This is a genomic window from Streptomyces sp. NPDC059355 (assembly GCF_042752335.1).
GTDB lineage: Bacteria > Actinomycetota > Actinomycetes > Streptomycetales > Streptomycetaceae > Streptomyces.
The window spans coordinates 1-51,344 of record NZ_JBHYXN010000053.1; the positions used below are offsets into that span (position 1 = coordinate 1).

A 51,344-nucleotide genomic window follows, 5' to 3' on the forward strand; every position below is an offset into this window, starting at 1 on the left:
AGGTACGACAAACTCGCAGTCCGCTACGAAGCGACCGTGCTGGTCGCAGCCATCAACGAATGGCTGTGACCAGCACTTTCACAACACGCCCTAGCGCGGCAGCACCGTCGCCGGGCAGGACCGATGAGCTCGGCGACGTCGGTAGCCGGGGCGCTGCTCATCGGCGACGGGGATCTTGTCAGCGTCCACCGCCCAGCAGCCTGACAGCCCGCGGCACTTACGCTGCAGGGATGGGGGGAGGGACGGGCACAGCACTGAGCCTTGGCCCCGCGATCACCGCGGTACGGGCTCCCGGTAGCGTCACCGGGACACTCGCATCGAAAGAGAGCACCTACTCGCGGACCTCGGCATCGTCGGGCAGGCAGCCGGGCTGTTCGCCGTCACGAACATCGACGACATCCTGATCCTGGCCCTGTTCTTCGCCCAGGGCGCCGGCCACCCCGGGTCCACCCGCCGGATCTTGCTGGGCCAGTACCTGGGCTTCGCAGCAATCCTCGCCGTGGCGGTGGCCGCCGCCTTCGGCGCCACCTTCCTGCCTGAGTCGGCCATCCCGTACCTCGGCCTGCTGCCGCTCGCCCTGGGCTTCAAGGCCGCCTGGCAGGCATGGAAGGACCACCGCGACGGCAGCGGGGACCAGGAAGAGGAGCAGGAGGTTGCCAAGGACGGCGGACCGAGCCCGTTGGAGGTCGCCGCAGTCACCTTCGCCAACGGCGGCGACAACATCGGCGTCTATGTGCCCGTCTTCGCCACCGCCGGCATCGGCGGGATGAGCGTGTACGCCGCGGTGTTCCTCGTCCTCGTGGCCGTGTGGTGCTTCGCGGGCAGGTTCTTCGCCACCCGACCCGTCATCGCCAGAGCCCTCGCGCGCTGGGGCCACGTCCTGCTGCCCCTGGTCCTGATCGCCATCGGCCTGCTCATCCTCATCGAAGGCGGCGCCTTCGGCCTGTGACCCCGGGCGGCACAGCACCGGACCAGTTCGAAACCCTCACGACACCGGCCGCCTCCCAAGTGGGAGCCGACGCCGCAGGCCGAGTCCCCATCCCGCGGCGTCGGTGACGGGATCCACTCGGCTACTCCTCGGAACTCTTCGAGGACGGCGGCAGGGCCGTGTCCGGCAGCCGTTCCGGCTTCTGCCATCGCGTCGTTCCGATCAGGAGGGTTGCCGGTCCTGTCCGCCGGCCGCTGGAAGGTGATCCGGCAAGGGGCGCTGCTGGACCTGCCCGCTGTCTCCGGGCGGGACGCGTCGTAGGTGAGCAGCCGGTCCGCATCGACGGTCGCGAAGTGATCTTGTCGCATCTCGTCATGCTCGGAGCGCCACGAGCCCCGGTCGGCGGTGGGAGCCAGTGCCTCGCGCAGGATCCGCAGGTGCTCGGGGTAGGAGAAGGGGCCTTCGGACAGGAGCAGGCACCGGTGCGTGCGGGAACGGAAGGTGTTGAACCACGGTGCGAGGCCCGGCTCCATGTCTGCGAGCAGTTCGGAGCCGGCGTGTCCGCGGGCCCAGCTCTCGATGAACTCGGCCGCGCCCAGGGCATGCGTCTCGTACCAGCCCTCAGAGGATACGGGTATCGCTCACGGTCCTGTTCGGGAGATTCCGTGGGGTGGACGCCCTGCCACTCGATGCCGTTGTGTAGTCGTCGGGCAGCCGGGTACCGATCGATGCCTCCACTGCGGCCCAGCCCCCGTGGGCGTCCACGGGTCCGGCCGGTGGTGTCACGCGCTGCTCATGTGGTGGCGCGGCGGCTGCCATGTCTCACTCTCGCGTTCACTCGACGGCTCGACGCGGTGATCGACTTCGACAGCGGCGCCGGCTCGTTGCTGCCGGCACGCTGCCCCGACGCGCCGTCGCCAACCCGCCATCGCCACCACGTCCTACACGGCCGTGCGGGCCGCCACCCGGTGAAGGGTGACGGCCCGCGGTAGCACGCCGGTCAGTGGTGACGCCGGCCCCACGACTCCGTGTCGACGGTGCGCCCGCGGTCATCGCGCAGCGTGGCGGTGTCGCCCTGGTTGCCCCAGATGTACTCGCGGCTGTTCTGGAAGAGGTCGGTGCGGGTGTCGCGGCCGTTGCCGGTGTGGATGCGGATCGTGGCGCGGGCGTTGATGCGGACGTTGTCGAAGCGGTAGCGGTTGCCGTCACTGTCGCGCAGGGTCCAGCCGCGCAGGTTGACGGCGTCGCGGGTGGTGTTGGTGATCTCGACCCATTCCGCGTTCAGGGAGCGGTTCGAGTGGTCGTCGCGTCCGGGGCTGTCGGCCTGCACCCGGCTGATCTCCACCCGCGGACGCTGGTGGTGACCGTCCTGGGCGGCCGCCGGCAGCGACGCCGCGCCGACCACGGCCCCGGCGGCCAGGACGGTGGCGGCGATACGGCGAACGGAGGAAGAAACAGAAGTCATGAGCGAAGCTCCCTGAAGAACAGCGCTCCACCAGCCGAAACATGCCGGTGAGGCGGTGTGGGTTCCCGGCCCGGATGAGCCGAGGGCCACACTCTCGACCCCGCCCCCACACCTCCGCAGCCCCCGCCGGGGCCGGTTACCGGAGCAGGACATTCCCGTCACACTCACTTGCACACCACACACATACCAACCGGGCAGGGCCCTGACATCCACTGCCCGCTACACCCACCCACACCACCAGCCGCATACCGGAACAGTGCACTCCGGCGCACCACGCGGCGCACTTACGGCACGCCTCACCCAACCGGACCAGCTGACCAAGTAACAACCGTTCTGCGAAGTTCTTCGCACTCACGTCCAAATACGGAGAAAATTTCGCACCTTGCGGCCAACCGAGCGCCGAACCCGAAGCCGGTGGGCATGCACGAGCCGGAGCTCGTGGCGGGAAAGCGCGACGCGGCTGGGCTTCGCGCTGCTGGCGAAGCACTACACCAAGCACAGACGGTTACCGCGGGACCGGATGAAGTGGTCGCCTTCGTCTTCGGGCAGATGAAGGCGTCGGTCGCGGAGCCCGACTCCTGCCGGGGTACCGGCAGCACGATCGAGTACCACCGTGCCCAGATACATGAGCATCCGGGGTTCCGGGCGTGCTCGGTCACGCTCCAGATCGTGCCCGCTGAACCGCCAGGGGCAGACCCGCTCGGCCCGGCCGAGCGGCGCGGCCATCGGCCCGGCGAGGACGGGTCGATGGTGAGGCCGCGGACGGCCGGGCCTGCGGCGTCATCGACGTCCGCGGAGTTCCCGCACGAGTTCCGCCACGGCGCACAGGCGCGTACAGCGCCGCGAGCGGCCATGCCGCCCACGTGCCGGTCACGCGCGTCCGGCAGACGGAACCGCCGTCACTCCGGAGCGTCCGGCGTCCTCCACCCTGAAGTGGACGGCGGGCAAAACCGTCGCCAACCTGGTTCGGACGAGCACCGGTGCCCACGGCATCGTCGACCTCTGGAACCAGGGCTGGGACGCCGCCGACCTGGTCATCGACATCTTCGGCTACTACGACGACAAGTAGGGCCGGCCGGTGGGGGCCCTTCGTGGATCGACTCGGGGTGAACCGCGCGGATACCCTCCTCGCGCACCCAGGTCAGCGGGTCAGCTCGCTCGTACGGGGGCCCACAGGCTGACGCTCCACACGTCCCCGTGGCCCGCGTGGTAGCCCCTTTCCTCCTCCTCGTCGTCCACGACGACTACGGACACGCAGGAGTTCTCCGCCCGGTACTCCAGGAAGCCTCCCTGGTCGCTGATGGTGAACTCCGGGACCGCAGGCGCCTCGGAGAGCGCCTTCCGTACCTCGGCCCACGCCGTGTACGGGGCGAACTCGACGCCCGTGCACGCGGCCCACCGGGCCGCCGGCTCCGGGGCGTTCGCGAGGCGGTGCAGCTCGATCGAGCCGCCGGACATCACCCACTCCTCCCCGGGGTTGAAATAGAACTCGACGAACCCGTAGTCGCGGCGCAGCGAGACTCCGCCCTCGCCGACGACATCGACGCGGCGGTGCTGCAGCGCACGGTCCACCTCGGCGAGGGTGGAACCGATGCCGATGCCGTGCAGGCGCCCGGTCGCGATGAACGAGGCGAGGAACTCGATGCCGGTCATGGCCAATTCTCCGGTTTGTCGATCAGGGCCGCGCCATGAAGCATCGCAGACACGCAGGCCGAGCATGACGGCCGCCTACGAGCGTCCCGCGGTGCCAGCCGGTCGGCGCGCGGGGGCGTCAAGAGCTCGTACTCGGAGCTGGCGCACGCCAGGCAAGCAGCGGGCCGTACGGGGTCAGGAGGCCGACGATCGGCGAAGGGCGGGGCCGACGTCGAGGCGGCCGTCCGCGGCACCAGCACGAGAGCGGCGCCGTCGGGACCCGTTGCCGGGCGCCGAGCGGCGCCTGCCGGCGCGACGGTGGCGAGCGGGAGCCTGGGTGGGCCGTCAACGCGCCGGGCCGGACAGACGCCGTCCCCGCCTGACCCTCCCCCGTCGGGTGCACCGAACGGCCTACGATCATGGCCATGACCACCGCCTTGATCCTCATCGACGTCATGCCGCGCATCATCGGGCTCCCGCTCGCACCTCACTCCGGGGACGAAGTGCTCGCGCGCTGCAGCGCGTTGGCCAGGGCATTCCGGGCCGCTGGTCAGCCAGTGGTGCTGGTCCGGGTAGACCGCCCGAACGTTGCCCAGCAGCCGCCCGGCAGCGACTTCGCCGACGGCCTGGTCCAGGGAGGCGACATCACCCTGGTCAAGCGCACCATCGGAGCGTTCTACGGCACCGACCTGGACAAGCAGCTGCGCGAACTCGACGTGGACACCGTGGTACTCGCCGGCCTGGTCACCACGATGGGTGTCGAATCCACCGCACGAGCCGCGGCCGACCACGGCTACGAGCTCGAGTTCGTCGCCGACGCCATGTCCGGCCTGGCCGCGGACGAGCACGAGTTCACCGTAGAACGCACATTCCCCCGCTTCGGCGAGGTACGCAACACCGCCGACTACACCTGACACCGGCTCCCCCACGGTCGTCCGTACGATCCCGCCGTCCCCGAGGCGGCGAAGCCGGGGCCAAGGCCGGACCCACCGGGCCCGGGCCGCGGGCACGGCAGCGTCAGAGGTGGACACGATCGTCTCTGGATCGAGGCGCCGGGTGAGCGCGGGGACCCTCGGCGGGGAGCCGAGGGTGAGCAGGAGTTCGACCTTGATGTCGGGGTTGGCGTGCAGGGCCTCCCAGGTCGTGTAGGTGCCCAGGAAGTGGGCGATGACGATGTCGGGGGCGGCGCGGCGGATCGTGTCCGCGATGCTCTCGCGCACCAGGCGGCGTCGTTCCGGCCAGGTGGTGTACGCCTCCACCTCGCGCAGGTTGGAGACGATGGCTTGCTGGACGCGGTCGAACGTCTGCTCCCCCAGCCGGTCGGTGAGGCGGTTGCCGCGCCCTTCCGGCAATTGGCCGAGCATCCATTCCACGGGTGCCATACCGAGGTTCATGGCGTCCTCGGGCACCTTCACCCCCGCGGCGGTGAGCCACTCCGCGACCTCGGACGCCTCGCCCTTGTCCAGGTCGTCGAAGTCCGGTGTTCTCTCGCCGGATTGGGCGTTCCCGGCAGTTCCCGGGCAGTTCCCGGCGCAGCAGGTGCGCGTAGTAGGCGACCTCCAGCTCCGGGACCCGTGTGTCCGGTGACACCGTGCAAGACTCTCGGCGAGCCGCCGCTGCCAGCTCAGCGCGCGGCGCTCGGCCGCTTCGGGGGCGTCGCGCCCCGCAGGAAATCGAACATGCCGTGGACCACTACGATTGGTGCCGTCCCCGTACCCATGGCGCGAGCGCCATACGCCCGTCGGGGAGCTCACAGGAAGCGGCGGATCGGCTGCACCGCCAGTTCCCGGGCCCGCTGCAGGGTGGAGCGCCTGTGCCAGCGGCCCTTCAGGATGAGTTCACTCGCCGCGATGTCCTCGTCGAAGTGTGCGTCGAGGACCCCGGTGAACCGCTCGTCGAGAACGGCGAGCATCACCTCTTCGTCGTGGTCGAGGGAGCGCCGGTTGAAGTTGGTCGATCCGACCAGCGCGGCGACACGGTCGACGGTGATGATCTTCGCGTGCATCATCGTCGGCTGGTACTGGTAGATCTTCACCCCGCGGGCGACGAGGTCCTCGTAGTGGTGCTGGCCCGCGAGCTGGCATACCCGCTTGTCGGTGTGGGGGCCGGGGAGGAGGATCTCCACGTCGACCCCGCGTCCGGCCGTCGCGCACAGCAGCTCGACGAAGTACGCGTCCGGTGAGAAGTAGGCGGTTGCCAGGCGGAAGCGTTCCTCGGCGGATTCCAGCATGACCCGCACCAGAGTCTGCATGTCCTGCCAGCCGAAGCTGGCCGAGCCGCGTACCACCTGCACGATCGCGTCGCCTTGCGGGCGGTGGTCGACGAACCGGTCGCGGTCGTCGAAGAGTTCGTCGTGGCACTCGGCCCAGTTCTGCGCGAACGCGGCGGCGATCCCGTCCACGGCGGGTCCCCGGACCTCGACGTGCGTGTCGCGCCATTCGTGTTCGTTGCGGGCGTCGCCGCACCATTCCTCGGCGATGCCGACCCCGCCGGTGAACGCGGTCTCCTCGTCGACGACGAGGACCTTGCGGTGGCAGCGGTGGTTCTGCTTGAGCGGGGAGAGACGGAGGGGCTTGCGGAACCAGGCCACCTGTACGCCGGCCTCCTCCATGGCGTCCAGCAGTTCCCTCTCGATCAGCCGGCTGCCGAAGCCGTCGAGCAGGAGCCGGACCCGTACTCCGGCGCGGGCCCGATCGGCGAGGGCCCGGGCGAAGTCGCGGGCTATCTCGCCCTTCCAGTACACGAAGGTCATCATGTCCAGGGTGTGCCGGGCTCTGCGGATGCCGGCGAGCATCGCGGCGAATATCTCGTCCCCGTTGCGCAAGGGGGTGAGGGCGTTGCCTTCGGTCGCCGCTATCCCTATCAGGCGCTCCAGGCGGCGCCGGAGCCGGGCCACGCGGGCGTCGGCGGTCGGCACGCTCAGCGTCCGCGGGAGCTCCGGGATCGACTCGGCGGACTCTTGCGTGAGGGTCATGGCGTCTCCTGGACCGAACGGGTTGGGGGGAAAGGAGTGCAGACACCGTGTGCCCCGTTGGGCGCCGCCTGAACGCACCCGCCGGCACGGCGCCTCGGTCGTGTTCTTCGTTTCCGTGTGTCGTGGCCGGTGCGAACGGGGCCGCGCGCATGGTGGGAGCCGTCCGACGCCGGGCCGCGTGGCCGGGGCGGCATGTCCGGACGGTTCGTGGGCACCCGGCAGGGTGGGGGGATCGAGCAGGAGGGAGCAGGGAACGATGGCATCCGCCTCGTCGCCGGAGGACTCCGCGCCGGCCACCATGGGCACGGTGACCACAGCCGTGCCGGCCCGTCTCGACCGTCTGCCGTGGTCCCGGTGGCACTGGATGATCGTGATCGGCCTCGGTACCGTCTGGATCCTCGACGGGCTTGAGGTCACCATCGTCGGCAACGTCGCCGGACGTCTCGCCGAGGAGGGCAGCGGCCTGGACATCACCGCCGCCCAGGTCACCGGCGTCGCCGCCGCCCTCTATGTGGCGGGAGCTTGCTCGGGGGCGCTGTTCTTCGGCTGGCTGACCGACCGCTACGGCCGCAAGAAGCTCTTCATGGTGACGCTGGTCGTCTATCTGGGTGCGACCGCGATGACCGCGCTGTCGTTCGAGTCCTGGTGGTTCTTCCTCTTCCGCTTCCTCACCGGTTTCGGTATCGGAGGCGAGTACGCGGCCATCAACTCGGCGATCGACGAACTGATCCCGTCCCTCTACCGGGGCCGGGTCGACCTCATCATCAACGGCACTTACTGGCTGGGCGCGATCGGCGGCGCCCTGCTGTCCGTGGTGATGCTGGACACCGACATCTTTCCGCAGAACCTCGGCTGGCGGCTGAGCTTCGCCCTCGGGGTCGTCCTCGGACTGGTCGTGCTGCTCGTGCGGCGGCACGTTCCGGAGAGCCCGCGCTGGCAGTTCATCCACGGCCGGGACGAGGACGCCGAGGAGCTGGTGTCGTCCGTGGAGCGGAGGATCGAGGAGGAGAAGGGCGAGCGGCTGCCGCCGCCGGCCGGTGAGATCACCATCCAGCAGCGCAAGAGCATCGGGTTCGGTCTCATCGCCAGGACGGTCTTCGGCCGTTATCCGCGCCGTGCGGTCCTCGGGCTGTCGCTGTTCATCGGGCAGGCGTTCCTGTACAACGCGATCACCTTCGGCTTCGGCACGATCCTCACGACGTTCTTCGACGTGCCGACGGGGCACACCGGCTACTACTTCGCCGTCATCGCCGCGGGCAACCTCCTCGGCCCCCTGCTGCTCGGGAAGCTGTTCGACACGGTCGGGCGCCGGATCATGATCTCCTCCACGTATCTGCTGTCGGGTGTGCTGCTGTTCGGGACGGCGTGGCTGTTCGACCGGGGTTCGCTGACGGCGACGACGATGACGGCCTGCTGGTGCGTGGTGCTGTTCTTCGCGTCGGCGGGTGCCTCCAGCGCGTACCTGACCGTGTCGGAGGTGTTTCCCATGGAGACCCGGGCGATGGCCATCGCCTTCTTCTACGCCCTGGGTACCGCGGCGGGCGGTATCAGCGGCCCGCTGATCTTCGCCGACCTGACCGAGTCGGGCGTGGTGGGTGACACGGCGCTGGCCTTCCGGATCGGCGCCGCGCTGATGTGCGCCGCAGGTCTGGTGGCGGCGTTCCTGGCGGTCAAGGCGGAGCGTCGTTCGCTGGAGGACATCGCCGAGCCGTTGTCGGTGGCGAAGCCGACCGCTTCCTCCGGCTGACCACTGGTCGGCGGCGCTGCGCACCCGTGCGGCCGGGACCAGGGTGCTCAGCCGGCGCATGCGGACGGGCCATGTCGGGCACGCGCGCAGCGTGACCGACATACCCCGCACCGCATCACATCGCAGCTGTCCGCCCGGCGCCGCCCTCGCGGCGCGCACCCGCGCCGCGCTGCTGCGTACGGCCGCCCGCGTGTGGACCGACAACCTCGCCGACCACGCGGCCGCTCTCACCTATTACGCCGTCCTGGCGCTCCTGCCCGCGCTCGTCATCGCGGTCTCCCTCGTGGGACTGCAGGGCGGGGCGACGAGGGACCGGCTGATCGCCGAGCTCACCTCGTACGCTCCGCCGCAGTCGGCGCAGGTGTTGCGCGACGCGCTCGGCGGTCTCGCGGCGGAGCAGGCGTCGGTGTGGGCCCTGCTGATCAGCGGGGTGCTGAGTGCGTTGTGGTCGGCGTGCAGTTATCTGGCGGTGTTCCGCCGTGCCCTGCACGCGATGCACCAGGTGCCCGACCGGCGGCCCCCGCTGCGCGCGGCCCACTTGCTGATCGTGAACGCGGCGCTGCTGCTGGTCCTGCTCGTCGTCGCCGCCGCAGGGCTGGTCGTGTCCGGGCCGCTGGCCCGGCGGGTGGTGCAGACCGTCGGTGGGAGCAGCCCGGAGGCCATCGCGCTCCTGCGCTGGCCCGTACTGCTCGCGGCCGTCACGTTCCTGGTGCTGGTCCTCTTCCGGACCGGACCGGCCCAGAGCCGGGGCACCCGCCGCGGCCTGCCCGGCGGTGTACTGGCAGCCCTGCTCTGGCTGGCCGCCTCGGTGCTGTTCACGCTGTACACGGAGCTGGACACCTACGGCAGGCTCTACGGCTCGCTGGCCGGCATCGTGGTCTTCCTGGTCTGGCTCTGGATCGCCAATCTGGCCCTGCTCACGGGGGCCCAGTTCAACGCCGAACGGGCCCGAGAGCCGGCCGCCGCACCGCGCGCCTGATCGGCGCCGCGAACGGCCTGAGGCTGAACGCCGCCAAACGGCGCGGGCGGGGCCCCGTGAGGGGCCCCGCCCGCGCCGTGTACCGCAGGGTGCGGTCACCAATAGTGGCGCCGGCCGCCGACCGCGTGCCCGACCGAGCCCAGGAGCCACAGCACCGCGCCCACCACCAGCAGGATGACGCCGATGGTCCACAGGAGGGAGATTCCGGTCAGAAATCCGATGAGCAGGAGAATCAGTCCGACGGCGATCATCACATACCTCGTTCTCACGTTGAGTTCGGCGGAACGGTTGCACCGCCGTGGCGCCTCAGACGGCGTCTGCCCCCGAATTCCGTCTCTATCTGTGCGGTACCGCACGCCGTGCCGAACGGGCTCAGTGCAGGATGCTCACCGCGCGGGCGATCACGAGGAGCGAGGTCAGCAGCGCCGAGACGCTCTGGACGCTCATCAGCAGCTTGGCTCGCGTCGACAGCGGCATGGTGTCCGTCGGGCTGAAGGCGGTCGAGTTGGTGACGGACACGTACAGGTAGTCCGGCAGGCTGGGTACCCAGTCGGATGTTCCGCTCGCTCCGTCCGCGACCTCCCCGACCGCGTCGTCGTTCTCGTCCTGGGAGAACCGGAAGTCCGCCAGCGGAAGCTGGTCACGTGGCAGCTGGGTGCGGCTGACGGGACCGCCGCGGTCGAGTTCCCAGTAGGCCAGGCCGAAGGCGATGACATTGGTCAGCCAGACCTGCAGCGCCGCGACCAGCAGGGCCCGCCCGTCCTCGACCTGGGCGTTGAGAAGCTCGTGGACGAGGATGCCGAGGGCCACGAGGTTGCTGATCACGATGAGCAGGACGAGCGTGAGCGACAGGATCCGGAAGGTCTTGGTCTGGCGGGTCAGCCGCCGAGGGTTGATCGCGATCAGCGGCAGGAGCAGCAGAACCTCCAGGGCGGGCAGCACGTAGCGGGGCGCGACGAGCAGCTGCTGGGGCAGCGCCAGGTAGAGGGTGATCGCGGTGAGTGTGGCGACCACGGCAGGCGCCCGCGCCTCCCCACGCCGTTCGTGCCGGGGGTGCGTCGCCGGGGCATCGGCTCGTCTTCGCGACATGGTTGCGATTCTCCTTACCCGGCGTGGCCCCCGAGGGTGCGCCGGGCGCACCGGAGCACCATGGCGGCCAGGTCACCACCCGTGCGCAGCAGCTCCCGCTGCACGCGGGCGCCGTTGCCGCGGGACTGCAGTTCGGTCAGGCCGGCCTTGACGAAGCCGGCGTCCCCGTTGTCCTCCAGAGCCTCCCGCACATGGTCGTACAGGCCCCGGACCACGGTTTCGGCGGAGTCCTCGCACAGGGTGGCCGGGTGGATCAGCGGTCCGTCGAGCCCGGACCGGGCCGCGCGCCAGGCGGCGAGCCGGAGCAGGCTCGTATCGGCCGCGGGCGACGGCTCGCCTTCCCGCCAGTCCCGGGCCGCTGTGTCCACCAGGCCCCGTACCAGAGCAGCCAGCAGTACGGCGGTCGACGCGTCCAGGCAGACGTCCGCCACGCGGATCTCCACCGTCGGGTAGGAGGCGGCCAGCCTCGCGTCGAAGTAGATCATCCCCTCGTCGCGGATGGCCCCCGTGGCGACCATGGCCCGTACCCGCTCGTGGTAGCGCTCGGGCGAGCCGAAGACGTCCACGGGGCCTGCCGAGGGCCAGCGGTTCCAGACCCTGCCGCGGTAGCCGCCGTACGTGGTGTCCTCTCCCTGCCAGAACGGTGAATTCGCGCTCAGCGCGGTGAGGACGGACAGCCAGGGCCGGATGCGGTCGAGAACGGCCACGCCCTCCTCGTCGGAGTCGACCGCCACGTGCACGTGGCACCCGCAGGTCAGCTGTTCCTGCGCGGGCAGGCCGAACTGCCGGGCGATCCACTGGTAGCGCTCGCCCACGCTCAGCGAGGGCTCCACCGGCAGCGGGCAGGTGGCGAGGGCCGCCACCAGGACGCCGGCGTCTTCCGCGTGCCGCGCGGCCTCGGCGCGCCAGCGGCGGATCTCCTGGTCGAGTTCGTCCATCCGGGTCAGCGGGCGGGTCGCGCACTCGACCTGTTCCTTGTGCAGTTCCTTCTCCAGCGGGATCTCCCCGCCGGCGCCGGCCGCCCGGCCTCCGGAGCGCAGGGCCGACGCCAGCACCGCGCCGGCGGAGGCCGCCGGCTGCCCCGTCCGCGGATCGACCAGCAGCAGTTCCTCTTCGACGCCGACGCTGCGCATGCGGGACCCTCCGCTTGTTCTCCGTGCCGTTCCCCCGGGCGTATGCCCGCTTCCGCGTCGGCCATCCGCGCTCTGACCCGGACGCCCGGCTCACTGGGCGAACAGGGTCATGGCGAGCAGCGCGCGGAGCCGGTACGGCAGTGGGGCGTTCGCCATGGCGGGGACGTCGGGGGCGAGGGCCAGGAGGGAACGGCACCAGACGGACACGCCCCGCGCTTCACGTGGTGGCCCCTTTCGGGAGACGGGCGCAGCCGGCCTTTCTGTGAGGTCCGGCTGACCGTGGGTGGGTCATGCACAGACTGCGCGCGGACGGGTGCGACGCGGGTCACCTGCCGCCGGTCGAACGTATCGACAACGCATCTTGGCGAGCTCTTGGGCAGGGATCCTCCTCATGCGATCGCCGGTTGTACCCGCAGCGACCGGGTAGCCCTTCGGGGGACGACCATCTCGTCCGCACCGCACGACGTCCGCACCGCACGAGAGGAGGAGCGGTCCATGCACTCGTTCGCCCTGCCGCTGATCCCCACGGAGGAAGGCGGAGTGATCATCCCGGCCGAGCAGGTGACGGCGCTCCTGCGGGGAGTGGCCGAGGGCTGGACGGCCGCTGTGGAGGACGACTCCCCCGACACCGATCCCGAGACGGTGCGGGCCATGAGCGAGGCCCTCACCCAGCTCGCCGACCAGATCGACGCGGAGTGCATAGCCTGCGCCTCGCGGCCGGACCAGGCGCCCGAGGCGCGCACGTGAACGGCCTGTCGGCCTCCGACGAGTCCGCCTCCCAGCGGGAGCGACTGGAGCTCTCGCGGGCTTCCACGACCGCGCAGATCGCGGCTCTGAAGCACGACTTCGACGGCATCGTCGAGGCGAACGCCCTGGTGGCGGTCGACGACGAGCACGATCCGGAGGGGTCGAGCACCGCGTTCGAGCGCGCCCACGTCGCATCCCTGCTGAGCCGGGCGGCCGAGCACCTGGAGGAGATCGACCGGGCGCTGGACCGCTTGGAGCGGGGTGCGTACGGGTGGTGCGAAGGCTGTGGCCGACGCATTTCGGCGGCACGCCTGGAGGCGCGGCCCGAAGCGGCCACATGCGTACGCTGCGCCGAGGCGGGCCTGCGACAGCGGCCGGCCACCCCCTAGGGAGTGTCGTCAAAGTGGCGTCGGCCGCCCGAGAGGGCGGGGTCGGCGGGGTCTGGTGCGTGCGATCGCAAGGCGGAGGAGGGAATCGACGCGGTGGGGGCACCTCCCAGCGGTAGCTGGGGGACGTCGATGACCGACGACAACGCGGCGAGCGTGCGTGCCAGGCCCCGCCGACCAGACGGGACTTTGACGACACGACCTAGACGATGGCCGGCGGGGTCGCGTGGCCGTCGGGGTCGATCTGGTGCCGGCACGGTGGGCACGGGGCCTGTCCCAGTCGGCGTGGTGCGGCGTGGACAAGCAGGGCGGCCGTACGCGGTTGCCGGCTCAGGCGGGCCAGGTACCCGACACGCGCCGTACGGCAACGGCCCCGGAGCGCTGGACGGCCGCCTTGACCAGGGCGAAGATCGCACCCTGGATGGCGGCGGCGATCAGTATCTCGCGCCAGTGCCGTTCCTCGTCAGTGGCGTTCGGGACGTCGTCCTCGTGCCCGGCGAGTTTCCAGACCTCCTTGAAGAGCGCGCCGGCCAGCAGGCCGGCGCCTGCGCCCAGGGCCAGCCCGACCGGCTTGTAGGCCACCTTCGATGCCTTCATCGCACGCCTCCGTTCCTCGTCCCTGGCGCTCTTCCCTGCTCACCCCGACGCGGCTCGCTCCCCCATGCCTGAGCGTCGAGGAGACGCCCTGCCGGAGTCTGCCGCCAGGTCAGCCCCCGGAGCGGTCCCGCTCGCCTGCCCGGCGCTGGGCTCGGCACTCGGCGTCAGCGCGTCTCCGGCTTCGCGGTCGTGGCGGCCCGGCATGACGGCGTCTTCGACCTCCCGGCGGGCTTGCCTGTGCCGACCGCGAGGAGGACCTCCTTGCCGAAGATCCGCGGACCGGTGTCCACCACGACGTAGGCGGAGCCGGCTTCGTCGGAGTGCTTGTCGACCTTGCCGATGCCGGCGTCGACGGCCTCGACCTTGAATCCCGTCAGGTCGATGCCCTCCAGATGGCCCGAGGGCTCGCGATGGCCCCACACGTTCTCCGTCATGAAATGCCTCCATGCTGGTCGGGCAGGAGCCTCATCACAGCGCGCCTGCCCCTCGGAGGCGGTCTCACACCCGCCGACCAGAACCTGGTTCGGCACACGAAGTCCAGCGAACAACTGCTCCTCCCAGACGGCCACCGGCGTCGAAAGCAGACCGGCCGGCGGCCGACGGGGGCTCGCGGGCTACGCCGGGGCGTCGCTCGGTACGGGGGCGGCGCAGCCCGGGTGGCCCCAGCGGGTGCCGAGCTTGGTGATCTGGTCACCGGCCGCGTACGACCTGCCGCAGGGGCAGCTGCCGGGGAACTTCGCCTTGATCGAGCCGCCCCGACCGCGCGCGGGCTTCTTGGCTCCGGCTCCGGCTCCGGCTCCGGCTGCGGGCTTGGTACGGGGCGCGGAGGCACGGGCAGGAGCGGGTACGGGGAGCGAGGCGTTGCCGAGGGCGGTGCCGGCCGCCTGCTGGCTGACGGCGGCATCACTGGCGGCCTGGTCGGCGATGGCGTTCAGCAGGTCGCCGTCCTCTCTGTGGGCCGGAACGTAGCGGAATTCGACGTCCCGCTCGGCCAGCAGCGCGTCGATCCGCTCCACGAGCTCCCGGTTCGCGACGGGTTTGCCGGCCGCGGTCTTCCACCCGTTGCGCTTCCAGGCCGGGAGCCACTGGGTCACCGCCTTCATGGCGTACTGGGAGTCCATCCGGACCTCGACGGCCGTTCCGGGATCCAAGGACTCCAGCAGGCGCTGAAGGGCGGTGAGCTCGCCCACGTTGTTGGTGGCCCGGCCCAGGGGCCCGGCTTCCCAGCGCTCGGGGCGGCCCTGCGGGTCGGCGACGACCCACGCCCAGGCAGCCGGTCCGGGATTCCCCTTCGCCGCGCCGTCGCAGGCGGCAATGATGCGATCTGACATCCCCCGATCATGCACCGCGGCCGCCCCGGCACAAATTCGGCTCGGCATTCCGGCCGACCGGGAGGCGGAACGGGCTGGTAAGCATCGGCGCCGCGGCGCTGTGCCGGACGACCGCTCCGCTCGATTGCACAGTGGCGGCGATGGTCCCATAGTCCGAGGTATGGACGCGCGCGAAGAGGCGCTCCGACGAGCCTACGGCCACGCCACCCGGTGGCTGTCGAGCCTGGACGACCGCCCGGTTCCCGCCCGCGCTTCGGTCGACGAGATCGTGCGCGCGCTGGGTACCGGGCTGCCGGACGGTCCGAGCCCGCCGGCCGATGTGGTCGACCTGCTGGCCACGGCCTGTGAGCCGGGGCTCACCGCGTTTCCCAGCGGCCGCTTCTACGGGTTCGTGATCGGCGGCACCGAACCGGCCGCCCTGGCCACGGACTGGCTGGTCAGCGCGTGGGACCAGAACTGTGTGATGCGGGCCGTCTCGCCCGCGTACGCGGCGGTGGAGGACGTCGCCGGCGGTTGGCTGCTCGACCTGCTCGGTCTGCCGGGCGACAGCGCCGTCGGCTTCACCACGGGTGCCACGATGGCGAACTTCACCTGCCTCGCCGCCGGGCGCGACGCGGTGCTGCGCCGCGCGGGCCGGGACGTCGCCCGCGACGGACTCGCGGGCGGGCCTGCGGTCCGCGTCCTCGTGGGTGAGGACCGCCACATCACCGTTGACCTGGCGTTGCGCTATCTCGGGCTCGGCAGGCCGGAGCCGGTGGCGTCGGACGGTCAGGGCCGCATCGTGCCGGAGGCCCTGCGGAGCGCGCTGGCGGCCGGCGGGCGGATTCCGACGATCGTGGTCCTCCAGGCCGGAGACATCCACTCCGGCGCCTTCGACCCCTTCGTCGAGACGGTCCGTGCGGCGCACGCGTCGGACGCGTGGGTGCACGTGGACGGCGCCTTCGGACTGTGGGCAGCGGCGTCGCCGCGGTACGCACACCTGACGGCGGGCTGCGCGGACGCCGACTCCTGGGCGACGGATGCCCACAAGACCCTGAACGTCCCGTACGACTGCGGGCTCGCCGTCGTGCGCGACCCGTCCGCGGTCCGGGCGTCCATGGGCCTGCAGGGTGACTACCTCATCCAGGACGAGTCCGGCGACCCCATCGACAAGGTTCCCGAACTCTCCCGGCGCGGCAGGGCCTTCACCGTGTGGGCCGCGCTCAGGTCCCTCGGCCGGTCGGGAGTGGCCGACCTCGTCGAGCGGCTGTGCCGGCACGCCCTCGCCTTCGGTACGGGCATCGCCGGGATCGACGGCGCGAGCGTGCTCAACGATGTGGTGTTCACCCAGGTGTGCGCCGAGTTCGGCAGCGACGAACGCACCGAAGCGGTGCTCGCCCGGTTGCTCGCCGACGGCACTGTGTGGATCAGCGGCTCGACGTGGCGCGGCCGTCGCGTCATGCGGATCTCGGTGAGCAACTGGTCGACGACGGACCGGGACGTGACGCGTGCCCTCACCGCGATCCGTCGCGCGTCGGCCGGTTGAGATCGCGGGTGGAGAGCGCCGCCCGAGAGTGCGCCCTGACGCCGATGTTCTTCGCTGGGGTGCTGGTGTGAAAGTGCAAAGAGTTCTCCAAGCGCGCATCTACAGAGAGCAACAAGCCCCTTCCGTACGGGCTCATATGCCGCCAATGTGGGGATATAAGGCGCAAATCGCTGTACGTGACGGACCTCATTCTGTGTGCATCACCATTGCTCGCAGCGATTGCGTTTGCGCATAGTTGCCGGTGCTATGCCCCAGCAGCACCGAGCGAAACGGACCTTGGCATGACCCTCCAGCCCACTCCGCCATGCGCTCCCGGCCCTGGGCGACTCAGATGAAGACCGCGTCCGAGCGGCTGCGCGCCGGGCTGGCCGCCGGTGCGGTCCTCGTCACCCTGCTGTGGGCCGCCCAGGTGCACCCCTCCGCCCGGCCCGACGAGCTGATCGGGGCCGCCGCGCACCTCAGCGGGCTCCTCGCCGGTTACGGCATCCTCGTCATGCTCTTCCTGATGGCCCGCGTACCGGCCGTCGAGCACGGCGTCGGCGCCGACCGCCTCGCCCGCTGGCACGCCTTCGGCGGCCGCTGGGTCCTGGTCCTGTGCGGTGCCCACGGACTGTTCGCCCTCGTCGTGTACGCTCTGCGCACCGGGACCGACCTGCTGACCGCCACCGGGGCCATGTTCCGCTACCCGGCCCTCATCGCCGCGTTCGCGGGAGGCGCCCTGCTCGCGGGCGCGGGACTGATCTCCGTCCGTGCCGTACGCCGCCGGGTCTCGCACGAAGCCTGGCGCGGCATCCACCTGCTGACCTACCTCGCCGCCGCGCTGGGATTCGTCCACCAGCTGGCCGGCCCCGACGTCGCCGTGACCGCCTTCACCGCCTGGTTCTGGGCCCTGCTGCACACCGTCGTCGGCGTACTGCTCGCCTGGTACCGGGCGATCGTCCCGGTCCGCCAGGCCCTGCGGCACGGACTGCGCGTCGCCACCGTGGAACACGAGGGCCCCGGCGTCGTCTCCGTCACCATCCAAGGGGACAGGCTCCGCGAACTGCGGGCCGAACCAGGCCAGTTCTTCCGCTGGCGCTTCCTGCGGGGCGGCCTGTGGCACACCGCCCTGCCGTTCTCGCTCTCCGCGCCCGCCCGCGACGACCGCCTCCGCATCACCGTGAAGGCCCTCGGCGGGCACTCCCGCAGGGTCCGCGGGCTGCGTCCCGGCACCAGGGTCCTGGCGACCGGCCCGTTCGGCGCGCTCACCGAGCGGCGCCGCACCCGCCCCAAGGTGCTGCTGATCGCGGGCGGCATCGGCATCACTCCGATGCGCGCCCTCTTCGAGTCCCTGCCCGCGAGCCCCGGCGACCTCACCCTGCTCTACCGCGCGGGCGACGCCGACCAACTGGTCCTGCGCGAGGAGCTGGAGGCCATCGCCTCGTCCCGCAAGGCCGCACTGCACTATCTGGTGGGCCGCTCCGACGCCGCGTACGACCCGCTCGCGCCCCAGGCGCTGCGCGCCCTCGTCCCCGACCTGGCCGACCGCGACGTCTACCTCTGCGGGCCGCCCGGCATGGCCGACGCCACGACCACGTCACTGCTCAGGGCGGGCGTCCCGTCCGCACGCATCCACTCAGAGTGCTTCACCTACTGAGGACGCCGATTCTCCGATGAACCAGTACTCCGCACCCCGGGAGCCCGCGCATCTGCTGCCGCCCTCGCCTGCTTCCGAGCCGCATCCGCGGGCCCGCCGGGCGGCCGCCCGGCACCGGAAGTCCGCGCCCTCCCGACGGCTCGCCGCCGGGCTCGCCCTGGTCAGCGCGGTGGCCGCAACGCTCATCACGGTGACCGTCGACCCGGCCGCGCCGGGCCCGGACACGACGCCGAGCACGCAGCTCGCACGCTGAGCACGCAGTTCGCGCGCTGATCGCCGTCGCTCCGGTCCGGCGCACCGGCCCGTGCCCGTACGGTCAGAGCGTTTCGCTCAGCGAGTCCGCCAGCCTGCTCCGGGCGGTCCGGGTCGCCGGCACCAGCGCCGCCACCACCGCTCCGAGCACCGCTCCGGCGACCACCACCGACAACACGGGCGCCGAGGGGAACCGTGCGATGCCCGCGCCGATCCCGCTCGATGCGCCCTGCGCGTCCACGAGCCAGCCACCCGACAGCACGCCCAGGACCGTCCCCACCACGGCGGCAGCCAGCGCGGTCAGTGCGGCGGCCGTCACGATCATCGCGCCGATCTGCCGGGGCGTCAGCCCGATCGCCTTCAGTGCGAGCAGGTCCCGGCCCCGGTCTCGCACGCCCGTGCTGATCAGTGTCAGCAGTTCCGTCAGTCCGATCAGTGCAAGCACCGCGATCAGGGCGGCGATCACCGCGCGCGCCGGCTCCAGCCGGTCGGCCGGATTGGGCGTCTCCCGGATCTCCAGGGTCCCGCCCGCCGCCGTGGCGATCGCGGCGCTCACCGTCCGGGGGTCCGCGCCCTCGCGCAGCACCAGGGCGTGGAAGCCGGGCCGCAGCGCCGGATCGCGCTCGCGCAGTGCGTCGAGAGTCGTGGTGATCACCCGGCCCCCGGATTCGGGTTCGATGGAGCGGCCGACCAGGTGCAGGATCTGCGGCCGCCCCTCCACGGTCATCCGCACCCATGCACCGACGCGCACCCCGAGGAGATCGAGCAGCCCTTGCCCGGCCACCGCCTCGTCCGGGCCCTCGAGCGCGCGCCCTTCCACCACCGTGGAGGGGTAGGGGGAACCGGCCGTGCCCAGCCCGCGCAGCGTGATGGTGCCGGTCTGGCCCGGTACGAGCGCCGCCACCTCGGCACCGGGATGGACCTCGGCGACATCCGGGGCGGCCGCGAGGATCTTCTCCAGTTCCGCGTCGGAGGCTCCCGCGGGCTGTTCGGCTCGTACGGTCAGCGCCGCGGGCAGCCCCGTCTGTGCGGGCCGGCTGCGGAACTGGTCCAGCGTCGACCAGGCTACGAGCGCGACGGTGATCAGCACCAGCGGCAGGGCGAGGCGGGCCACTGGTACGAGCGTCCGGCCTCGGCGCGGAAACGCCGCGCGCCATCCCAGCACCAGCGCGGGAGGCACGCGCATGCCGAGGGCGCGCCTGCCGAGCGCGGTCATCGGCGCGGCGGACGGCAGGGCGGCACGGGCCACCGGCACGGGTGGCACCCGTCCGGCCCGCCAGGCCGACAGCCCGGTGGCGGCCGCGATCAGCAGCACCGCACCGCAGGGCACTCCGATCATGAGCCCGGTGTGACCCGGCAGGTCCTGCCACACCGCCGCCGCCTCACCGATGCGCCCCGGTATGCGGGCGCCGAGCACGGCGATCGCCGTCGTGCCGAGGGTCACGCCGAGGAGGGCGAAGGCCAGGTGCTGTACGAGGAAGCCGCGGGCCACCTGGCCGGGGGTGAAGCCGATGGCCTTGAGGATCGCGATGTCCCGTAGCTGGCCGCGGACCCGGGCGCCGATGGCGCCGGCCGCGGCGAGCGCCGCCGCGAGCAGTGCTCCGAGCCCGAAGACGGCGAACACCTGGCCGAGGAGCCGGTCGTCGCCGCCCGCCTCGGCGCGTGCCTGCTGCCACTTGGTCACCTGGGCCACCCGGTCGGCGCCGAGCACGGTCACGGCGCGCTGGACGATGAAGTCGGTGTCGTCGGGATCCGCCAGGCGTAGGCCCACGCTCTGCCCGGTGGTCCCGTGGGCGATCTCGTCGAGGGCCGGGTCGAGCACCCAGCCGGTGCCGGCCGCGCCGCCCGGGTGGTAGCGGGGTTCGGCCACCTCGGCTATGCCGCTCACCCGCAGTGCGTGCGGGGCGCCGTCCGGTCCGGTGACCCGTACGGTGTCGCCCGGCTCGGCCCAGAGCGCCCGCGCGACCGAGGCCTCCAGTACGACGGCACCAGTGGCGGTACCCGGACCCGTACCCGTACCCGTACCGGCGTCCGGGCCGGTACGGGTACCGGACTCCGGACGGCTGAGCCAGCTGCCGGCTGTGACGAGCGGCCGTCCCGTCTCCGGGGGTGCCGCGGCGGCCGCGCGCAGCGTGACCCCGGCCCGCGCGCCGTGCGCCTCGACCGTCGTCGCCGTCGTGCGGTAGGGGCCGGAGAGCGCTGCGACGCCGTCGAGGCCGACCAAGGCGTCCGTGTCCGCCCCCGCGCGGGTGTGCAGCCAGATGTGGGCGCCGTGGGACTGGTTGAAGATCCGCTGCCAGGGGTTGGCGGCGTAGCTGAACAGCGCGCCGGCCAGCAGGAGCGAGGCGATGATCCCGGCGCTGGCCAGTACCACGAAGAGTGCTTCGCCCCGGTGTGCGCGGAAGTCGGCGTGTGCCCAGCGCAGGGTGGCCCGCACGGTCACCGCTTCGGTTCCGGATCCAGGTCCAGTACCCCGGAGACGCCGCGGACCGGCCCGCGCCGTCCGCCGTCGAGATGTGCGTCGTCGGCTATGCGCCCGTCGAAGAAGCTGATGACGCGGTCGGCGGCACTGGCCATCCGGGCGTCATGGGTGACCATGATGATCGTCTGGCCGCGCTGGTGGAACCGGGAGAGCAGCCGCAACACCTCGCGGGTGCCCTTGCTGTCGAGGCTGCCGGCCGGTTCGTCGGCGAGCAGGATCGCGGGGTGGTTGACGAGTGCGCGGGCGAGCGCGACCCGCTGCTGTTCGCCTCCGGACAGCTCGCCGGGCATCGACCGCTCGCGGCCTTCGAGGCCCAGTTCGGCGAGCAGTTCGGCGCGGGATGCCCGGGCGGCCTTCGGGGAGGCTCCGGCGAGCAGGGCGGGCAGTTCGACGTTGTCGGCGACGGTCAGGTTGGAGACCAGGTTGAAGAACTGGAAGACGACGCCGATGCTGCGGCGCCTGAGGGCCGCCCAGCGTGCCTCGCGGTACTCGTCCACCCGCTCTCCGGCGAGCCACAGCTTCCCGCTGTCGGGCCGCTGGAGTCCGCCGATCAGGTGCAGCAGTGTGGACTTGCCCGCTCCCGACGGTCCGGTGACCGCGACGAACTCCCCCGGCTGGACGGACAGGGCCACCCCGCGCACGGCGTGCACCGGCAGGCCTTCGCCGTGGTGCGTCTTGGCCAGGCCCTGGGCACGCACGATGGGCACCGCACCAGCGGCGGCGACGGTATCGGTATCGGCGGGCACGTCCGGAGCCGTGGTGGCGTCGTCGCTCATTCCAGCTCCTCCTGACAGCGTTCCAGCCAGTCGAGATCGGCCTGCAAGTGCAGCATGGCGCCCTCGATCAGCAGTTGGGAGATCTTGTTGTCGCGGTCCTCGGCCGCGGCCAGCTTGGACAGGTCCCGCATGGTGTTGAGGTACTGCCGCCGCTGCTTGTTGATCAAGGCGACGGGGTCGGCCAGGCCGGACTGCGGTGCGAGCGCCAGCTTCATGAAGAACTCGTCCCGCACCCGGGGTTCCTCGGCGGTCTCCTCGAACCAGGCCAGCACGGCCTCGCGCCCGGCGTCCGTCAGCTTGTACGTACGCTTGTTGGGCCGGCCCGACTGCTCGACGTCCTCGCCTTCGATGAGGCCGCTCTTCTCCAGCCGGCCGAGGGTGACGTAGATCTGGCCGACGTTCGGCTGAGGGTACGCGGCGCCCAAGAGCTTCTCAAGGTCTTGCTTCAGCTCGTAACCGTGCGCAGGGCTACGGGTGAGGAGCGCAAGGAGCGCCAGCCGCACTCGCTCCCCCTCCTTCCCGCTCCGTAGTCAACGGTTCACTCGGCAACGGGCCGGGTGGCGCCGCCCTCCGGCTCGTCTGCCTGGACGTCTAGTATCGCCCATGCCTAACGGGTATATATAGGCCACGGTGGTCGGCGGCGCAGCCGGATCGAGCACTGCGTCGTGCGCTGGGAGGAATCTATGCGGTGGACACGTGCCGCGGGTAGAACTCTTCTGGTGGCGGCGGTGGTACTGGCGGGATACGCGGGTTTCGGCGTCCGCTCCGACGCGGGCGCGGCCTCCGCGGGCCGCGGTCCCCTGACGCTCGTGACGGCGGGCGATCTCACCGACTACCTCCCCCCGCTCCTCGACGACTGGAACGACGCCCACCCAGGCGAACGCGTCACGCTCGTCGAACTGCCCGACTCGGCCGACGAGACCCGGGCGCAGATGATCAGCGAACTGCGCTCGGGCCGCGACCGGTTCGATGTGCTGAACATCGACGTCGCCTGGACTTCGGAGTTCGCGGCGGCGGGCTGGATCGCCCCGCTCGACCGCGGCCGCTTCCCCCTGGACGCCTTCCTGCGCCCGGTCGTCGACACCGCGACGTTCGACGGCCGTCTGTACGCGGTCCCGTACGTCACCAACGCGGGACTGCTCTACTACCGCAAGGACATCCTGGACCGGGAGGGCGAGCAACCGCCGCGCACGTGGGCCGAGCTGGCCCGCCAGGCGCGCACGATCGCCCCGAAATACGGACTGGACGGGTACGCCGGCCAGTTCCTCCCGTACGAGGGCCTCACCGTCAACGTCACCGAGGCAGTGCACTCGGCGGGCGGTTCGATCCTGCGCGACGACGGCGCACGGGTGACGGTGGACTCCGACGCGGCGCGCACCGGACTGCGCTTCCTGGCGGACGGCGTACGGGACGGCTGGATCTCCCGTGACGCGCTCGGCTACAAGGAGGAGGAGTCGCGGCAGGCCTTCCAGGACGGCCGGCTCCTCTTCCTGCGGAACTGGCCGTACGTGTACGCGGACGCCGGGGCGAGCGGCTCGAAGGTCGCGGGCAGGTTCGGCGCCGTGCCGCTGCCCGGACCCGACGGGCCCGGCACCAGTGTGCTCGGGGGCTCCGACCTCGCCGTGAGCAGCCATGCGCGCCATCCCGCCTCCGCCGCCGATCTCATCTCCTACCTGACCAGCGAACGGGTCCAGCGGCAGGTGCTGACCAAGGGCTCGCTGCCACCGGTGCGCGCCGCGCTGTACGAGGACCCCGAGCTGGTCCGCGCGTACCCCTACCTGCCCACGCTCCGCCAGAGCGTGCTGTCGGCGGTGCCACGCCCCAAGAGTCCGCGCTACGACCAGGTGAGCCTCGCCGTGCAGGCCGTGGCACAGGACGTGATGGCGCTGCGCCAGACGCCGGAGCAGGCCGCGGCGCGGCTCGCGCGCGAGCTCGGACCCCTCTCCCGCAGGGGCTGACCACCCCTTTTCGCGACCTTTCCGAAGGGCCTCTACTTACATGTTAAGTAGAGGCCCTTCGTCGTGCACGCGGGCATACCTGCACAAACCATCCCAGCTTTTCGCTGTTTCCGGACACATCGTTGACACCTTCTAGTCGCTGCTACTTAACATGCATGCATAACAGCGCACCCGATCTGGGGCGCTCTCGCATTCAGCAGAACAGGTCGACGCGAGATGCTCAGCACCCTTCCGGCCGACTCCGGCCACCCCTCCCGTACCGCCACCGCACCGGCCCCCTGGTGGCGCGACGCGGTGATCTACCAGGTCTACGTCCGCAGCTTCCTCGACAGCACCGGCGACGGCATCGGCGACCTGGCCGGCGTCCGGGCCGGACTCCCCTACCTGCGCAAGCTCGGCGTCGACGGCATCTGGCTCAGCCCGTTCTATCCGTCCCCGCAGCACGATCACGGCTACGACGTCGCCGACTACTGCGGGGTCGACCCCGTCTACGGCGACCTCGCCGAGTTCGACCGGCTGGTCGCGGACGTCCACCGCCTCGGGCTCAAGCTGCTGCTCGACATCGTCCCCAACCACTGTTCGAGCGAGCACCCGTGGTTCCGCGCGGCGCTCGCCGGTGCGCCGGGCGGCGCACAGCGCTCCCGTTTCCACTTCGCCCCCGGACGCGGTCCGTCCGGGGCCGAGCCGCCCAACAACTGGCGCGCGATGTTCGGCGGTCCCGCCTGGAGCCGCGTCCAGGAGCCCGACGGCACTCCCGGCGAGTGGTACCTGCACCTGTTCACTCCCGAGCAGCCCGACCTGAACTGGCGCGACCCGGCCGTCGGCGACGAGTTCGAGCGGGTGCTGCGCTTCTGGCTGGACCGCGGTGTCGACGGCTTCCGCATCGATGTCGCCGCCGGACTGTTCAAGCATCCCGAACTGCCCGACTCCGAAGACCCCGGAGCCGACGAGCGCGCCCGCGACGCCGTCAACCAGCTGGCCTGGAACCGGCCCGAGGTGCACGGCGTGTGGCGCCGCTGGCGCGCGGTGTGCGAGGAGTACGGCGTCCGGGACGGCCGGGAGCGGCTGCTGGTCGGCGAGGTGTCGGTGCCGACCGCGCGCGAGCACGCCGCGTACGTCCGCCCCGACGAACTGCACCAGGCCTTCTTCTTCGACCTGCTCAGCGCGCCCTGGGACGCCGACGCCTTCCGCGCGACGATCACCGAGGCGATACGGGACATCGCCGGCACCGGCTCCACCGTCACCTGGGTGCTCAACAACCACGACCAGGTCCGTACGGTCACCCGCTACGCGGGCGAGCCCGGGGTGGAAGGCAGCGGGCTGGGAGCCGCCCGCGCCCGCGCCGCCGCCCTGCTGATGCTCGCACTGCCCGGTGCGGCCTACGTCTACCAGGGCGAGGAGCTCGGACTGCCCGAGGTCCTCGACCTGCCGGACGAGGTCCTCACCGATCCGATCTTCCACCGCACCGGCAGCCGCAAGCACATCAGGGACGGCTGCCGCGTGCCGCTGCCCTGGTCGGGCCACGCCTCCCCGTTCGGCTTCAGCCAGGGCGTGCCCGGCGCGAGACCGTGGCTGCCGCAGCCCGAGTGGTTCGCCGAGCACTCCACCGACCGGGCCCTGGCCGACACCCGTTCCTTCTGGCACCTCTACCGCGAAGGCCTCCAGCTGCGGCGCAGCCTGCCGCAGCTCGGCGAGGGCACCCTGCGCTGGCTGGACGCGCCCGCGCAGGTGCTCGCGATGGCCCGCGGCGACGGCCTGGTCTGCGCGGTCAATTTCGGTACGGAGTCGGTGCCCGCCCCCGTCGCCGGGACCCCGCTGCTCGCCAGCGGCCCCTGTCCCGACGGGGTGCTCCCCGCGGCGACCGCCGCCTGGTGGACGGCCGAGTGCCCGACGCCGTGAACCGCGGCCCCCGGCACACCGGACCGTTCCCTCAGCCTCCCCTCTTCCCCGAACCCGAACCCGCAAAGGACCTCATCATGCGACGAACCGGCAAGACGACCCGGCGCACCGCGGCCACCGCATCGGCGGCCCTCGCCCTCGCTCTCGGCGCCACCGCCTGCGGCACCACCACCGGCCCCGCGAGCGGCGGCGAACTCAGCGGCCAGACCGTCACCGTGGCCGGTGTCTGGACCGGCAGCGAACAGAAGAACTTCAAGAAGGTCCTGGACGCCTTCACCGCGAAGACAGGCGCCAAGACCGTCTTCGTCCCCTCCGGCGACAACGTCTCCACCTTCGTCGGCAGCAAGATCGAGGGCGGCAACGCGCCCGACGTGGTGATGGTCCCCCAGGTGGGCGTGCTCCGGCAGTTCGCCAAGGAGGGCTGGCTCCAGCCGCTGTCCGACGAGGCCGCCAAGACGGCCGGCTCCTCCCTCGCCCCGGTGTGGAAGGACTACGGCAGCGTCGACGGCACGTACTACGGCCTCTACTTCAAGGCCGCACACAAGTCGACCGTCTGGTACGCCCCCCAAGCCTTCGCCCAGGCCGGCGTCGCCGCCGAGCCCAAGAGCTACTCCGACCTGCTGAAGGCGGGCCACACCCTCGCCGACTCCGGCCGCCCGGCCTTCGCCATAGCCGGCGAGGACGGCTGGACCCTCACCGACTGGTTCGAGAACATCTACCTCTCGCAGGCGGGGCCGCAGAAGTACGACCAGCTCGCCCAGCACAAGCTCAAGTGGACCGACGACAGCGTCGTCAAGGCGCTGACCACGCTCGGCGACCTGTTCAAAGACAAGCAGCTCGTGGCCGGCGGCGCCCAGACGGCCCTCGGCACCGACTTCCCCTCCTCGGTCGAGCAGGTCTTCGGCCCCGAGCCCAAAGCGGGCATGGTCTACGAGGGCGACTTCGTGGGCGGGATCGCCAAGGACCAGTTCGGCAAGAAGCTCGGGGAGGACGCGAAGTTCTTCCCGTTCCCCGCGGTCGACGGCGGTACCGCGCCGGTCGTCAGCGGCGGTGACGCGGCCGTCGTCCTCAAGGACGGCAAGAACGGCAAGGCCGGCATGAAGCTCCTCGAATTCCTGGCCGGCCCCGACGCGGCCGAGGTCTGGGCCGGCGCGGGCGGCTTCCTGTCCCCGAACACCAAGGTCGATCTCGCCGCGTACGGCGACGACACCACGCGCGACACCGCCAAGTCGCTGGTCGCGGCGGGCGATTCGGTCCGCTTCGACATGTCGGACCAGGCTCCGGCCGCATTCGGCGGCACCAAGGGCGCGGGCGAATGGAAGCTCCTCCAGGACTTCCTGCGCGACCCGTCGGACGCGCAGGGCACGGCGGCGAAACTCGAAGCCGAGGCCGCCAAGGCGTACGGGAACTGAGGCGGCCCGCCATGGCTGACACCCTGACCGCCGACAGCGGGACTGCCGACCGCGGGACTGCCAGGAGCAGCACCGCCGCCGGCACCCGTACCACCCGCCGCCCGGCGAACCCGCGGCGCCTGGCCCGGCGGAGGAAACGCCGCCTCGCGATCGTCTTCGTACTGCCCGCCCTGCTGCTGCTCGGTGCGCTGGTCGTCTACCCGGTCGTCTTCTCCGTCGGCCGCAGCCTCTTCGACGCCGACGGCGACCGGTTCGTCGGGGTCGGCAACTATGCGGCGATCGTCCACGACCCGGCCACCCTCAAGGCGATCCGCAACAGCACCATCTGGGTCGTCGTCGCCCCCCTCCTGCTGACCGGGCTCGGGCTGATGCTGGCCGTGCTCACCGAGAAGGTGCGCTGGGCGACCGCGTTCAAGCTGGTCCTCTTCCTGCCGATGGCCGTGTCGTTCCTCGCCGCGGGCATCGTCTTCCGCCTCGCCTACGAGCAGGACCCGAACCGGGGCGTGCTCAACGCGGTCGTCGTCGGCGTCCACGACACCTTCGACGACGCCGCCGTCTATCCGACGGCCCGTATCCGGGAGGGCCGGGGCCTGACCGGCCGGGCGGGAGGCCCGTACAGCACCGAGAAGGGCGTACGGACCGGGGGCTCGGTCAGTCTCGGCTTCGTCGGGGTGGCGCCCGACGCGATGCCCGGCGGCACGAAGGCCGCCGCCGCGGCGGCCCCCGCCGCGGACGGGATAGGCGGCGTCGTGTACCTCGACTTCGCCCCCGGCGGCGCGGGCACGCCGGGCAAGGTGGATCCGGGTGAGAAGGGCCTGCCCGGCATGACGGTCGAGGCCGTGCGGGACGGCCGGGTCGCCGCGACCACGACAGCCGCCGACGACGGGTCGTTCCGCTTCACCGGGCTGGCCGACGGCGAGTACACCGTACGGCTGCCCGCGGCCAACTTCGCGGCCCCCTACCAGGGCGTGAACTGGCTCGGACCGGCACTGGTGACGCCCGCCATCATCGGCGCCTACCTGTGGGTGTGGACCGGTTTCGCGATGGTTCTGATCGGCGCCGGACTCGCTGCGATCCCGCGCGACGCGCTGGAAGCGGCGCGGATGGACGGGGCCAGTGAGGGCCAGATCTTCCGCAGGATCACCGTCCCCCTGCTCGCGCCGGTACTCACGGTGGTGTTCGTGACCCTGGTGATCAACGTGATGAAGGTCTTCGACCTCGTCTACATCATCGCGCCGGGGCCGGTCCAGGAGGAAGCGAACGTACTGGCCACGCGGATGTGGCTGGTCTCCTTCGGAGGCGGCAACGACCAGGGGCTCGGCAGCGCACTGAGCGTGGTGCTCCTCCTGCTGGTCGTCCCGGCCATGGTCTTCAACATCCGGCGCTTCCGAAGGAGCGGAGCATGAGCAGCCACAGCACCGTAGAACGACGCCGCCCGTCCCGCCTGTTGGGCAGTTCGCTCGTCCAGGGGCTGCTGATCCTGGTCGCCCTCGTATGGATCACACCGCTCGCGGGCCTGTTCCTCTCCTCGATGCGCTCCGAGCGGGACAACGCCTCCGACGGCTGGTGGACCGCGCTGGCCGATCCGTCGCAGCTGTCCCTCGACAACTACAGCGCCCTGCTGCAGGACTCGGGCATCGCGCAGGCCTTCGGGAACACCGTCCTGATCTCCGTTCCCACCACCGTGCTGGTCGTCGGCATCGCGGCACTCGCCGGATACGCCTTCGCCTGGCTCGACTTCCCCGGCCGCGACGGCATCTTCCTGGTCGTCGTCGGGCTGCTGGTGGTACCCGTACAGATCGGGCTGCTGCCCGTGGCCAAACTCTTCGGGGCGGTCGGGCTGTTCGGCACGATCGCAGGCGTCGTCCTGTTCCACGTCGCCTACGGGCTGCCGTTCGCGGTGTTCCTGCTGCGCAACTACTTCTCCGAGATCCCGGGAGAGATGCTGGAAGCCGCCCGGATGGACGGCGGCAGCGAGTGGCGGATCTTCTTCCGGCTCGTGCTGCCGCTCGGCCGGCCGGCCATCGCGAGTCTGGCCATCTTCCAGTTCCTCTGGGTCTGGAACGACATGCTCGTGGCGCTGCTGTTCGCGGACAGCGGGTCCCAGCCCCTCACGGTCGCGCTGCAGTCCCAGATGCGGCAGTTCGGAAGCAACATCGGCGTCCTCGCGCCGGGTGCCTTCCTGTCCCTGGTGGTCCCGCTCGTCGTCTTCTTCGCCTTCCAGCGCCACTTCGTCCAAGGCGTGATGGCGGGCTCGGTGAAGTGACCGGCCCCGCCTCCGGGCGGGGCCCTCGCCTCCCTCGGCACCGGCCTCGAACGCCGGGCCGACGCGCAGCACCGCGTCGGCACGGCGCCGCCTGCCGCGAGGCCGAGCCCGGAGTCGTCCTACAGGGGGTCGTCACGCATCGTCTCGTCGCGGATCACATTGCGGTGTGACTCGTAAACGAGCCTCGCATCATCGCTCGGGAGCGCCTCGGTGGCGAGGCCGCAGGCACATGTCACGACGGTGAGGCCGCGGGGCGTGCGCAGTGTGTGCCCCTGACTGCTCAAGGCTTCACCGGTGGGGTTCTCGTACCGGAGGTTGTGGCGGTACTGGGGCTTGCCGGTGTGTCCCGGGATACTGCCGGTGCTGTCGGTGCTCGTCAGGTCAACGGTGGAGGAGTGCTCGCTCATGCCTCCAGTGTGGCCGCCCGCGAGCGACACCAGCCGTTCCGACCCCACGTCACCGAGATCTGCGCGTCATATGCGCATTTACGGGCAGGGCCGAGCCGGTATCCGCCTCCCGGGTCGCGTCACCGCGTGCCGGAACGCAGGATGGGGCAGGTGATGACCGTTTTGGTGGTCGGCGTACCCGATGGCGAGCAGCTTGAGCTTTTGCGCGCCGGTATCCAGCGCAATCCGCACTTCCGGGTCCTGTCGCATGCCCACGACCCCGTCGTCGCTCTCACGCATGCCCGACTCCTTCTCCCCGACATCACCGTCCTGTCCCTGCCCTCCGGGCTCGACAGCCTCGACGCGGACCCGGGCGTTCTCAGCCTGTTCCACGGGGTGCGCTCCCTGGACCCGCCGAGCGGGGTGGTGCTGCGGACGGCCGCCGACCGGATGCCCCGTGCCGTATCCGGCCTTGCGGTCGAGGGCGCCGTCCACGTCGTGCACGAGGGAGACTCCGAAGCATTGATGCGAGCCCTGCGCACGATCGGACTGCGCCGGGCCAGCTGCGACCCCGACGAGATGCCCTGACCTGACCTGGCTTGCCGCTGGGGCTACGGTGGACGAACGAGTCAACGGGGAAGGGCCCGACCGGGGCGTGCCGGTCGGGCCCTCTCTGCTGTGCTCCTGCCGGCTCGCGCCGGTCGCTGCGGTCAGACGGTCGCCGGGGCGCCGAGCATCGCGGAGGCCTGTTGGAGCGGGCTGAGGCCGCGCGTGGGTGTGTCGGCCCGGGGAAGGCCGCGGCACGTGAATCCCAGCTGGGTCATGGCCCGCAGGACTTCGCCGACACTGAAGTCACGCCGGTCCTGGCGGGTGACGGCCTGGCCGACCTGCTTGACGGGGTAGATGCGGCGGCCGATGACCACGGATTCACCGGTGACCGGCTCGGGCTTGATGCCCTTCATCGTTTCCAGGACGCCGCTCTTGGTGAGCTCGAACGGGAAGCGGGCGATGACACAGCGCATGATGCCTCACAGGGGAAGAGAAGTACGGTCCGTCCGCGGCGAGGCGGTTCAGCGTGCGAGGGCGAGGCCGCGGACAGGGGTGCCCGGAGCACTGCCCTGTTCGTCGGCGACGGGCAGGGGATCGAGCCGCCGGCCGCCCACCGCATGCCCGGCCGCTGCCCCGGCCATCGCGGTGAGGGGCGAGGTGAACGGCCTGTGCTCGCCGAGGATGTCGCGCAGCCGGACCCGGTCCGTGTACGCGTCGCTGCAACGGGCGGCGGCGAGCTGGGCCGGGGTGACCAGGCCGGTGCACAGGCCGTCCTCGTCGCAGACCAGCAGATGTCCCGCGCGGGCACTGGCCATGACGGACAGGGCCACTTCGACCGTCATGTCGTCGCCGACCTGCGGGCAGGCCTGATCCGTGTCCTCGTCCGCCGTCCTGTGCGCGGGGTCGGCTCCCGCCGTGCGGGATTGCATCTGGAGCAGCGTCAAAAGGTGCCTCCTGCAGAGATGGGTCGGCTTTCTGGTCACGTGCTCTCAGGCCGCCGGATCGGCGGAACGCCGTCCGCCCACCCGCCTGGAACTCGCGGCGGAGCCGCGTCGACCGCGGGAGGTGGCGCTGCGCCCGGACCGCTCGGACACCGGCGCGGTGATGGTGACGGGGATGCCGGAAGGAGCCTGCGCGCCGGTGATCCTGCTCAGGGATTCCTCGCCCGATCGGACCTCGGTGGTCTGCGGGACGATGCCGGCGGCGGCCATGAGGCGGCTCATGTCGCGGCGCTGGTTCGGGGTGACGAGGGTGACGACGCTGCCGGACTCGCCGGCCCGGGCGGTGCGTCCGCCGCGGTGAAGGTAGTCCTTGGGATCGGTGGGCGGGTCCACGTTGACGACGAGGTCGAGGCTGTCGACGTGGATGCCGCGTGCGGCGACGTTGGTGGCGACCAGCACGGTGACATGCCCGGTCTTGAACTGGGCGAGGGTGCGGGTGCGCTGCGGCTGCGACTTCCCGCCGTGCAGGGCAGCGGCCCGGACACCGCTGCTCAGCAGGTCCTGGGTCAGCCGGTCGACGGCGTGCTTCGTGTCCAGGAACATCATCACCCGGCCGTCGCGCGCCGCGATCTCCGTCGTCGTCCGGTGCTTGTCGCTGCCGTGGACGTGCAGTACGTGGTGTTCCATCGTGGTGACTGCACCGGCCGAGGGGTCCACCGAGTGCACGACGGGGTCGGTCAGGTACCGGCGCACCAGCAGGTCGACGTTGCGGTCCAGGGTGGCGGAGAAGAGCATCCGCTGGCCCTCGGGGCGCACCTGGTCCAGGAGCGCGGTGACCTGGGGCATGAAGCCCATGTCGGCCATCTGGTCGGCTTCGTCCAGGACGGTGATCGCGACGTGGTTCAGCCGGCAGTCACCGCGGTCGATGAGGTCCTTGAGGCGGCCCGGGGTCGCGACGACGACTTCGGACCCGCCGCGCAGTGCTCCGGCCTGCTTGCCGATCGACATTCCGCCCACGACGGTGGCCAAGCGCAGCTTGACCGCGCGGGCGTAGGGAGTCAGCGCCTCGGTCACCTGCTGCGCGAGCTCACGCGTCGGTACGAGGACGAGGGCGAGGGGCTGGCGGGGCTCGGCCCGCTGTCCGGCGGTACGAGCCAGCAGCGCGAGGCCGAAGGCCAGGGTTTTGCCGGAGCCGGTGCGGCCGCGGCCGAGTACATCGCGGCCCGCGAGGGTGTTGGGCAGGGTGGCTCCCTGGATCGGGAACGGCACGCTCACGCCCTGCGTGCCGAGGGCGGTCAGCAGCTCCCGGGGCATGTCCAGGTCGGCGAAGGTCTCGACGGCAGGGAGAGCGGGGGTGATCGTCTTCGGCAGAGCGAACTCGCCCTGCACCGCGGCGGGCCGTCGGCCGTAGCCGCCCGAGCGGCTCGGGCCGCCGCCCGAACGGCTGGGGGCGGACGAGCCGAAGCGGCTGCTCCGGCCGGAACCGGCGGTAGCGCCGAAAGCAGGGCCGCCTGTACGGCTGCGGGTGCGAGCGGTGCGGTTGTTCGTGCGTGCGGGGTTCATTCAGAACCTTCCTTGATGCGGCGCGTATCAAGGAATTCCAGCAGCGGAAAAACAGCGCGGGGAATCGCAAGAACGGGCCGAATGAAATGCGGTAGCGAAACTGCGCCGCAGGCAGAGTCCGTGCGGGCGCAGGCGCTGAAACAGGTGACGCCGGGGTGAAATTCCGGTCTGCATCCTGGATGGAATCCCGCAGGCGAACCCACTGCGGGAGGTGTTGCCTGTGGCTGGGGCCCGCACCCCGAGGGATGCGGGCCCCAGCTACAGAGTGCGCGCCGCCGTCAGGCGGGAAGGATGTTCTCGGCCGTCGGGCCCTTTTGGCCCTGCGCGATGTCGAAGGTGACCTTCTGGCCTTCGACCAGCTCACGGAAACCCTGGGTGGCAATGTTCGAGAAGTGGGCGAAAACGTCGGGGCCGCCACCGTCCTGCTCGATGAAGCCGAAACCCTTGGCCGCGTTGAACCACTTCACTGTGCCAGCCGGCATGCATGTCTCCTTAGGGGCAGTACATCGGGATCCGCACTGCACGGATGCCGTGTCGCCGCGATGATGCCCCGTCCGGAAACTGTCCGGAAATATAAAGTGCTTCGATCGACGCGGAGGCCGACCGGAGGCGCTTGAAGTTTTGTGGGTACCACAACTGCAACTGAGATCGACAGTAGCACGCCGCGGCGTCCGATGGGGGATGAAGGATTTCAAACCCGTGGGCCACGGAAACAAATCCACTCGCTGGGCTTGCTGAAATCTCAGTCTGCGGGCACAGATATTCGTCCGCCCCAAGTGCGGCGTCTCCCCTCCTTCGATCGCGGGAATCAGGCGCTCACCAGGTCACGTGCAGGGTCTCGGGTGATCTGTGGATGAAGGGTGGGGCGCATGGACGGCGGCGGGCGACGTGGGTCCAGCCGCAGACCTGGCCGGGCTGCGAGAACAGCTACGGCGTCACGCGGAGCTGGGCGCGGGCCGGGCCGGATCCCAGGAAATTGTGCGGCGAGCACGGCGGCCCCGACCAGCAGCTTCGTCCCGCCCAGGGGAGCCGCCGTGCACCGCCGGAGGGACGTCGGCAGGATCCAGTCCGACGGGGCCCGCCAGCGCAGGTGGCGCCGATGTCCTCGATCTGTCTCACCAACCCGGCACTTCCCCGCCGAGCAGCGGGTCCGGATCCGCAGCTCCCGGTAGGAGCAGCGCTGCGTGCCTCCTCCTCGGCAGCCCTCCCCCGACACGTCAACAAGCCGGTCGCCTACGGTCCACGGGTTCACCGGCCGTTGGCAACGCGGAATCACAGGCCCACCAGGGCAAGGATCCTGTCCATCTCCGCGGATGGCAGGTCGGGGTTACCAGCTGCGGCGGTCGCGACGAACTCGGATGAATCGGCCAGCAACCGCGTCAGGTCCTGCGCCGGAAGCCGGGGATGGGCCGCTACCAGGCGGCGCACGGTTTCGTCGGGGTCGGATGCAAGACGGCGCACGGATTCCACCGGCAAGTCGAGATCTCGTGTGGCCAGCTGCCTCATCCTCGGGTCGGGATCGGTCGCCAGACGCCGAAGGACGTCCGCCGGGAGGGGGAAGTCGTCGGCCGGGCGCCACGCGGCTCTCTTGTAGGGGCGGTAGCCGCGGTCGATGCGCTCGGCGGTCGCGGGATCGATCTGGTCACGCGCGTGCAGAGCCATCGTCGTGCGGACGTCGCTCTCCTCGTCGTCGAGCAGCCGGGCCACGATCGGCGCGGGGAGGTGGTCGGACATCGCGGCCGATGCGCGGAAGCAGGCATACGGCGAGTCGACGTGGGGCAGGGGGGCCGCGGTCACCCACGGCAGGCGCAGTCCCCGAAGTTCCGCACGCGCAATCTCGCCCATGATCTCGCGTTCGAGGGCGTCCTCGTCCAGGTCCTGGTGGTCCGCGAGCCAGTCCAGCGCAGGCACGTCCGACAGGATCCGCGCATGGATCGCGGTGCGGGTCGTCTCCGGGGTGTCCTGCCGGGCGAAGACACGGACGGTGACCCGCGGATCGGGATCCTCACCGAGCTTGTCACGCAACGCCGGCGGGAGGTCCGGGTGCCCGGCGAGTTCTCCGCGCACGTCGTCGTCCGGATCGCCGGCCAGCCAACGGGCGGTGTCGTTGTCCAGCGTGCAGTGGCGTACCGCTCCGGCGCGCGTGACCGGGTCGGCCAGCAGGGCCGGGACCAGGTCGGCCGGCGGAACCGGATGAGGAATCCGCCGGTAGTAGGTCGCACAGGCTCCTGCACGTACCGAGTCGTCGGGATCCGTCAGCAGGAGCCGGCGCACCGGTTCGGGTGCCTGCGTCCACCACTGGGCAAGCGTCGCCCGGACCTTCGGCACTGGATCGACCGCCAGCCAGTTGCGCAGATCCGCCGGTACGTGATCGCTGTGCGCCAGTTGTTCGCGTACCTGCGGGTCGGAGTCGTCGAGCAGCCGCTCGAATCGGCGTGCACGAGGCAGCGATGCGCCTGCGTGCCGCGTACCCGGACCGACCATCGATCTGGGCCGCTCACCTGCACGTGGGCGCTTGAGCGTTCGGCAGGGGACAGCGGAGGTACCGCGGAGGGCGCTGCGCCGCAGGCGAAGACCCGCGTGCCGGTTGAGGACCGGCACCGCCGGAGCGCAATGGGTGCGGCCGCGCTCGGCCGTCTGCAGTGGCGACAGCCGGTCGGGCAGGGCTCTCATGTCACCAGGTGGAGCGACGTTCCCGCGATGCCCAGTCGTACGCTCTGACCCCAGGTCAGTTCCAGGGCGTCGCTCTCCATCCCGTCGCCGAACACCACGATCCGGTCCGACTCCACGGTCAGCCGCAGCCCCTGTCCCCGCCCCAGCTCACCGGCGACCCTCGTCGTTCCGGTCGCGGGCGAGGGCCAGGCTTCCCGTACGAACCACAGGAGGCGCCGCTCGCCGGGTGCGGGCAACCCGGCGGAGCTGCCGCGCTCCAGCCACAGCGAACGCAGCCAGCCGGTGGCGCCCGTGCCGGTGCCCACCAGCACCCCGGAGGATGCCTGGGCCTCACCCTGTCCCTCGTCGCCGTCGGATCCCAGGCGGTAGCGGGCCGTCTGGTGACCGGGCGAGCCCAGATAGATCTCGTTCAGCGCGAGAAGTCGCTGGGTGTCGTCGGCGACGGCCTCGACCATGGTGAGCTCCTCCGCCCGGCCCCCGGCGGCGGTCGCCGCACGCAGCAGGGCGGCCGTGTCGGCGCAGCGGTGACGGACCAGGACCCCCGGGTTTCGCCCCGGATCGGTGTCGATGCCCACAACCGGCTGTCCGCGCAGGTACTTCGCGGTGTTGGCGACCAGGCCGTCCTGGCCGACCACGACCACCACGTCCTCCGGGGCGAACAGGAAGCGGTCCAGGTCCGCCCGCTCCACCCGGGCGCTGCGCCAGGTGAGCGGCACCGCCGCCGCCACCTCCCGCAGCGCCTGCCGCGTGCGCTCGTGGCGGCGGACCACCTCGTCGATCGACCGGCCCCGGCTGGAAAGGAAGAACGCGGCCTGCCCGTGCGTCCCGTGCCGGGCGAGCAGCTCCTCGTACTCGGTCCTGCGGTGCACGAGCACCGCCCGCGGGGCCAGGCTCACGCGCCCGCGCCGCCTTCCGGACGTCCGAGCTTCGCGAGGAGCCCGGTGAGGACGTCAGGAGAGAGCGTGATGCTCTCGATCCGCGGCAGGTTCTCCGCCAGCCGGGTCGCCGCCAGGGCTTGCAGCGTGCCCGGGCCGGCTTCGTCGTGCACGCGCAGCCACGCAGCCTGAACCTCGGCGCGCGCCGCGCCCGTCTCGCGCGCCGCCTCGGCGTCGGCGTGGGCGAGGCGGACCTTGCGGGCCGCCTCGGTCTCGGTCCGGATGCCGTCCGCCTCCGCCTTCTCCTCGGCCTCGCGGCGGGCGTTGGTGCCGCGCTGGTCGATCAGCTGCTCCTCGCGCCTGGCCAGTTCGATCTGGCTGGCCAGCTCGTTCTCGGCGATGGCACGCTCACGCTCGACGGCGACAGCCCGCCGTTCGTAGGTGGCCCGGTCCGCCTCCTGCTGGATCTGCTCGCGGGCCGGGGTGCGCAGGGCGCGCTCCACCTCGGCCTCCGGGCGGATCGCCACGACCCGCACGGCCACCACGTCGATGCCGGTGGCCGGGAGTCTGGGCTCGGCGGCGAGGCCGGCGGTGACGCTCCCCCGCACGGAGGCGACGCCGTCCACCAGGGCGGCGGCCAGCGGAGTCCGGGCCAGTACGTCCAGCGTGTGCTGCTGCGCGGTCTCGGTGAGGAGGGTGGCGATCTGCTCCAACGGGGCTCCGCGCCAGCTCCCGGTGTCCGGGTCGACGGAGAAGTCGAGTCGGGCCGCGGCTTCCGCCGGGTCGCTGATCCGGTAGGTGACGGTGGCCTGCACGGCGACGTCCTGGAAGTCGGACGTACGGGCGTGGAACGCCATGGCCAGCTCCCGGTCGTCGACCGGCACTTCGGACAGCGCCGCCGACAGCGACCGGTACCAGAAACTGAGCCCCAGCCCGTCGTGGACGAGTCGGCCGCGCTTGTGGTGGCGGATGTGAGTGGTGGGCGCGGAGCGCAGATGACGCCAGCCGAAGCGCCGGGTGATGTCGGCCATGGCGAACCCCCTTCATTTCGTCGATGTGACGATAACAAGGTCGCCTTCATATCGTCAAGGGGACGAAAAGAGGGGTGCCGCCGGCGGGCGAACGAGGGCCGGGCTCGCCGTAACTTTCCGATCTTGATGCCGGTTGCCATGGTGTCCTGCCGGTGGTGAGCGTCGAGGAGCATCCGTGAAGTACCGCAAGGCTTAGGCCGCGGCGGCCGTGGCCGTCCTGGTCTCCCTGGGCGGCAGCCCGGTGTCCGTCGCCCGACAGCAGCAGCGGGCGGCATCCTGTGTGGCGTGGACGAAGACGGAGGGCATCGCCTACTCGAAGCGTTCCGACGGCAGCTTCCGCAGGACCGGCGGGACGGTGCCCACCGTCAGGAAGGACACCTGCTTCATCGAGATGGACGAGAACCGCTTCGCCCCCGGGCTGGTACACGGGCTCGGACGGGTCCTGGAGCCTCGCCAAGGAGAACGACCGCGGAGCGGTGTACAAGCAGTTCGCGTACGCGGTGGTCCGCAGGGAATCCGGCGGATACCAGGAGGGCTACACCGTGGACCTCGACCAGCTGCGCGACGTCGCCGAGAACGTCAGCTGCGACGCAAAGGCCACGGCGGGCCTCGCCCGTGCCTCGGCAGGCCGACATCCGCATCTACGGCGAGCCGAACCGGCAGCTGACCGGCTGGATCAGGACATGGAACGAAGTCTCCGGCTTCACCGACACCGGCGGACGCTGGCGCAGGAACCAGTGCGTGAAACTCACCGGCAGCGCGGCGAAGTGGCAGGGCCGCACCTACTACGAGACCCCGCAGTCGGGTTCCGGCGGCGGACATTACGACTGGATCCGCGACGACGAGATGCAGCTGCAGCGCAAGTAGCCGAACCTGCGAAAAAGGGCGGGCCGGCGCCGGTGGCCGCTCGGCTCGGACGTCCCGGCCGGAGAGCTGCCCGAACAGGCGCCGGGCGAGGCGGGATGCGGCCTGCCGGCCGCGTCTCACGCCTCGCCCACCGCCGACCCTGCCGCACTCAGGCCGGTTGAACGATGAAGCGGCTCAACTGCCTTAGCAGACCCGGTTGAAGGCGTTGTTGGCTGCCTGGGTCCAGGCCTTCCAGTAGGCGTTGCTGTGCTGCTGGCCGGACTTGTCCGCCACCGGCTTGGTCTCGCAGCTCTTCTTGGCCGCCGCGATGCCCGCCTGGGTGCCGGCCGCGCGGCCCTGGGCGATGTCCCGCCGGGAACCCGGCTGGACCGGGGTCGTGTTCTGCGGGTTCTGGGGCTTCGGTGTCGCCGCCGAGCCCACCCTCTTGCAGTTCACGAAGATGAAGTTCTGGTCCTCGTTGACCGCGAGGACCGTGTAGTCGACGTTCTTCTGGAAGCGCTGCACGCGGAAGGTTCCGTCCGGGCCTATCGCCAGGTCCACGGTGCTCTCGCCGTCGTTGAGCTTGCGAGGTCCCGTGAACCCTTCGCCGGTGATCGTTACGTACGTATCGTTCGACCCCGGCGTGACCGTACAGCTGGCGGCCGGGACCGCCGCGCCGGCGGCCGGTGCGACGACGACGGCGCCACCGCATACGACCGAGGAGACGAGCAGGGACGCGACCACGGCGCGTCGGGTGCTTCGGTACATGAAGGTTCTCCCATCGGGGAGGGGGGAGGGGAGGGGGCCCATGGCAGGGCGGCCCTCGGGTTCATGCTCCCCCGCCCGTCACGGGGTGTCGACCGGAGGCCCGCGGCACCCGTCGTGCGCGGCCCTGTGCGGCTCTGCATGCTGGAAGGTGCCGGAAGGTGCCGCACCACGCTCCGGGAGGTTCCGTGAACACGCACACGCCGCCCCGCTTCGACCCCACCCGTGTCCCCCACCTGCTGGGATCGTTCGCGCCGGTGACCGAGGAGGTCGACGCCGCCGAGCTGGAGGTGACGGGCGAGATCCCGGCCGCCCTGGACGGCCTGTACCTGCGCAACGGTCCCAATCCCCGCTTCACGCCGATCGGCTCGTACCTGTACCCCATCGACGGCGACGGCATGCTGCACGGGGTCTGGCTCTCGGAAGGCCGCGCCCGCTACCGCAACCGCTTCGTGCGCACCCCGGCCCTGGAGGCCGAGGAACGGGCCGGTCGGGCCTTGTGGGGAGGCCTGGAGTCGATGATCCTGCCGGATGCCGAGCAGGTCGGGCCGGCGCTCGCGGGCACCTTCCGTGACCTGCCCGACATCAACGTCGTACGGCACGGGGGCCGCATGCTGGCCCTCGCCGAGTCTGCCTGCCCGTACCGGATCGGCGCCGGGCTGGAGACCCTCGGCCGCGAGGAGTTCGAGGGGGCCCTGCCCGCGGGGATCACCGCCCACCCCAAGACGGACCCGGTCACGGGCGAGATGGTCGTCTTCTGCTACGGCCTGGAGCCGCCGTACCTGACCTGGTCGGTCATCGGCCGCGACGGGGCCGTCACACGCGGGCCCACCACCGTCGAGGGCGTGGACGAGCCGATGATGATCCACGACATGGCCCTGACCGGCCGATACGCCGTCCTGGTCCTCGCGCCCGCCTTCTTCGACCTGGACGCGGCCATGGCGGGCGGCTCCTTCCTGGCCTGGCGGCCCGAGCGGGGTACCCGCGTGGTCCTGATCCCCCGCGACGGCGGACCGCCGCGCTGGGCGGCCGACGAGGCGTTCTGGCTGTGGCACACCGTGAACGCCTACGACGACGGCCCCGGCGCCGATGCCCCGGTGGTCCTGGACTACGTCCAGTGGAGCCGGCTGACCGTCGGCGACACACCGGAAGGCGTGCAGGACCCGGTCAGCGGCGGTCTGGCACGGGCGCGCATCGACCCCGCGGCGGGCACCATGACCCGCACCCTGCTGGACGACGCCCGGGTGGAGTTCCCCCGTATCGACGACCGCCTCATCGGCCGGCGCCACCGGCACACCGCACTGGCCACCTCGACCGGACGGACGGACCTGCTGCCGGGCGAGTACGACGCGGTGCGCTTCCACGACGCTCGGACGGGAACCGCCCGCGTCTGGGACGCCGGGGACCTGTCGGTCGGAGAACCGGTCTTCGCTCCCGAGCCGGGGACCGACTCCGAGGAGCGCGGCTACTGGCTCACCTTCGCCACCGACCGCACCGACGGGTCGAGCTGGTTCCTGGTCGTCCCCGCCGGCGACCCGGCCTCCGGGCCGGTCGCGCGCGCCCGCATCCCCGTCCGGGTCCCGCTCGGCCTGCACGGCTGCTGGCTGCCCGCCGACGGCGGCTGAGCAGCCGAGCGCGGTGCGCCGTCCGCTGTCCGAACACGGCTCCGGATCAGGACCGATCGGCCCAGGCGAGGGACCGCCAGACCTGCTGCGCCCAGGCGAGGTCGGCGAGTTCTTCATGGGTGCAGAACAGCCCGGCAGCGGTGCCGGAGGCAGGCACCGTGAAGCCGTAGAACTCGTACCGCTCCCGCCCGTGGTCGTCCGGAGTCAGCCAGAAGGCGTGGCGCAAGCCTCCGGGCACGGGCTCGGTGAGCCACTGCCCGGGAATGGTGTCGGGTGAGCCGGCGAGCAGTGCGGCGAGGAAGTCCTCGGGCTTACGTCCCGGGGTGTCGTCCGTGAACACCGTCACGGCGGCGCTGCGGTCCGGCCCGGCGAACTGGTCCGCTCCGTCGGCGAAGCGGGCGGTGAGGCCGGCGCTGCGGATGACGGACCAGTGGTCGCCGAGATCGGTTCGCACGTCCACGGGGAGCTGGTGCGGGAAGCGGCTGAGGACCAGGTCGCGGTCCCAGGTGTCCTCCAGGACGCGGGCGGCGGTGGGGTGGTGGCCGGCGACGAGGTGGGGCAGCTCCTCAGGGTCGGCGACCTGAGCCGTGAAGGTGGCACCCAGCAGGTCTTCGCCCCAGGGACGGATCTTGTGGGAGAGCCTCCCCCGGAAGGCGAGATCCGCGTAGCCCTGCTCTTCCCACACGTCGCGGGCCTTGCGGAGGGTGTCGTCGTCCACCTCCAGCCAGATACCCAGGACCAGCTCCGTCTCGTGCGTCAGCCGGACGTGCAACAGGCACGATGACCGGGGCGGACAGATGCAGACATCCGGCCTCACGGCCATCCGAAGGGCGGGCCCCAGCAGCCCTGGCGGCCCCGGCGGCCCCGGCGGCCCCGAGATTGCCGGTCAGCCGACCGGTGCCTCGACTCCGTGCGCTTTCATGCAGGCGTCATCGAAGGCCACCAGACGGACCGTCCCGCCGTTCTCGGATGTTCGGTACTCGGCGGCCAGCCGCCAACCGCGCTGCCCAAGGCCCGCCTTGGCATCGAACACCTTGCCGGCCTTGTCCTCACGCTGCTCCGGCTTCTTCTCCTGCTGCCAGTCGCGCTTGCCCAACTCGCGCAGCACCGCGTCGTAGCGGGCCACGTCGACCTTGGCCTTCTCGTCCTGGGACCCCATGAAGCCGACAGCGCACGACAGCTGCGAGTCGGCCGGAGCCCGCTCGTACCCGCGGGCGTATTCCCGTGCGTTCGCCGGAAGGCCGGCGGCCGCGACCGCAGCTTCGACGTCCGTGCGTACGAAGTCCTTCGTGAGCGGCCCGGTGCCCTCCGGGCGAGGCGCCACCGGTATCGCCGTGTTCCCCTCGTTGCCGGCGTCGCTCGTCCCGCAGCTCACGGCTCCGAGCCCGATCGCGACCATCGCCACGGCGGCCCATTTCGTTCTGCGCACAGTCGTCCCCTCCCAGGTCACAGGGGTCATGCCCCGCTGTGATCAAGGCAGGAGTGTCCCACGCGATACCGACACCGCCCGACCTGCGGTCCCGGGATCTCCCCCGAGCCAGCCGCGCCAGAAATCAGGATCGGCGAGCTTGCCGAAGTCGTCCTGGGGTGTACGCCGGGTCGATCTCGGCAACGCTGCCCCCGGGATTCTCAGCAGCCGCGGCCAGAAGCGCCGACTCCTTCGGTATGCCCCTACTCCGGCTTCGCGAGCCGAAAAGCCCCACACTCCCACCCCCACTGCTGCGCCCGCCCCGTTGACGGCAGTTGTGCCGTAGCAACCAAGGCCGTATGAGGACGCCCTCCCCGAACAGAAGGAGTGGGATTCCCGCGGACGTCATCACCGCCGGACAGTCGGCGGCCACAGTGGCTGGATGTGCTCGCGGCCCGGGAGGGCCGGCAACCATTGCGGTGCGGCCCGGGTCCTCCATACCGGGCCCCAGACGGGGGCGCGGGGATGGAGGGGTGCCATGAGGGTCCGCGGGGCAGCGAAACGCACCGGGAAGTTCCTGATCGAGGCTGTCGGAGAAGTCGTGGGTGAGGCGATCCTCAGCCTGCTTGCCTGCGCCCTGCTCGCCGGCCTGGCCCTGCTCGCCTACCTGAGCTGGACCTTCAGCCCCCTCCTGACCATCGCGGCGGCCGGACTGGCAAGCCTCTTACTTGCCCACGGCGCCTGGCGGACCTACCGCGCACCCGCCAAGGGGCGCGGCCGGGGCCTGGCGGTCCTGAGCACGGCCGGCTTCGCCCTCGCCGCCGGGACCGCCCTCTTCCTGCTCGTCTACGGCACAGGCTGCGGCTGCCTGTGAGGAGGCGGAGCTACGACGAGGAAGACCGACGAGGGATTTACCGAGACCGTGTTGAGTCCCGCGGCCGCTGGTCGGCCACCCTGGAAGGAGCCGACCGGCGCCGCGCAGGGCAGGACCCGGACGACGTCCGCCTGGACGACGAGCTGCCACCCGCCAGGACCTGGGCGTGCCGTCCCTGGCCGGGTATCTCGGCGCGGACGCCACCGACCGGTGCACCGGCGCCATCGGCTGGGCGCTCGCCCGGGGCCCCGGACCGGCCGTCCTCGACCTGACCGGGCTGATGGGCTGGTCGGCCGACGGGCAGATCGCCGTCGCCCAGGCCGCCCGGCGCCTCGCCGACCACGGCCGCCGGTTCGAGCTCGCCGCGATCCCCGCGGACGGCTCCCTCGTCCTGGACGGGACGGCCCGCCCGTGGGGTCCGAACGTCACGGAGGCCGCCCACCGGGTGTCCACGAATTGCAGGGATCTGCAATTGTGGAGGTCACAAGGTGTGAAGAGGGGCGCACGGATGCTCCCCGCGAAGGAACGGCCGGGTGGATGAGATGGGCAGTCACGACAGGGGTACCCAGGTGAGCACGCCGCTGTACCAGCTGAAGGCGGAGTTCTTCAAAACGCTCGGGCACCCGGTCCGCATCCGCGTCCTGGAACTCCTGTCCGTACGCGAGCACGCGGTGGCCGAGATGCTGCCCGAGGTCGGGGTCGAGGCCGCGAGCCTCTCCCAGCAGCTCGCCGTCCTGCGCAAGTCGAACCTGGTGGCCACCCGCCGCGAGGGCTCCAACGTGTACTACAAGCTCACCCACCCCCAGATCACCGAACTCCTGCGGGTCGCCCGCGGCATCCTCTCCGGCGTCCTGGAGGACCAGGCCGAACTCCTGGCCGACCTCCGCGCCACCAGCCGCCCCTAGGTCGTGTCGTCGAAGTCCCGTCTGGCCGGCGGGGCCGCCCTCTCGGGCGGCCGACGCCACTTTGACGACACTCCCTAGCCGGCACCACACGGCGGCCGTCTTCCCAGTGCGGGCTCACCGCGCTTCTGACAACGGAAGACGACCGCTTCCTTGCCTGTAAGGCCGACGGCAGGCGGCAACGTGTCGGCAGGTGTGGTGAACTGACGATCATTCGTTGAACGTAGGAGGGGGAAGAATGGCAGCCGATGAGGCAGCTCTGGAAGCCGTTCCCGCAGGCACCGCACCGGGTGATACCGGGAAGACGGGCCGGGACGCGCGCCGGATCGAGGGATGGTCGATAGCGTGGATGCTCCTGGCCCTGGCGGTGTGGGGATGGTTCGCCTTCCTGATGTTTGCCGACTACGGCCCCGAGGTGCCGTCGTATCAGGGGACGCGCAGTCTGTGCCGGGGCCCGTTCTTTGAGCCGTGGCCCCAAGAACGGCTTTGCCGTAGCGAAGAGTTGCGGCAGTGGCCTTCGCTCCTGGGCATCCTCGCGTTGGCGGCTGTGGCAACCGTCACCGCTGCGGCGACCACGGTGTACGCCAAGGTCCTCGCCCGCCTGGCTCAGGGCGAAGGATCCCTCGCGAAGCCGCAGGGGTGAGGCCCACCCCCGGTGCGGCAATCAGCCCGGGCTGCCGGGCACGGCAGTAGCCGCTGGTGCTCCGGTACGGGTGTACGGAGCCAGCCACCCGAGACCAGCTCTGCGTGGTCCTATCCCTGCGTCACCACCCCGCGCGCGCCGGGTGGGAGTCCCGAGCAGTGGAGCCGAGTCTGCCGGCGTGACCGTTCGCAACGGGGCTGCCGCGGGGAAGGGCTGCAGCTGTCGGGGTTGGTGAAGACGGGTGCCGGCCCCGACCCGCCGCCCTCTCCGCGTCACCCCGGAACCGGCCGGGTGGGCCCGCCATGAGCGTCACCGCGTGGCCTGCCGTGGTGGTGTTCGGGGCCGTCTGCGTACTGATCGCCACGGAGAGGGTCCACCGGGTCGCCGCGGCCCCGGATGGTGCGGTCGTCACGCTGCTCATCGTTTCCGTCCTCACCGGAGCCGTCGGCGGTGGCGATCTCCGGCGGCCTGGTCCTCCTCGCCGTATCCCGGCTTGGCGCGCACAGGGTCGCGGCCGACGTCGAGTGGGAAACCCTGGCGTTCTTCGCCGGCCTGCCCGTGATGGTCGGCGCAATGGTCCGGACGGGAATCCTCACATGCCTCGGCCAGACAGCCGCCCGCGCGCTGGACGGCAGCCTGTTCGGCGCCTCCATGGCTCTGCTGTTCCGGTCGATCGTGCCGTCCGCGGTCATCGACAACATCCCCTTCGTCGCCTCGACCAGTGCGATCCTCTCGAAGGTCGTCGCCGCATCCGGTGGGGTCGGACAGACCCAGGTGCGGTGGTGGTCCCTCGCGCTGGGCGCGGACCTGGCACTGGCCGCCGTGGTCACGGGGGCTCTGGTGCCCCACGGGCTGCTGCTGGCCGCCGGCCTGATCGTGGCCGCGCTCGCCGTGAACCTCTTCGACACCACCCGCCGACGCCGACCGCGCCGACGCAAGCTCTGGGTAAATGCCGTGACGCTGCATCAGCTGCGCCTGGTGCTGCCGGTGAGCGGCGTCGTTCATCGCCGCCGGGAGTCGGCGGCGGCCATGACGAGGCCGGTCACGAGCAGTGCCAGGCCGACGATGAGCACAGGGAAGCCGGGCCCGGGCAGGAAGTACGTCGTCGCACCGGCCAGGGCGAGAGGTGCGCCGACGGCGGCCAGCACCCTTCCGATCCGTCCCTCCGACATGGGCTGCTCCTTGTTCGGCACTGGCAAGGTGAGGCAGCCCAGGAGAACGCACACTGTGGTGCCGCAGACGGCCGGGTCACCTGTCGCGGTGACGGGTGGTGGTCATGCAGGCCAGGTATACGGCGATCGCGGACCACAGGACGATCAGCAGGGTGAGGGTGAGCGCGCTGGAGGACGGGTCGCATTCGGTGTCCCGGCGCCGGCCCGGGTGACGCGCCAGGAGACGGGGCAGGCGGTGGGCGAAGCCGACCGCTCCGCCGAGGTGGACGGCCAGGGCGGCGAGCAGCAGTACGGTCTCCCGGCCGGTGACCGCCGCCCGGGTGTCCTCCCTCACGCGCGGCCGGCCGGATCCTGCGCCTGGTCCTTGAGGTCCTCGGGGGATCCGGGCCGGGACGGCACTGCGGTGAGGACCGGACAGGGCGGGGTGCGGCGGCGCCCGGCCCAGGCGGCGACGGGTTCGGTGTAGCGGGCGGTGAGCGGGCCGATCACCACGAGGATGAGCACGTACGCGGTGGCGAGCGGGCCCATGGCGGGCTCGATACCGGCGGTGACGGCGAGGCCTGCGATGACGATGGAGAACTCGCCGCGGGCCACCAGCGTGCCGCCTGCCCGCCAGCGCCCCTTGACCCCGATCCCGGCCCGCTTCGCGGCCCAGTAACCGGTGGCGATCTTCGTACCCGCGGTGACCACGGCGAGGGCGAGCGCGGGCAGCAGGACGGGCGGGATGCTCGCGGGATCGGTGTGCAGGCCGAAGAAGACGAAGAACACGGCCGCGAACAGGTCACGCAGCGGGCTGAGCAGCGTGTGGGTGCCCTCGGCGACCTCACCGGAGAGGGCGATGCCGACGAGGAACGCGCCGACCGCGGCGGACACTTGGAGCTGCTGGGCAATGCCGGCGACGAGCAGCGTCAGGCCGAGGACGACGAGGAGGAGCTTCTCGGGGTCGTCGCTGGAGACGAAGCGGGAGATGTGGCGCCCGTAGCGGACCGCGACGAACAGGACCGCTCCGGCGACGCCGAGGGCGATGGCCAGGGTCGCGCTGCCGGCGGCGAGGCTCACGCCTGCGAGAAGAGCGGTGATGATGGGCAGGTAGACGGCCATGGCGAGGTCTTCCAGGACCAGGACGGACAGGATGACGGGGGTCTCGCGGTTGCCGACGCGGCCGAGATCGCCCATGACCTTGGCGATGACACCGGAGGACGAGATCCAGGTGACCCCCGCCAGGACCACGGCGGCGACCGGACCCCAGCCCATCAGGAGTGCGGCCACGGCGCCGGGGACGGCGTTGAGGGTGAAGTCGACGAGCCCGGCCGGGTATTGGGTTTTGAGGTTGGAGACCAGGTCGCTGGCCGTGTACTCCAGGCCCAGCATCAGCAGGAGCAGGATGACGCCGATCTCGGCGCCGATCGCGACGAACTCCTCGCTCGCCCCCATGGGCAGCAGTCCGCCGGTGCCGAAGGCGAGGCCGGCCAGCAGGTAGAGCGGTATCGGGGAGAAGTGGAAGCGGCCGGCAAGTCTGCCCAACAGGCCCAGGCCGAGGATGATCGCACCGAACTCGATCAGGAAGACAGCGGAATGCACGGGCGTCTCACTCCCGTCCGAGTATGGAGGCGGCCGCGTCGACGCCCTCGCGGGTTCCGATCACGATGAGGGTGTCCCCGCCGGCGAGGCGGAAGTCCGGCGCGGGCGAGGGGCGGGCTTCCGCGCGGCGCAGTACGGCCACGATCGATACGCCGGTCTCGGTCCGCATCCGAGTCTCGCCCAGCACCCGGCCGTTCCAGTACGAGTGCCCGGACAGCTCGATCCGCTCGGCCACCAGGCCCAGGTCGGTGGTGTGCAGCACGTTGGGGCTGTGGTGGGCCGGCATCAGCGCGTCGATCAGCGAGGCCGTCTCCGCACCCGTCAGGCGCAGCGACTGCGCGCAGGCGTCGGGGTCATCGGCCCGGTAGAGGTTCACCGTCCTGGTGCCGTCCCGGTGCGCGACCACGGACAGGTGGCGGTGTTCGCGGGTGGTGAGGTCGTACTGGACCCCTATGCCGGGCAGTGGCGTGGTGCTCATCCGTGGAGCAGGCACAGCTGTCCCCCTCGTGTTCGCTTTCGTACGTGACGCCGCTGCGGCGGAGAGTCGGTCTCGGGCAGGAGAAGGGCCGCTCGGCGGGCCCATCGTGCCACTTTTCGCGTGTCCGAAATATGGGTGCCGGCACGGATGGACAGCAGCCTTCACCGGCGTGAGGATGGGGGCGGGGAAGTAGGTTCCGCTGCAGGTCACAGCATCTGGAGACGGGCGGCCGAGTGGCCGTGGAGGATGCTGGGGGACCGGCTGGAAAGGCGTGTGGCCGTGTCGTTGTACTGGCGGATCTTCCTCCTGAACGCAGGTGTCCTGGCCGTCGCGGTGGCCTTGCTGCTGGGCCCGGTCACCGTCTCCACGCCGGTCCTGTTCGGGGAGGCGCTCGTGCTGCTCGGCGGGCTGGCCGCGATGCTGGTCATCAACGCGGTCCTCCTGAAGGTCGGCCTGGCCCCGCTCGCCCGGTTGAACCGGGCCATGGCCACCGCCGACCTCCTCAGACCCGCCACCCGCCCGGCCGTCAGCGGCGGCGGGGAGATCGCCGCACTCACCCGGACCTTCAACGCCATGCTCGACCGGCTCGAAGCCGAGCGGGCCACCAGCAGCGGCCGGGTGCTCACCGCTCTGGAGGCCGAACGCAAACGCATCGCCCAAGAGCTCCACGACGAGATCGGCCAGACCCTCACCGCCGTTCTCCTCCAGCTCAAGCACGCTGCCGACCGCGCCCCCGAACCGGTCCGTACCGACCTGCACCAGGCCCAGGAGACCACCCGCGCCAGCCTGGACGAGATCCGCCGCATCGCCCGCCGTCTGCGCCCCGGCGTCCTGGAGGAACTCGGCCTGCACAGCGCGCTGCGCTCCCTGGCCGGCGAGTTCACCACCCCACGCCTGGGCGCCACCGCCCACATCACCCCGGGCCTTCCCCACCTGGACCCGGCCGCCGAACTCGTCCTCTACCGCGTCGCGCAGGAAGGCCTGACCAACGCCGCCCGCCACTCCGGCGCCACCCGCGTCGAGGTCCACCTGCGCCCCCTGCCCCGCGGCGGCGTCGGCCTGCTCGTCCGCGACAACGGACACGGCCTCGGGGAGGCACCCGAGGGCGCCGGCATCCGCGGGATGCGCGAACGCGCCCTGCTCATCGGCGCCGAACTCCGCGTCGGCGCCGGCCCGCACGGCGGCACCCAGGTCCAACTCGACATCACCGATACCACCGACACCACGAGGGCCACCCGATGACCCAGCCCGGCCCCGGACCCGCCCGCATCCTCCTCGCAGACGACCACACCCTCGTACGCCGCGGCGTACGCCTGATCCTCGACGCCGAACCCGACCTCACCGTCGTCGCCGAAGCCGCCGACGGAGCGGAAGCCGTAACCCAGGCCCGCAGCCTCGACATCGACCTCGCCGTCCTCGACATCGCCATGCCCCGCCAGACCGGCCTGCAAGCCGCCCGCGAACTCGCCCGCACAAGACCCGGCCTGCGCATACTCATGCTCACCATGTACGACAACGAGCAGTACTTCTTCGAAGCCCTGCGCGCCGGAGCCTCCGGCTACGTCCTCAAATCCGTGGCCGACCGCGACCTCGTCGAAGCCTGTCGCGCCGCCCTGCGCGACGAACCGTTCATCTACCCCGGCGCGGAAACCACCCTCATCCGCACCTACCTCGACCGGGCCCGCACCGGCGGCCCCATCCCGGAGAGGCCCATCACCGAACGCGAGGAGGAAATCCTCAAACTCGTCGCCGAAGGCCACAGCTCCAAGGAGATCGGCGACCTCCTCGTCATCAGCCCCAAGACCGTCGAGCGCCACCGCGCGAACCTGCTCCAGAAGCTCGGCCTGCGCGACCGCCTCGAACTCACCCGCTACGCCATCCGCGTCGGCCTGATCGAGCCCTAGCCGCAACCGAAGCCGCAGTCGCCTTGGCATGCATCGCAGGTCACCGAACTCTGCAGGCCATCCGGCGTCCTGGCCGCCCCGCCGCCGACGGGCGCCCCCGGAGCCGGTGCAGCGTGAGAGGACTCACTTCTGGGCGTGCTGGCCCAGGTAGAACAGCAGCCAGATGAACCCGGCGAACACGTGCGTGCCGAAGATGTAGAAGAAGGCACGCATCGCGACGCCCTTCGCCTTCCACTTCTCCTGATCCGCCTCATCGTTCTTCTCGGGCCGGTTACCGGTCATGGCGCCTCCTCTTTTGCGGTGTCTGGCTCCTGGCGGAAGCGGGGCCGCACGATGACCTGCATCCCGTGGGCGCCGGCGCGCTCGATGACGGCCGCGACCTCGCCGGCCTCGACCGTGCGGACGTCCGGCTCGGGGCCGGTGCCGAGGCAGGTGATCTCGTACAGCCGGACGGCCTCGAGGCTGTGGCTGGTCACAGGGTGCCCGCCGGCAGGATGAAGCGGACCACGACCGTCTGGTTGCTCAGCCATGTGGAGGCGACCTCCACATGCGGGGAGTGCCGGGCGTGGCGGGCCATCACCGCGGCCTCGGGCGGACCGGCATGGCCACTGGTTTCGCCTGTCGTCGCCGCCTGAGGCCACACCGCGACCCCCGTCCACCGGTTCCAGAACTACTAAATTGCATAACTCTGCAAGTTTAGCGGGTGCGGGTACGCGGTGCGGTTTCCGGTGACGGGTGCGGCGGGACGCGATCGTACGAGCTCTCCGGCCGCGGCGTGTCCCGGTGCCCCACCTGCGACGGGTCCGGGGAAGCGCCAGCGCCCCGGACAACAGCGGCACGGTCGCCCGGCCCGGCGACAGCGGCGGTCCGGTGAGCACCATCGACCACCCGCACTCGCGTCAGCTGAACGGCATGGCCGTCGCGGGATTCGGCTGTTCAGGCATCGGCACGAGTCGGACCTGTACTCAGGTCGGCTGGATCGAAGTGGGCGACATCTTCGACAGGTTCGCCCTCCGGCTCCCCCTGACCGGCACGCCCCGCCACGGCACGCCGCCCGGCGTTGCCCGCCGAAGGTGCCCCAGATCACGCACGGTCCCCCCGGGACCGCTCACTGTGACGTGGCGGATAACCGCCGACAGCGGGCGTCCGGAGAACGGGGCCGACGCGGATAATGGGACCGCCCACGGGCCGCCCCGTGCGAAGGCCCGTACCGATCCGAGAGATGAAGAGCAGAGTCCATGACGCTGAAGGAAGGCCAGCGAGTGAAGCTGGCCGCGGACACCAGGCTCACCGACTGGGCCGCGATGACGCAGGACTCCCCGACCTCGCCGGGGGGCGTGGCCGGGTCCCTGCTGCTGGCGGCGGGCATCGAGGGCACCGTCGAGCGCGTGGTCGAGCACGAGCACCAGAGCCACGAGGCGCGCGAGTACGAACGGCTCGTGTCGCTGCTCGACGCGTTCGGCCAGGACATGCCAGCGGGGAGCAGGAGGCAACTCGAAGAGCAGATCGCCTCGTTGGAACCGGAGTGGACGGCCTATCAGGAGCAGAGGCAGCGTGTAACGGTCCGCGTCCGTTTCGACCTCGGGCTCATCCTCGACGACGCGCACGAGGACGTCTTCACGCCCGCCTGACCGAAGCCTCGGCGGCCACGGTCGCGCTCGTGCGGCAACCCGCCGTCGCAGCAGAACCGAATGTACGTCACCGGCCGCACGGAAAGGCTCCGGATTCCGATGCCCGCCGGGCGCTCGTACAGGCGGCGGACCACCGGACATCCGAGCGGCGAGACCTCACGCGGTCCGGGGCCCGGGCGGGGGGTCCGCCCCCGCGGCCCCCGGCCCCCCGGGGGGCGGGGGGGGGGGTAAGCGCCCGCCGCCGCAGAGATAGTTATCGGGGTAGGCCCCGCCCGGGGGGTGC

53 protein-coding genes and 2 pseudogenes are annotated in these 51,344 nt (G+C 71.3%); 25 read left to right on the plus strand and 30 right to left on the minus strand.

Annotation, left to right across the window (positions count from 1 at the left end; translation table 11 throughout):
- Positions 1-388: 388 nt before the first annotated feature.
- The gene (locus ACFXGI_RS33565; RefSeq protein ID WP_384715235.1) at positions 389-949 is read left to right on the plus strand and encodes a cadmium resistance transporter; all 561 of its coding nucleotides are present in this window, start codon (positions 389-391) and stop codon (positions 947-949) included.
- A 979-nt stretch (positions 950-1,928) separates the two neighbouring features.
- Here the strand turns inward: ACFXGI_RS33565 and ACFXGI_RS33570 are convergent.
- Together ACFXGI_RS33570 and ACFXGI_RS33575 are read right to left on the minus strand one after the other, a co-directional pair.
- On the minus strand, positions 1,929-2,393 hold the full coding sequence (locus ACFXGI_RS33570) for a lamin tail domain-containing protein (protein WP_384715096.1): 465 nt from the start codon (positions 2,391-2,393) through the stop codon (positions 1,929-1,931).
- A 1,149-nt stretch (positions 2,394-3,542) separates the two neighbouring features.
- Positions 3,543-4,046, minus strand: coding sequence for a hypothetical protein (locus tag ACFXGI_RS33575; RefSeq protein ID WP_384715099.1), 504 nt, complete (start codon positions 4,044-4,046; stop codon positions 3,543-3,545).
- Positions 4,047-4,450: 404 nt separating this feature from the next.
- Between ACFXGI_RS33575 and ACFXGI_RS33580 the strand changes: the two genes are divergently transcribed.
- Positions 4,451-4,939: an isochorismatase family protein gene (locus tag ACFXGI_RS33580; protein WP_384715102.1), complete on the plus strand. Its 489-nt coding sequence runs from the start codon at positions 4,451-4,453 to the stop codon at positions 4,937-4,939.
- Between the two features lie 836 nt (positions 4,940-5,775).
- On the opposite strand, the gene ACFXGI_RS33585 is transcribed toward ACFXGI_RS33580, so the two are convergent.
- The gene (locus ACFXGI_RS33585; protein WP_384715105.1) at positions 5,776-6,999 is read right to left on the minus strand and encodes a phosphatidylserine/phosphatidylglycerophosphate/cardiolipin synthase family protein; all 1,224 of its coding nucleotides are present in this window, start codon (positions 6,997-6,999) and stop codon (positions 5,776-5,778) included.
- Positions 7,000-7,255: 256 nt separating this feature from the next.
- Between ACFXGI_RS33585 and ACFXGI_RS33590 the strand changes: the two genes are divergently transcribed.
- Together ACFXGI_RS33590 and ACFXGI_RS33595 are read left to right on the plus strand one after the other, a co-directional pair.
- Positions 7,256-8,746, plus strand: coding sequence for an MFS transporter (locus tag ACFXGI_RS33590; protein WP_384715108.1), 1,491 nt, complete (start codon positions 7,256-7,258; stop codon positions 8,744-8,746).
- Between the two features lie 91 nt (positions 8,747-8,837).
- Positions 8,838-9,725, plus strand: coding sequence for a YihY/virulence factor BrkB family protein (locus ACFXGI_RS33595; protein ID WP_384715111.1), 888 nt, complete (start codon positions 8,838-8,840; stop codon positions 9,723-9,725).
- A gap of 95 nt (positions 9,726-9,820) precedes the next feature.
- On the opposite strand, the gene ACFXGI_RS33600 is transcribed toward ACFXGI_RS33595, so the two are convergent.
- The 4 genes from ACFXGI_RS33600 to ACFXGI_RS33615 form a co-directional block, all read right to left on the minus strand.
- Positions 9,821-9,976, minus strand: a complete 156-nt coding sequence (locus ACFXGI_RS33600; RefSeq protein ID WP_199813733.1) for a DUF6131 family protein — start codon at positions 9,974-9,976, stop codon at positions 9,821-9,823.
- 121 nt (positions 9,977-10,097) lie between these two features.
- The gene (locus tag ACFXGI_RS33605; RefSeq protein ID WP_384715114.1) at positions 10,098-10,814 is read right to left on the minus strand and encodes a hypothetical protein; all 717 of its coding nucleotides are present in this window, start codon (positions 10,812-10,814) and stop codon (positions 10,098-10,100) included.
- Positions 10,815-10,828: 14 nt separating this feature from the next.
- A complete protein-coding gene (locus ACFXGI_RS33610) occupies positions 10,829-11,947 on the minus strand; it encodes a glutamate--cysteine ligase (protein ID WP_384715117.1) in 1,119 nt (372 codons plus the stop codon).
- Positions 11,948-12,037: 90 nt separating this feature from the next.
- Positions 12,038-12,154 carry a respiratory nitrate reductase subunit gamma gene (locus ACFXGI_RS33615; protein ID WP_384715120.1) on the minus strand — a complete coding sequence of 39 codons (117 nt, stop codon included), beginning with the start codon at positions 12,152-12,154 and terminating at the stop codon, positions 12,038-12,040.
- Positions 12,155-12,442: 288 nt separating this feature from the next.
- Here ACFXGI_RS33615 and ACFXGI_RS33620 point away from each other — a divergent pair, with 288 nt between their 5' ends.
- Positions 12,443-12,694, plus strand: a complete 252-nt coding sequence (locus ACFXGI_RS33620; RefSeq protein WP_384715123.1) for a DUF6213 family protein — start codon at positions 12,443-12,445, stop codon at positions 12,692-12,694.
- The gene (locus ACFXGI_RS33625) at positions 12,691-13,083 is read left to right on the plus strand and encodes a TraR/DksA family transcriptional regulator (protein WP_384715125.1); all 393 of its coding nucleotides are present in this window, start codon (positions 12,691-12,693) and stop codon (positions 13,081-13,083) included. The genes ACFXGI_RS33620 and ACFXGI_RS33625 overlap by 4 nt, the downstream gene beginning before the upstream one ends.
- 327 nt (positions 13,084-13,410) lie before the next feature.
- Here ACFXGI_RS33625 and ACFXGI_RS33630 read toward each other — a convergent pair whose 3' ends face one another.
- The 3 genes and pseudogenes from ACFXGI_RS33630 to ACFXGI_RS33640 all read right to left on the minus strand — a co-directional run bounded on the left by ACFXGI_RS33630 (position 13,411) and on the right by ACFXGI_RS33640 (position 15,008).
- A complete protein-coding gene (locus ACFXGI_RS33630) occupies positions 13,411-13,677 on the minus strand; it encodes a DUF4235 domain-containing protein (RefSeq protein WP_384715128.1) in 267 nt (88 codons plus the stop codon).
- 236 nt (positions 13,678-13,913) lie between these two features.
- Positions 13,914-14,111 (minus strand): annotated as a pseudogene (locus ACFXGI_RS33635) (PRC-barrel domain containing protein); the annotation flags it as partial.
- 180 nt (positions 14,112-14,291) lie between these two features.
- Entirely contained in the window at positions 14,292-15,008 is a 717-nt protein-coding gene (locus tag ACFXGI_RS33640) for a ribonuclease H (RefSeq protein WP_384715131.1), read from the minus strand.
- 160 nt (positions 15,009-15,168) lie between these two features.
- On the opposite strand from ACFXGI_RS33640, the gene ACFXGI_RS33645 reads away from it, so the two are divergent.
- From ACFXGI_RS33645 to ACFXGI_RS33655, 3 genes are all read left to right on the plus strand, one after another.
- Positions 15,169-16,533 carry a pyridoxal phosphate-dependent decarboxylase family protein gene (locus ACFXGI_RS33645; protein WP_384715134.1) on the plus strand — a complete coding sequence of 455 codons (1,365 nt, stop codon included), beginning with the start codon at positions 15,169-15,171 and terminating at the stop codon, positions 16,531-16,533.
- Positions 16,534-16,864: 331 nt separating this feature from the next.
- Positions 16,865-18,169: a ferric reductase-like transmembrane domain-containing protein gene (locus tag ACFXGI_RS33650; protein ID WP_384715137.1), complete on the plus strand. Its 1,305-nt coding sequence runs from the start codon at positions 16,865-16,867 to the stop codon at positions 18,167-18,169.
- Positions 18,170-18,185: 16 nt separating this feature from the next.
- A complete protein-coding gene (locus ACFXGI_RS33655; protein ID WP_384715140.1) occupies positions 18,186-18,422 on the plus strand; it encodes a hypothetical protein in 237 nt (78 codons plus the stop codon).
- 63 nt (positions 18,423-18,485) lie between these two features.
- On the opposite strand, the gene ACFXGI_RS33660 is transcribed toward ACFXGI_RS33655, so the two are convergent.
- From ACFXGI_RS33660 to ACFXGI_RS33670, 3 genes are read right to left on the minus strand one after another with little or no spacing between them, the layout of a single operon-like run.
- A complete protein-coding gene (locus ACFXGI_RS33660) occupies positions 18,486-20,858 on the minus strand; it encodes an FtsX-like permease family protein (protein WP_384715238.1) in 2,373 nt (790 codons plus the stop codon).
- Between the two features lie 2 nt (positions 20,859-20,860).
- A complete protein-coding gene (locus tag ACFXGI_RS33665) occupies positions 20,861-21,679 on the minus strand; it encodes an ABC transporter ATP-binding protein (protein WP_384715143.1) in 819 nt (272 codons plus the stop codon).
- Complete coding sequence (locus ACFXGI_RS33670) at positions 21,676-22,182, minus strand: PadR family transcriptional regulator (RefSeq protein WP_384715146.1); 507 nt, start codon at positions 22,180-22,182, stop codon at positions 21,676-21,678. Before ACFXGI_RS33670 ends, ACFXGI_RS33665 begins: the two co-directional genes overlap by 4 nt.
- 180 nt (positions 22,183-22,362) lie before the next feature.
- Here ACFXGI_RS33670 and ACFXGI_RS33675 point away from each other — a divergent pair, with 180 nt between their 5' ends.
- The 5 genes from ACFXGI_RS33675 (at position 22,363) to ACFXGI_RS33695 (ending at position 29,214) form a co-directional block, all read left to right on the plus strand.
- Positions 22,363-23,637: an ABC transporter substrate-binding protein gene (locus ACFXGI_RS33675; protein ID WP_384715149.1), complete on the plus strand. Its 1,275-nt coding sequence runs from the start codon at positions 22,363-22,365 to the stop codon at positions 23,635-23,637.
- A gap of 216 nt (positions 23,638-23,853) precedes the next feature.
- The gene (locus ACFXGI_RS33680; RefSeq protein ID WP_384715152.1) at positions 23,854-25,536 is read left to right on the plus strand and encodes a glycoside hydrolase family 13 protein; all 1,683 of its coding nucleotides are present in this window, start codon (positions 23,854-23,856) and stop codon (positions 25,534-25,536) included.
- Between the two features lie 77 nt (positions 25,537-25,613).
- Positions 25,614-26,948 (plus strand): ABC transporter substrate-binding protein, encoded by a 1,335-nt coding sequence (locus ACFXGI_RS33685; RefSeq protein ID WP_384715155.1) that lies wholly within the window; start codon positions 25,614-25,616, stop codon positions 26,946-26,948.
- An 11-nt stretch (positions 26,949-26,959) separates the two neighbouring features.
- Complete coding sequence (locus ACFXGI_RS33690; protein ID WP_384715158.1) at positions 26,960-28,354, plus strand: ABC transporter permease subunit; 1,395 nt, start codon at positions 26,960-26,962, stop codon at positions 28,352-28,354.
- A complete protein-coding gene (locus ACFXGI_RS33695; RefSeq protein ID WP_384715161.1) occupies positions 28,351-29,214 on the plus strand; it encodes a carbohydrate ABC transporter permease in 864 nt (287 codons plus the stop codon). Before ACFXGI_RS33690 ends, ACFXGI_RS33695 begins: the two co-directional genes overlap by 4 nt.
- Positions 29,215-29,333: 119 nt before the next feature.
- On the opposite strand, the gene ACFXGI_RS33700 is transcribed toward ACFXGI_RS33695, so the two are convergent.
- Positions 29,334-29,621 carry a hypothetical protein gene (locus ACFXGI_RS33700; RefSeq protein WP_384715164.1) on the minus strand — a complete coding sequence of 96 codons (288 nt, stop codon included), beginning with the start codon at positions 29,619-29,621 and terminating at the stop codon, positions 29,334-29,336.
- A 153-nt stretch (positions 29,622-29,774) separates the two neighbouring features.
- Here ACFXGI_RS33700 and ACFXGI_RS33705 point away from each other — a divergent pair, with 153 nt between their 5' ends.
- Positions 29,775-30,188 carry a hypothetical protein gene (locus ACFXGI_RS33705; RefSeq protein WP_384715167.1) on the plus strand — a complete coding sequence of 138 codons (414 nt, stop codon included), beginning with the start codon at positions 29,775-29,777 and terminating at the stop codon, positions 30,186-30,188.
- 122 nt (positions 30,189-30,310) lie between these two features.
- Here ACFXGI_RS33705 and ACFXGI_RS33710 read toward each other — a convergent pair whose 3' ends face one another.
- The 7 genes from ACFXGI_RS33710 to ACFXGI_RS33740 form a co-directional block, all read right to left on the minus strand.
- Complete coding sequence (locus ACFXGI_RS33710; RefSeq protein WP_384715170.1) at positions 30,311-30,622, minus strand: SCO5918 family protein; 312 nt, start codon at positions 30,620-30,622, stop codon at positions 30,311-30,313.
- 48 nt (positions 30,623-30,670) lie between these two features.
- On the minus strand, positions 30,671-31,093 hold the full coding sequence (locus ACFXGI_RS33715) for a CBS domain-containing protein (protein WP_384715173.1): 423 nt from the start codon (positions 31,091-31,093) through the stop codon (positions 30,671-30,673).
- A gap of 45 nt (positions 31,094-31,138) precedes the next feature.
- Positions 31,139-32,653, minus strand: coding sequence for a DEAD/DEAH box helicase (locus tag ACFXGI_RS33720; RefSeq protein WP_384715176.1), 1,515 nt, complete (start codon positions 32,651-32,653; stop codon positions 31,139-31,141).
- A gap of 278 nt (positions 32,654-32,931) precedes the next feature.
- A complete protein-coding gene (locus tag ACFXGI_RS33725; protein ID WP_384715179.1) occupies positions 32,932-33,135 on the minus strand; it encodes a cold-shock protein in 204 nt (67 codons plus the stop codon).
- 790 nt (positions 33,136-33,925) lie between these two features.
- Positions 33,926-35,137: a hypothetical protein gene (locus ACFXGI_RS33730; protein WP_384715182.1), complete on the minus strand. Its 1,212-nt coding sequence runs from the start codon at positions 35,135-35,137 to the stop codon at positions 33,926-33,928.
- A 185-nt stretch (positions 35,138-35,322) separates the two neighbouring features.
- Positions 35,323-36,222 carry a hypothetical protein gene (locus ACFXGI_RS33735; protein WP_384715185.1) on the minus strand — a complete coding sequence of 300 codons (900 nt, stop codon included), beginning with the start codon at positions 36,220-36,222 and terminating at the stop codon, positions 35,323-35,325.
- A complete protein-coding gene (locus ACFXGI_RS33740; protein ID WP_384715188.1) occupies positions 36,219-37,232 on the minus strand; it encodes an SPFH domain-containing protein in 1,014 nt (337 codons plus the stop codon). Before ACFXGI_RS33740 ends, ACFXGI_RS33735 begins: the two co-directional genes overlap by 4 nt.
- Positions 37,233-37,847: 615 nt before the next feature.
- Between ACFXGI_RS33740 and ACFXGI_RS33745 the strand changes: the two genes are divergently transcribed.
- On the plus strand, positions 37,848-38,099 hold the full coding sequence (locus ACFXGI_RS33745; RefSeq protein ID WP_384715191.1) for a hypothetical protein: 252 nt from the start codon (positions 37,848-37,850) through the stop codon (positions 38,097-38,099).
- A gap of 183 nt (positions 38,100-38,282) precedes the next feature.
- On the opposite strand, the gene ACFXGI_RS33750 is transcribed toward ACFXGI_RS33745, so the two are convergent.
- On the minus strand, positions 38,283-38,846 hold the full coding sequence (locus tag ACFXGI_RS33750; protein WP_384715194.1) for a hypothetical protein: 564 nt from the start codon (positions 38,844-38,846) through the stop codon (positions 38,283-38,285).
- Between the two features lie 185 nt (positions 38,847-39,031).
- Between ACFXGI_RS33750 and ACFXGI_RS33755 the strand changes: the two genes are divergently transcribed.
- Entirely contained in the window at positions 39,032-40,468 is a 1,437-nt protein-coding gene (locus tag ACFXGI_RS33755; RefSeq protein ID WP_384715197.1) for a carotenoid oxygenase family protein, read from the plus strand.
- Between the two features lie 46 nt (positions 40,469-40,514).
- Here ACFXGI_RS33755 and ACFXGI_RS33760 read toward each other — a convergent pair whose 3' ends face one another.
- Together ACFXGI_RS33760 and ACFXGI_RS33765 are read right to left on the minus strand one after the other, a co-directional pair.
- A complete protein-coding gene (locus tag ACFXGI_RS33760; protein ID WP_384715200.1) occupies positions 40,515-41,240 on the minus strand; it encodes a hypothetical protein in 726 nt (241 codons plus the stop codon).
- A gap of 114 nt (positions 41,241-41,354) precedes the next feature.
- Positions 41,355-41,897: a hypothetical protein gene (locus tag ACFXGI_RS33765; protein WP_384715203.1), complete on the minus strand. Its 543-nt coding sequence runs from the start codon at positions 41,895-41,897 to the stop codon at positions 41,355-41,357.
- Positions 41,898-42,414: 517 nt separating this feature from the next.
- Here ACFXGI_RS33765 and ACFXGI_RS33770 point away from each other — a divergent pair.
- The 5 genes and pseudogenes from ACFXGI_RS33770 to ACFXGI_RS33790 form a co-directional block, all read left to right on the plus strand.
- Complete coding sequence (locus ACFXGI_RS33770; protein ID WP_384715205.1) at positions 42,415-42,750, plus strand: lysine transporter LysE; 336 nt, start codon at positions 42,415-42,417, stop codon at positions 42,748-42,750.
- A gap of 166 nt (positions 42,751-42,916) precedes the next feature.
- Positions 42,917-43,291 carry an anti-sigma factor antagonist gene (locus tag ACFXGI_RS33775; RefSeq protein WP_384715208.1) on the plus strand — a complete coding sequence of 125 codons (375 nt, stop codon included), beginning with the start codon at positions 42,917-42,919 and terminating at the stop codon, positions 43,289-43,291.
- Positions 43,292-43,319: 28 nt separating this feature from the next.
- Complete coding sequence (locus ACFXGI_RS33780; RefSeq protein WP_384715211.1) at positions 43,320-43,655, plus strand: ArsR/SmtB family transcription factor; 336 nt, start codon at positions 43,320-43,322, stop codon at positions 43,653-43,655.
- A 235-nt stretch (positions 43,656-43,890) separates the two neighbouring features.
- A complete protein-coding gene (locus ACFXGI_RS33785) occupies positions 43,891-44,295 on the plus strand; it encodes a hypothetical protein (protein WP_384715214.1) in 405 nt (134 codons plus the stop codon).
- Positions 44,296-44,691: 396 nt separating this feature from the next.
- Positions 44,692-45,036 (plus strand): annotated as a pseudogene (locus ACFXGI_RS33790) (SLC13 family permease); the annotation flags it as partial.
- 260 nt (positions 45,037-45,296) lie between these two features.
- Here ACFXGI_RS33790 and ACFXGI_RS33795 read toward each other — a convergent pair.
- From ACFXGI_RS33795 to ACFXGI_RS33810, 4 genes are all read right to left on the minus strand, one after another.
- The gene (locus ACFXGI_RS33795) at positions 45,297-45,467 is read right to left on the minus strand and encodes a hypothetical protein (RefSeq protein ID WP_384715241.1); all 171 of its coding nucleotides are present in this window, start codon (positions 45,465-45,467) and stop codon (positions 45,297-45,299) included.
- 76 nt (positions 45,468-45,543) lie between these two features.
- Positions 45,544-45,801 carry a hypothetical protein gene (locus ACFXGI_RS33800; protein WP_384715244.1) on the minus strand — a complete coding sequence of 86 codons (258 nt, stop codon included), beginning with the start codon at positions 45,799-45,801 and terminating at the stop codon, positions 45,544-45,546.
- Positions 45,798-47,048, minus strand: a complete 1,251-nt coding sequence (locus ACFXGI_RS33805; RefSeq protein WP_384715217.1) for a cation:proton antiporter — start codon at positions 47,046-47,048, stop codon at positions 45,798-45,800. The genes ACFXGI_RS33800 and ACFXGI_RS33805 overlap by 4 nt, the downstream gene beginning before the upstream one ends.
- 7 nt (positions 47,049-47,055) lie before the next feature.
- The gene (locus tag ACFXGI_RS33810) at positions 47,056-47,526 is read right to left on the minus strand and encodes a TrkA C-terminal domain-containing protein (RefSeq protein ID WP_363123647.1); all 471 of its coding nucleotides are present in this window, start codon (positions 47,524-47,526) and stop codon (positions 47,056-47,058) included.
- A gap of 279 nt (positions 47,527-47,805) precedes the next feature.
- Here ACFXGI_RS33810 and ACFXGI_RS33815 point away from each other — a divergent pair, with 279 nt between their 5' ends.
- Both ACFXGI_RS33815 and ACFXGI_RS33820 read left to right on the plus strand, forming a co-directional pair.
- Positions 47,806-48,768, plus strand: a complete 963-nt coding sequence (locus tag ACFXGI_RS33815) for a sensor histidine kinase (protein ID WP_384715220.1) — start codon at positions 47,806-47,808, stop codon at positions 48,766-48,768.
- Positions 48,765-49,430, plus strand: coding sequence for a response regulator (locus tag ACFXGI_RS33820; RefSeq protein ID WP_384715223.1), 666 nt, complete (start codon positions 48,765-48,767; stop codon positions 49,428-49,430). The genes ACFXGI_RS33815 and ACFXGI_RS33820 overlap by 4 nt, the downstream gene beginning before the upstream one ends.
- Positions 49,431-49,553: 123 nt before the next feature.
- On the opposite strand, the gene ACFXGI_RS33825 is transcribed toward ACFXGI_RS33820, so the two are convergent.
- Together ACFXGI_RS33825 and ACFXGI_RS33830 are read right to left on the minus strand one after the other, a co-directional pair.
- Positions 49,554-49,712, minus strand: a complete 159-nt coding sequence (locus ACFXGI_RS33825) for a DUF6126 family protein (protein ID WP_384715226.1) — start codon at positions 49,710-49,712, stop codon at positions 49,554-49,556.
- Positions 49,709-49,906, minus strand: a complete 198-nt coding sequence (locus tag ACFXGI_RS33830) for a hypothetical protein (protein ID WP_384715229.1) — start codon at positions 49,904-49,906, stop codon at positions 49,709-49,711. Before ACFXGI_RS33830 ends, ACFXGI_RS33825 begins: the two co-directional genes overlap by 4 nt.
- A 762-nt stretch (positions 49,907-50,668) precedes the next feature.
- Between ACFXGI_RS33830 and ACFXGI_RS33835 the strand changes: the two genes are divergently transcribed.
- Positions 50,669-51,061 carry a hypothetical protein gene (locus ACFXGI_RS33835; protein ID WP_384715232.1) on the plus strand — a complete coding sequence of 131 codons (393 nt, stop codon included), beginning with the start codon at positions 50,669-50,671 and terminating at the stop codon, positions 51,059-51,061.
- Positions 51,062-51,344: the final 283 nt, after the last annotated feature.

What these genes read in the sequence shown, in the direction of transcription:
- ACFXGI_RS33570 (WP_384715096.1), bottom strand. Translation starts at nt 2,393, where the DNA reads ATGACTTCTGTTTCTTCCTCCGTTCGCCGTATCGCCGCCACCGTCCTG.
- ACFXGI_RS33575 (WP_384715099.1), bottom strand. Translation starts at nt 4,046, where the DNA reads ATGACCGGCATCGAGTTCCTCGCCTCGTTCATCGCGACCGGGCGCCTG.
- ACFXGI_RS33580 (WP_384715102.1), top strand. Translation starts at nt 4,451, where the DNA reads ATGACCACCGCCTTGATCCTCATCGACGTCATGCCGCGCATCATCGGG.
- ACFXGI_RS33585 (WP_384715105.1), bottom strand. Translation starts at nt 6,999, where the DNA reads ATGACCCTCACGCAAGAGTCCGCCGAGTCGATCCCGGAGCTCCCGCGG.
- ACFXGI_RS33590 (WP_384715108.1), top strand. Translation starts at nt 7,256, where the DNA reads ATGGCATCCGCCTCGTCGCCGGAGGACTCCGCGCCGGCCACCATGGGC.
- ACFXGI_RS33600 (WP_199813733.1), bottom strand. Translation starts at nt 9,976, where the DNA reads ATGATCGCCGTCGGACTGATTCTCCTGCTCATCGGATTTCTGACCGGA.
- ACFXGI_RS33605 (WP_384715114.1), bottom strand. Translation starts at nt 10,814, where the DNA reads ATGTCGCGAAGACGAGCCGATGCCCCGGCGACGCACCCCCGGCACGAA.
- ACFXGI_RS33610 (WP_384715117.1), bottom strand. Translation starts at nt 11,947, where the DNA reads ATGCGCAGCGTCGGCGTCGAAGAGGAACTGCTGCTGGTCGATCCGCGG.
- ACFXGI_RS33620 (WP_384715123.1), top strand. Translation starts at nt 12,443, where the DNA reads ATGCACTCGTTCGCCCTGCCGCTGATCCCCACGGAGGAAGGCGGAGTG.
- ACFXGI_RS33630 (WP_384715128.1), bottom strand. Translation starts at nt 13,677, where the DNA reads ATGAAGGCATCGAAGGTGGCCTACAAGCCGGTCGGGCTGGCCCTGGGC.
- ACFXGI_RS33640 (WP_384715131.1), bottom strand. Translation starts at nt 15,008, where the DNA reads ATGTCAGATCGCATCATTGCCGCCTGCGACGGCGCGGCGAAGGGGAAT.
- ACFXGI_RS33645 (WP_384715134.1), top strand. Translation starts at nt 15,169, where the DNA reads ATGGACGCGCGCGAAGAGGCGCTCCGACGAGCCTACGGCCACGCCACC.
- ACFXGI_RS33650 (WP_384715137.1), top strand. Translation starts at nt 16,865, where the DNA reads ATGAAGACCGCGTCCGAGCGGCTGCGCGCCGGGCTGGCCGCCGGTGCG.
- ACFXGI_RS33655 (WP_384715140.1), top strand. Translation starts at nt 18,186, where the DNA reads ATGAACCAGTACTCCGCACCCCGGGAGCCCGCGCATCTGCTGCCGCCC.
- ACFXGI_RS33665 (WP_384715143.1), bottom strand. Translation starts at nt 21,679, where the DNA reads ATGAGCGACGACGCCACCACGGCTCCGGACGTGCCCGCCGATACCGAT.
- ACFXGI_RS33675 (WP_384715149.1), top strand. Translation starts at nt 22,363, where the DNA reads ATGCGGTGGACACGTGCCGCGGGTAGAACTCTTCTGGTGGCGGCGGTG.
- ACFXGI_RS33680 (WP_384715152.1), top strand. Translation starts at nt 23,854, where the DNA reads ATGCTCAGCACCCTTCCGGCCGACTCCGGCCACCCCTCCCGTACCGCC.
- ACFXGI_RS33685 (WP_384715155.1), top strand. Translation starts at nt 25,614, where the DNA reads ATGCGACGAACCGGCAAGACGACCCGGCGCACCGCGGCCACCGCATCG.
- ACFXGI_RS33690 (WP_384715158.1), top strand. Translation starts at nt 26,960, where the DNA reads ATGGCTGACACCCTGACCGCCGACAGCGGGACTGCCGACCGCGGGACT.
- ACFXGI_RS33695 (WP_384715161.1), top strand. Translation starts at nt 28,351, where the DNA reads ATGAGCAGCCACAGCACCGTAGAACGACGCCGCCCGTCCCGCCTGTTG.
- ACFXGI_RS33700 (WP_384715164.1), bottom strand. Translation starts at nt 29,621, where the DNA reads ATGAGCGAGCACTCCTCCACCGTTGACCTGACGAGCACCGACAGCACC.
- ACFXGI_RS33705 (WP_384715167.1), top strand. Translation starts at nt 29,775, where the DNA reads ATGACCGTTTTGGTGGTCGGCGTACCCGATGGCGAGCAGCTTGAGCTT.
- ACFXGI_RS33710 (WP_384715170.1), bottom strand. Translation starts at nt 30,622, where the DNA reads ATGCGCTGTGTCATCGCCCGCTTCCCGTTCGAGCTCACCAAGAGCGGC.
- ACFXGI_RS33720 (WP_384715176.1), bottom strand. Translation starts at nt 32,653, where the DNA reads ATGAACCCCGCACGCACGAACAACCGCACCGCTCGCACCCGCAGCCGT.
- ACFXGI_RS33725 (WP_384715179.1), bottom strand. Translation starts at nt 33,135, where the DNA reads ATGCCGGCTGGCACAGTGAAGTGGTTCAACGCGGCCAAGGGTTTCGGC.
- ACFXGI_RS33730 (WP_384715182.1), bottom strand. Translation starts at nt 35,137, where the DNA reads ATGGTCGGTCCGGGTACGCGGCACGCAGGCGCATCGCTGCCTCGTGCA.
- ACFXGI_RS33740 (WP_384715188.1), bottom strand. Translation starts at nt 37,232, where the DNA reads ATGGCCGACATCACCCGGCGCTTCGGCTGGCGTCATCTGCGCTCCGCG.
- ACFXGI_RS33750 (WP_384715194.1), bottom strand. Translation starts at nt 38,846, where the DNA reads ATGTACCGAAGCACCCGACGCGCCGTGGTCGCGTCCCTGCTCGTCTCC.
- ACFXGI_RS33770 (WP_384715205.1), top strand. Translation starts at nt 42,415, where the DNA reads ATGAGGGTCCGCGGGGCAGCGAAACGCACCGGGAAGTTCCTGATCGAG.
- ACFXGI_RS33785 (WP_384715214.1), top strand. Translation starts at nt 43,891, where the DNA reads ATGGCAGCCGATGAGGCAGCTCTGGAAGCCGTTCCCGCAGGCACCGCA.
- ACFXGI_RS33795 (WP_384715241.1), bottom strand. Translation starts at nt 45,467, where the DNA reads ATGTCGGAGGGACGGATCGGAAGGGTGCTGGCCGCCGTCGGCGCACCT.
- ACFXGI_RS33810 (WP_363123647.1), bottom strand. Translation starts at nt 47,526, where the DNA reads ATGAGCACCACGCCACTGCCCGGCATAGGGGTCCAGTACGACCTCACC.
- ACFXGI_RS33820 (WP_384715223.1), top strand. Translation starts at nt 48,765, where the DNA reads ATGACCCAGCCCGGCCCCGGACCCGCCCGCATCCTCCTCGCAGACGAC.
- ACFXGI_RS33825 (WP_384715226.1), bottom strand. Translation starts at nt 49,712, where the DNA reads ATGACCGGTAACCGGCCCGAGAAGAACGATGAGGCGGATCAGGAGAAG.
- ACFXGI_RS33835 (WP_384715232.1), top strand. Translation starts at nt 50,669, where the DNA reads ATGACGCTGAAGGAAGGCCAGCGAGTGAAGCTGGCCGCGGACACCAGG.